The sequence below is a fragment of the Paenibacillus piri genome, assembly GCF_004354045.1.
Taxonomy (GTDB): Bacteria; Bacillota; Bacilli; order Paenibacillales; family NBRC-103111; genus Paenibacillus_S; species Paenibacillus_S piri.
On record NZ_SMRT01000030.1, the window covers coordinates 1 to 52,575 of the forward strand.

The following is a 52,575-nucleotide window of genomic DNA, read 5'->3' on the forward strand; positions in this document are numbered from 1 at the left end:
AAAACCAAATCAAAGGAACGCTACAAGATCGAAGCGAAGAATAGCGAACTCAAACATAGGCACGGGTATGATGTCGCCACATCCTCGGGTCTGCTTGGCATGCAGATGCAAGGAGCTATGGCGATATTCGCGGTAAATCTAAAGCGAATATTAAAGTTAACAGACTGACGGGTAACGACCTACTGTAACCATTCTGATGAAAAACAGAAGACATCCGCCCCAAGAGTTGGACTGGATGTCTTCTTTGCACTTTGGGTAGATCGACGGAACCGAAAAACGTAAGTTCTTCAGTGGCCTCCCTTCGGGATCGGGGGCTTTTTTTGTTTGGGTCAGAATGCCAAATAGACGGCTCAATGAATGCACCCGTCTACTCAGCAGTTAGAAAGGAGGGAAGGGTCAGCTGGGGATGACCCTGATCATATCTTATGAAAATCTTATAAATGTGGAACGATATATTTTCCCATACGAAAGCCCGATTTTCTGAAACGTCCAATCTCGAAACACCATAAATCCATAAAATACACAAGCTAAATAGAAAGGAGGCGGAGGCCATGGGATTAGGATTGGGAGGATTTGGTGGTAGCTGTGGTGGATTCTTTACGTCAACAGCTACGATTCTGGTACTTTTCATTTTGTTGGTCATTGTTTCTCGTTCATTTATCTAAATTTTCAAAAAGGATCTTGCTTTCAGCAGGATCCTTTCTTCAAATGATGAATATGAGGAATCAAAAGAAAGACTATATAAGAAAGGTAGGCGGGGTCGTCCGCTAAGGTACCCTCAATGACAAGCATAGGTACGATCTTGCTTTTCTTGATTTTATTTATTCTTTTAATCATGGTACTTTACGTGTTTGCTAATGAACGACAACTATCCATGCCGTTCACGCGGTCATTACAAACGTAAAAAAATGATCAGTGGGGGTCTGCCTTAACCTTTCTGGTAAAGAAAGACCAATTTACATTCCGATAAACATATTTCTGCTGAAAGGCCCCCAGTTTTCTCCCATGTAGCCTGTTCTTCCCTCTAAGTTAACAAAACAAGGGAGTACTACATAAAGGACACCCCTGGTTGCATTAACCCTAAATCTCATAATAAATCTCATTCTCGAATTATCAGCAGGTGTTATCATTCCCATTTCAGGTCGTATCGCGTTTGCTCTCGTAAGTGCCTCTCCCATTCCAACATCGGCAATATCAGTGGGTTTAGTCATATTACTTCTTATCCAATAATTAGATATTGTTGTTGCTGATGCTAAATCAGTCGGCTGGTCATACGTGATTAATATTTGGTTCGGTGCGAGTTGTCTAGACTCCGTAAGAATAGGATGAGGTATCATTTGTCGGTCGTCCATAACCGTCGGTCCCTCCCAATACGGTTGAGTAGCATAAGTATTGTGAGTCAAGATTGAGTTACTCATTAATTTTCCTCCATTTTAAATTGCAATAGTCAAATGTCCTTAATTATTGTATGTAAACCAAAGGTTATTTGTTAATAAAATTGCTTGACCGACTTATGAATGTAAGACAGTTAGAGCAGAAGCCACCTTTCGGGACTTAACTGCATCGCCTCTCGCCTGTAAGAGCGCTCTTTCTTCGTGGAGGTTTGTCAATAAGCTAGGATGACATTCGGCGTAAGCACAAGGCTGGTAGACTTGCATTTCATTTTTTCCGCTGATTGTAGTAGTGTCCTGAGTGTCAGGTGAAAATAGTATTAGACTGACCCAATAAAAGAAACAGCAGCAACCATGGACGAGAAAAAAGTCCTAGACTGCCGCTGTTTTGTTGAACTATCGTGTTTGGATAGCGCAACAACATTACCTATGCTACTGATTGAATTTTGTCTAATTTTCGTAACTTTTTAGTGGCATTCCAACAAATTCTTTGAATGACTTAATTCGATCGCCCTCAAATTCGAAAACTACCGTAAGTTCATTGCGATAAGGTTGTTTTTTCAAAGTCCCCTCAGCCTGAAAAACTACAACTCCAAAATGGACATCGTGAAGTTCAATAAGGGAAGTAAGCTTTAGTCGCAGCACTTCCCTTTCAAAGCTGACCAGTTCTTTAAAACGTTGCTTACCAACCTGTTTATCTTTCCAATCATCGTATGGTAAAGGGATCGAGAAATGAAATTCCTCTGTAGCAAGTGCTAGGAAATCAGTCGTGTCCCCATCTTCAAATGCGGAACGAAAAGCCTGAAAGGCTCGACTGCATGGCGAAGTTTTCACATCTCTTCCATTCGGATGGCCTATATAATTATCCTTCATCATTCAGGTAATCTCCTCTTTTGCTCAAAATTGATATTCTGTACGAATTTGGCCATTGTCATCTAAAATAAGAAAAACGATTCCACTTGCAACGACCTCTCCACCTTGTGCCGGAAGCATATCCCAGCTATACACGACAGCATTTTGGAGTGCTTTAGAGAGATTTGCACGGACGAAGATATAACCGCCTTTTCTAACAAACTCATCGTAAGCACTAACGATTCTTTTTTCGATCTCATCGTATCCCCTTGCCTCAATCCCTTCAGCGAAATGGTTACCATCCCGGGTTCAGAATTCGGTAATAACCTTACGCCGGGTACTTTCATCTGATTCATTCCAAACCGCTACATACTTTTCAACGAACTTGTTTACCTCGATCACTTTTTATTCCCTCCTGAAACGATAATCTTGTCTCCTGACAAAACAAGAATATCCTATAAACATGACAGGTACTTACATGTTTATGTGATATGATAAAAAAAAATAAGGGATGCGGTCTTATGTATAAATCTCAACGATTATTGCGATTGATGATGATCATTAATGCAAAAAAATCATTTACCATTCCGGAGCTTGCGATGGATTTAGGTGTATCACCACGAACGATTTCTAGGGATTTAACCGATCTGGGAGAACTAGGGGTACCCCTTTATTCCATTCAAGGGCGTGGTGGCGGCTACAGGCTTCTAAATGAACGTATACTTCCACCAATAGCGTTTACTGAAAGCGAGGCTATTGCGATTTTTTTCGCCGTCCAGTCTCTACGATACTTTGGTGCACTTCCGTTCGGTGATCAAGCGGAATCGGCACTAGATAAGTTCTATCACTATTTGCCGTTTGATGTGAGAGAACAAATTAACCGATTACAGGATAAAGTAGCCATTTGGTCCCCCAACCGGAGTATGTCAGTCTCATGCCTCACCGTTTTATTACAAGCAATTATGATAAAATCTGCCGTTACGATTGATTACAATTCAAGCGAAAACGGGCCGAATACCAGAGAGATTCAACCAATAGGACTTTATTCTGACCGTGGTTATTGGTACTGTCCGGCATATTGTTTTACCAGGCAAGCGTACAGACTATTTCGAACGGATCGAATTTTGACTGCAAGTCTGAATGATAACGTTTCTTGTCTTGAAGATGTAGACAGGAAGTCCGTGCTCAACTGGGATGTGGAGGAATTAGACCGTCAAGAAAAAACATTATTTTGTGTTCGCTTAACAGAAAAAGGAAAGAGAAAATTAGAGGGTAACGGAAGGTTTAGAGATTTCATCGAAAGTCAGGACGAAGGAGGCGGAATTATTCGGATGCACATACCGGCTAACAAATTGGAGTTTTATACGGACATGATATGGGAGCTGGGACAAGAAGCAAAAATTGCAGAACCTATGGAAGCCATAACGTATATAAATTGTAAGTTACAAGGGATGAAAAAACTGTATCCTTAATGTTGCATGATATTCAAGTAAGTAGTAATTCCCTGGTAGTAATTCCCTGTTAAAGTTAATCTGCCCTTTTGTTGAGCGGTAGCTTCAATAGGACAACCGCTGCTTAAAGTTGTCGTTAGCGTACCCTTTAGTACTATTCATTCCGCCCGCGGCACGCGCCGTTGGACACAGCTAAAAAAACAAGTTCAATGGAATTGACAATGGGATATAAGTGCGTTATTTTCATTATGTACCTAATTGTACAAAATGGGGTGGGGAGTTGGCACGTCCTCGTGAGTTTGATGAAAAGAAAGCTTTGAATGTCGCTTTGGAGTTGTTTTGGAAGAAAGGTTACGAAGCAACGTCCATTTCGGATTTAGCGAGTAAAATGGGAATAAATCGCCCAAGTCTGTACTCTGCATTTGGAGATAAGCGTGAGTTGTTTGAAATGGCGCTAAATGCGTATCAACAAAATTATTTAAATAAGCTTCATGATATATTGGAAAAAAACAAGTCGGGCTTTCGGGGCATTGAGGCCGTGTTTGCTCGATTTGTGGAATCAATAAGGAACCCGGCTGCTCGACGCGGCTGCTTCTTTGTTAATTCTATAGCTGAATTGGCTGCGCAAGATGAGAATATTGCCGCCAAAGGACGCGAATTTCAAGAAAAAATAATTAACATGTTTGCAGATGCCTTGATGACTGGAAAAAAACATGGTGAAATTCCACTTGATTTAGACATTGAGTCTACCTCACATTTTTTAGCCATGTCGTTGGTTGGATTAAATGTTGTAATCAAAACTATGCCTGATCAAAGCTTTGTAAGAAATAACGTGCGTGCCATATTAAGTGTGATTCAATAATTTTTTTAATTATTATGTACCGCTATGTACAAAATGAAGGGTGTTGAAATGAATGAAATTGAAGCAATTGACTCGTCATGTTTGGGCAGGATACGTGTATTGGCCATTGCCTGTAATGATTTGGATCGTCGAGGATCGCGATGGATTGACCCTGGTCGATGGAGGCCTTCCATCCATGTGGAATCCGATGCATGAAGCTATCCGCACCACATTCCGCGGTCGATCCCTAAACCGGATTCTGTTGACTCATGGCCATAGTGACCATGTCGGAATGCTTTATGCGTTGACGGAAAGTCTGCAATTGCCGGTCACGGCTCACGAGATCGAGATTCCTTTTCTGACTGGAGAAAGATCTTACACAACATTAAGACAAGGAAGCAAAAATAAAGACATCAAACCATTTGCTCCAAACATTCTGCAACCGCTAGACATGAAGGGCAATTATGGCGGACTTGTTCCTTTCCATACACCGGGTCACTGCTTAGGGCATGTTGCGTATTATCACCCTGAAGATAATATTTTGCTTGCAGGAGATCTATTCACCGCATTTTTCGATAAACTCCGCAGGCCAATAGAAAAGTTCACTGCCAACATGGAGGAATCACTTCAAAGCGGAGCGATTGTCAAGAGATTGCAACCACGGTTAACCGCCTGCGCTCATTGCGGAGTGGTTAAAGATGCCTCAATCCAATATATAAATTTGGTGAAGAATAACTGAACTTTTATTGCGCATAACTGCCCGTAACGTAATGAAACTGCCGATCGGTCCCGCGGCAGCCTCGTGATGCAGGTTGCACTATCGGTACCCATTAGCGAAACAATTTCTTTAAAGTTAATGTCTCAATATTTTTGGGGGCTGCTAATTGAAATTCTAATGAGATAGCTTCGAGGAGCAGCATTTATCGACCCTACAATTCGTTAAACGCATCGTTAATTCAAATTTCTCAGCCATACGGCAAGCGCTTCGCCAACTTCATCGGGTGCGTCTTCTTGGGGATAGTGGCGGCCTGGCACAGTAACTTCGGTCTGCGATGGCCATGTACGGCAGAAATCGATGTGGGATTGCGGCAATAAGCCGGGGTCGCATTGAATGAATAGTTTGGGAACAGCGCTTTGCGCCATCCATTCTCCATACTCAGTGACAATCTTCGCTATATCAGCCGGATCTTCATCGAACGGAAGCTGGCGTGCCCAGCTAAGAATTGGACGGCGGTTTTCGCCCGGCTCCAGGAACGGTCGACGGTACTGTGCCATCTCTTCATCCGTCAGCTTGCGCAATATGCCGACCGGCAGGTTGAACTCGATGAACGAATTTTGTTCTAGCACCATTTGCTCCCCTTCCGGCGTCCGGAGAGCTTGGAAGATTTTACGTCCATTCTCCGGCATTTCGCTCCAACTGCGCGGCTTAATGATCGCCTCCATGTAAGCGATGCCTTTGACTGCGTCGGGATGGCGCTTACTCCAGTCGAAGCCCAGTGCCGATCCCCAGTCGTGCACCACGAAGGTCACACGATCGCCCACGCCAAGCCGATCGAGTAGCTCATCAAGATAGCGGCGGTGCTGGGCAAAGGTGTATGCGTGAGGCCCGCTATCCGGAAGCTTTGCGGAATCCCCCATTCCAATGAGATCAGGCGCAATGCAGCGGCCAAACTTTTGGGCATAAGGAATAATGTTGCGCCAGAGATAGGAGGATGTCGGATTGCCGTGTAGGAAGACGATCGGGTCGCCGCTTCCTTCCTCCACATATGCCATCTCTAATCCGAATACTTGAATTCGTTTTTTCTCATAGGGGAAAGCTTCATTAATCATTTTTCATCTCATCCTTCAATTTTATTTGATCATATTTAGAACGCGCGATTTCAATGGCACAAGCAATATCTTGCTCGGTATTCAAATAAACGGATACCCAGCCTGAATCGGGATACATATGATGCGGGCTTGCTTTCCCTTCTTCAATCCACCGATCGCGTTCGGATTTCGACAAAAGCAGGTCGAACAAGCGGTTGCCGTGAAGATGCCCGATTTCCGTTTCGTTTAGCTGAAATTCCACCCCTCCGAACCGATGAGGACGCTTTGTAACGCCAGCCCAGGTCAACAGTTCTTCCGTCAAGTCTATTCTCCCGTACCTGCTCATCTTACGTCTCCTCCTGCTCGGTCAGATTGCGAAGCACGATTTTCAGCAAGCTTACTAAAAAGTCATATTCTTCATCGGTAATACCTTTCCGCGTTTTGTTCTTAACGCGGGCCAGCGCTTCCTGCACCTTAGGTACCACCTCACGTCCCGAGTCCGTCAAATAGAGCAGATAATAGCGGTTGTCGGCGGGATCGGCTTCCCTCCGTACGTAACCTTCTGCTTCCAGCTTGGCAATCGCTTTGGCGGTAGTCGTTTTGTCAATGAACAGTTTCTCACTTAGCTCCTTCTGAGTGATTGGTTGCTGAAACGCAATCGCCATCAGAAAAATATACTGTCCGCTTCCGATTCGATAGGGTGCCAACTCGGCTGAGATCAATACCTGCATGTGTCGGTAGATGGCTGAGATGTATTGACCGTGCGATTCCACTGCGCCCTTGTCATTCTGCCTCCAATGCTCGTTCACATTATCCCTCCTTTAATAGGTTGTTATTGCAACTAATTTAATAATACGCCGAATAGGATGTTATTGCAACTATATTTTTGGAGAATTACCAGATAGTCAAATGAAAACGGTGATCCTGTTTCAACCTCTTCATTCCCATCGATTTAACGCCATTGAATTATCTGCTGGCGTTTCTCACAGTCTTCCTGTATCTTTGGGCGGCCAAGAGATACTTTCAGCAATTTCAGTTAGTCAAATTTCCTTTGCATTCGGCTATCGTATTTGGTTCCGTTCTGCTTACCATCACAGAATGTGTCATGATCACAACCATGATGTGGACTTTGGCCTGGTGGCTGTATCATGTTGTCCTCGCAGCGTCGGCCTTGATACTGTTGTATGGTATTATAGCGCAGTATCGGTCGAACATATCTGTAACTCAAACATTTCATCAGGCAAATAGACATCCATCTTTGGATCAACTTCGCGTTAGCATCTCCAGCAGCATGCAAAATCTGATTGTTGCCACGGAAACCAAAGATGAATATACGGCAGGTCACAATTACCGTGTAGCCATGTACGGATTGCAACTAGCCCAGGCAATGAATCTGGATTCCGAACTATTGCGAGCCCTGGCTCGGGGCGGTCTCATTCACGATGTTGGGAAAATACAGATTCCTACCGAGATCCTGAATAAACCAGGAAAGTTGGATTCGGACGAAAGAATCGTGATCGAGCAACATCCTGTGATAGGTTACGAGATGTGCAAATATATTGGCTTCATGGCCGAAGAACTGTCCGTCATCCGGCACCATCACGAAAAATGGGACGGGACGGGGTATCCGGACAAGCTGAAAGGAACAGAGATTTCACTGCTCGCAAGAATCCTTGCCATCGCGGACGTGTACGATGCGTTGACCTCGCGAAGATCATATCGCGAGCCCTGGTCTCAAGAACGCGCATTGCAAGTGATTATTGAGGGCAGCGGCACCCACTTTGATCCCGAATGCATCTCCGCCTTTGTTCGACTCTGTAATAGAGGTGAATTGGTTGTTCCGGAGGCCACGGTACAATCTTATAGGAGAGCATTGAGAACTCAGGGAACAGCAGCAAATCGCTTAGCCGATTGAAAACTGTGCTCCTTGCATGAACCTCAAAAATTGGCCGCCTGGCTCTAGAGATTAGGTCGCTCGAAGCAGTTTCTCCTTACTTTAAATAAACAACCTCCTAAGTTCCACTCGGAACATAGGAGGTCGTCTGCAATCTGACGCTGCTTATAGGAGCAGCGCTTCTGCTAACAGCTAAAGTCGCATTAAACGCATACCTTCTAATAAATTTAGCCGTCACTTATTTACGGTTCACCTTAACGGTCATAACGGCGAAAATTACGAAAGGAGCTGTTGCGGCCTGCTCCTTCGTTTCTGTGAAGAATGCTTTGAATTCCCCTAATTAACGGAATTTGAATTTCGTTATTGCCTTTCATTAATGAGCCTGGCTGTATATCTTTTCACCTAAAAAAGCCGCGATCAGCAAATTGCTGCGCGACTTTTCTAAACACAGATATAGCCACTACATTATTTTAATAATACATCAGAATAATCTTCATGACGGTCAAATTGACTTTTAGCAAAAGGACATAGTGGCATAATCTTAATCCCTTTCGTCCGAGCAAATTCGACTAATCGCTTCACTAACGCCTCTCCTACGCCTTGACCACGTAGACTATCGGAAACAATCGTGTGGTCTACAATAATAGTATCGTTCCCACTCGGAACATAATGGATCTCTGCTTCTTTATGATCTTGTTCCCCTACATAAAAACCGTTCGTATCTTCTTTAATTTTGAACATTCATATTTCCCCATCTCGTTAGGTTTCGTTTCCATGATCATATCTCGCTTCATTAGCGTTATCTTTCCTTATATATTCCAAAGCACCACTAGGACATTTATTAATTTGAGCTGCAATGTTTTCAGCCGTTTCTCCATCAGCATGAATCCATGGCTTCTTCTTAACATTGAACACTCCCGGTAACCCTTTTACACAATTTGCCGAATGAATGCATCTTGCCGGGTGAAATATAATTTCGATATCTTTCCCTACATACCGCTTGAATTCATCATTCATTAATGACCACACTCCAATTTAAATTCAATTCAAAAGAGAACGGTACATTAGAAATTCAGTTTCAGTACCGTTCACATACTCAATTCTTTCAGCGTTTATGTAGCCAACGATCTTATTTTCGGTACAAAGGATATTTGACCTGTGCCGGTACCTCGATCAGAATAAGACGGAGCTCGGCGTCACCTGTTGCTGTATAGTTCGCTGCGGTCGCTTGCTCCGGCTCGATGATGGCAAAGTCTTTGTGCCTTAGTGCCATAACGTCTGTGCTAGACGCCGCATCGGCAACTGCGCCGTCGCCGCGGATGGCGAGCGCCGTCAGGTTGTAGTCTTTGCGCACAGGCTGAACGAACGTACGGCCCGGCTTCACGGTAACGTCCCACATCCGGGCTTCCGTGACAATATGTTCGGGCCTACAAATCCTTCCTCATGGGAAACGCCGCTCCCGGTTTGCATGACCTGCGCCCCGCCGGGGCCGACGACGCTGCGGGTGCCGAGCGAATCGCCGTGCTCCGCTTTGCCGCTCACGACACACGTTCGAAAAATTTATTATAAATTTTGTGCGCCTATCCCAATCTTCTTTAATAAAAAAATGAGCTGTTCTTTTTCTTCGTCACTTACAGAAGAGAAATTTTTGGATATCGCTTCAACGTGTTGTGGGAAAATCTCATCGAATAGCATCGTTCCTTTTTCTGTCAAGACAACATTAGAAGCACGGCGGTCTGTTGGACTTGACTGCCTTTCTACTAGACCTTTTTTTTCTAATTTATCCACAACGTAAGTGATACTTCCACTAGGAATAGAAAATTTTTCACTGATTTTTTGTACTGGATGCGGTCCCTTGCTATATAGAAGTTCAAGAATCATAAAATGCTCAGTATTAATTTCATAACGATCAATATCCTTACGAACATTATCGAAAAGAACTTTGGAAGCTTTCATCCAAATACGAAAAAGCCTTAAATCAAGCTGGCTTTGTTTATCTCCATGATACATAAAATCAACCATCTTCCAGAGGGTAATGTTATCTTGGCTTTCTATACAGCGGATATTCAACTTGAGTTGGGATCTCGATTAGCAGCATTTGAAGTTCTTCACCTGTCGATTGTAGGGCAATGGTCTCATCTTTCTCGGATTGAATAATAACGAAATCTTTGTTCTCAAATGAAACTTCACGTTCTTCAATAACTGCACCGTTACCTCTTATGGCTAAACCGGCTAGTGTCCGATTAGGTGAAAGAAAATACTTATAGGTTGCACCATTTTCAATTTGCACATCATATATTTTGGCATCTGTAACGATACTGATTGGTGAATGTTCACCAAGTATCGTCTTAACTGTCACCCCGTTCTCAGAAACTTTTGGAAAATCTTCATGCACGTACTTTCTGTAAGTTGGTGGTCGCTTTATGGCTTCATTTAAATACGGCTCGAACCAAATTTGAAACCCTTCGTATGGTTCAAGGATAGATTCAGCATGGGAGACACCTGAGCCAGCTTGCATCACCTGAACACCGCCAGCGCCGACTACGCTGTCTGTACCAAGAGTATCTTTGTGACGGCCTCTACCCTTTATGACATAGGTTAATATCTCAAAACCCTGATGAGGATGAAGGCCGATACCGCCTTCGCCTGAGGATTGTGCCCATGCCCAGTAAAATAAAGGACCCAGGCGCTTAATGAGCGCTCCCTCACCAGAAAATCCAATCGGCTTTTGTTCTAATATTTTGCCGCCGTCAAATTCACCTTTTGCTTGGTCCTGCGGTTTAATGATTTTAATCTCCATTTGTACCCCCTCCTTTTCCCTAATACTTAATCATAGTTATCCTAGTATTAGGATATTAGTATCCTAACATTAGGATATAATTGTGTCAACCTACCCAAAGCGATTACCTCGTTTATTCCATTTAGACGCCGTGTTTGAACAAGTCTGATGTTTTAGGAGAGCAGGGAGCATTCGAAACTAACGGATAGTCTATTTCTTGTTTCCGCATCGGTAAGTCAGACTGGCTCTCACCGTCCGAGAAGGCGATTCAGTAAACCCTTACTTTAACGGAACGGACTACGTCACCATCCGTTCAGCAGACATCCAGTTTACCCGTAAGGACGAGTGGGCGGACGGGCCGCCGGTCATTGAGGGCAGCCCGATCCAATTAGCGCTAGGATGGGTCTCCGAGCTGGCCCCACCGATTTGGGCATCACCTGAAGCCCAAAAAGCGGCAACCAAAGCCATGTCGCCAGCAACTAAAACCAAAGAAGCAAAAACGGCGGAGGGGGCTTTTGCTTTTCCCAAGCAAAAGTCCCCTCCAAGTACACCATCGTCATTTGAACCTGTCTCGGGACGCTGAAGCCTCATAAAACAGCTTCTTCCGCCAGAATGGTCCGCACAAGAACGTTTCCACGTCTCTTGCATGCCCAACCCCCAAAAAAATTACCATTACTTGTGGTACGGTTCACCGCGCTGTCTGTAACGGCAAGTTTTAGGGCCATCCTTAGCGGGATGGCCCTTTATTAAAATGGAAAGTGTGCTTGACATTGCTTGCATTGCACGATATATTATTTTCATGGAAAGCTACCTTTCCATAAGGAGAGTGAACGCATGAACAACCGCTTAGAAGAAATTCGCAAGAAGCGTGGAATTAAGCAAGAAGAATTAGCGGCGGCTCTTGAAGTGTCAAGGCAAACTATCGGTTCGCTGGAAAACGGACGTTATAACCCATCGATCCTTTTAGCGTTCAAGATTGCTCGTTTTTTCGGTATGAGTATCGAAGAAATCTTTATTTATGAGGAGGATGAACATGTATGAAAAAAACGATTTCGGCTTATTTGCTTACCATTGTAGGCGTAGGACTACTAGCAGGTGGTCTGTACTTCATCAAGACAATTGAAGATCCACAAGGCATGCTGCGAGCGCTGCCGTATATCTGTGCTGGGCTTGGCTGTGTTATTTTCGGTCACGGTATTGGAGAAATAATCGTCCGAAGCGCTATGAAGAATAATCCTGCCGCAGCGAAGCAGCTAGAGATTGACCAGAAAGATGAGCGTAATTTGGCAGTCGCCAATCGTGCAAAAGCGAAAGCATATGACATGATGGTTTTTGTATTTGGAGCCTTATTTTTATCATTTTCCTTGATGGGTATAGATTTAATAGTGGTATTGCTATTGGTTTTTGCCTATCTGTATATCCTTGTATATAACTCTTATTACCGTTTCAAGTACTATAAAGAGATGTAAAAAATGGAGACTAAAAAATCATATTTGACACATAGCAATCGAAAGGAATGGTGACGATGACAAAATTATCTTTTAGTGGTTTAAAATATGGAGAAAGCAATGTGGAAATAAAATTATTGGTGGATATACAAAATGATTGGTTTGAGATAAAGCACACTAAGGAAGTGTCCGAAGTAATGAATAAATCAACAGGTGAATATATCGTAGTAACTCGAAACACCTTGAAATTTGAGGTTGCTTCATAACACGAAGAAACTATGTAATAAATAAACTTTATGCGACTGACTATATCAGTTGCATTTTTTGCACTTCTTAAACATCTCAACAGTCACTCTTCACCCTATATACAAATCCATGCCCCGCAGGGAATTTCGCAAAAAACTTGCCCTTATTTATGATACGGTTCAGCTTAACGGGTCAATCGGCGAAAATACGAAACCTCGAAAGCATCCGCATGGAACGTCCGGTCGTGATTTAGTGTACAGAGGGCTAGCGTACCTTGGCGCAGCAAACGTAATGCACTCATTTTTTATCATGATCGCTAAATAGTGACAGACCGACAACAAGGCGTGTTGCGGGAGCGAACTGGCTTCAGTTCATCTTGCAATGTTCAATATACTCACTTCCCCATTCCGTCAGCCCATTAATCGTCGGATAAAGCTTTTTCCCCAAATCAGTTAAAGAATATTCCACCTTTGGCGGAACTTGATTATAAACCTCACGGTGAATAAGTTGAAAGTTTTCCAGCTGCTTCAGTTGTTTAGTCAGGGACGCATGCGTTAAGCCGTCAAATTTCCGTAACAGCTCGTTAAAACGTATTGGCCCGTCCTTTAGATGAAAAATGATCATGAGAGACCATTTACCCGACAATACTTTCTGAGCTGTAGTGAACGGACAAGTTAAGTCAGCACTTTTTAATTCAATCATGGAACTTCACCTCTTCCTTTACTCTAAGTTCATATAACCTCTATCAGTAATACTAAAAAACAAGCCTACGTTTGAACTGTTGTCCTCCCTTCTTAGTATACCATTTGATCGTAACGATACAAAAATATCGTACTATTCATATCTATTATATTCTAATAATATTGATTATGCATTAAATTTATCTTAAAAGGAGCAGGGATAATATGTTGACGAATGAAGGAAAATTCAGTGGTAAAGTTGCCTTGGTTACAGGGGCAAGTCGTGGGATAGGGGCTGAAATAGCCAAAAAATTAGCTGCTGGCGGAGCAGAATTTATAGGCGTTCATTACGCCAATAATAGGGATGCTGCTTTAAAAGTTGTTGATGATATTAAGGCTTTGGGCTCAAAGGCTGTGGCTCTGCAAGCAGAATTAACGACTGGTATTTCCGGTGTAAAACAGCTTTGGGCTGCATTTGAAGATGCTGTTCGCTCGGAAATTGGATCTGTGCAATTGGACATCTTAATCAATAACGTAGGTATTGCACCGGCCATTCCTTTTGAAGAAACGTCAATTGAAACGTTCGAAGATGTCATTAATGTTAACCTTAAAGCTCCATACTTTCTTATTCAAGCAGCTAGCCCGTTTATACGGAACGGTGGACGAATCATTAACATTTCTACTGGCTTTACTCGTGTTGCCGGTCCAACACATACCATTTATTCGGCTTCCAAGGGAGCCATTGAGACACTTACTTTGGCTTTAGCTCCACTTTTTGCATCAAAAGGTATTACTGTTAATGCAGTAAGGCCTGGAACTACGGCTACTGATATGACCAAGGATTGGCTCGCAAACCCAGAAGCTCATGCTGAAGCAGCTTCAATTTCTGCTTTTGGAAGAGTTGGGACCACTGAAGACGTTGCTGATGTAGTTGTGTTTGTAGCATCTGAGGAAGCGCGATGGATTACAGGGCAATTTATTGATGCCACCGGAGGAAGTAGGCTATAATAGCAATAAAAACAACTGGAATTTGATGTTAAAGGGTTTATAATTAGGAAATTGTCCTCCAATTTTAGATACTGGAGGACAATATTATAATTTTTTGTTTTCACCACGTTCGAATAAAATCATTGCTTGACTATTAGCTGAACATCCGATGACGATTGCATTCGACGAGAATACCAGATCTATAGCGATTACGATTTCGTGTGAAATAGTGGCGGCGTTGGAAAGCTTTGATACGATTATGGCGACCCTCTACGGTTGCATTTGTCCATCGGCATTGATGATAGTTCACAATCTCCTCTTTCCAATTGCACATCGTCTTCAAGGTACTTCGGACGGCGGTGTGGTCGATTATCTGATCGCCTTGCTTGCACCAACGCTCAAATCCCAGTTTGGCAACGGCAAAGTTGGGCGAGCAGTCATACCAAGTCGTGAACGCTTCCTTCCATTCCCATACTCTGCGCAACAGCGGGGAATAGTTCAGCAGCACTTCTAAAGGCTGTATATTCAGTGTCACCTTCTATGGTGTGTTAGTAAATTCCTCGCTTCTAACCATTCAATTACCCTTTTATACTCAGAGCTCTTGCTTATTTTCAATCTAAAAAGTGCATCAAGATAGTTGGCGACATTTCTAACCCCGCTCCCATGCACATCTTTATGGCTGACCCCTATCTCTAAAGCCCTTTGCACCACCTCGCATAGTAAGATAAGGTGGTACTCAAACCTGCCACAAGTCGTAAGCATCAGTCCGCTATGGAGAGAGTGGATGATATCAGTCTTCGCAACTGCTTCATCTCCTTCGAACTCGAAATAATCCGCAGTAGTTAGGTTGCTTAGGGAGTTGACAATCCCCATCTGTTCAAACCTATTCTGTAGAAAACTAAGATTCTTCTTTTCTTGTTCAATGAAATTAAGGAACTGATGTTTATAGGTCTCTATGCTCGAAAGAAATTCATCCCTGTCGTTTGGATTTAAACAAGAACTTGATCCCAAAAAATAAAAATTCCGCGATTACGCGGCAAATAATGAGGTAATGTTCTTGTCACCCGATACCCGGCCAGCAACCGGATCCGCACAGTTACTGCGGTCGTGTTATTATTGATTTCTGCTGTTGTATCGACCTCGTACTTAATCCTGGTGACCATGCTGAAACCGTCCAAGTTTACGGGCATTAACACGTTTTCGCGCCCGTTTAGATGATGGCCTCTCGCGTCAATTCAGTTTTATCCGTCCCAAGTAGATGCATTTCCGCTCTTTCGATCCGCCCGATTTCAACGCGGCCGCTTCTTTGCTGTGGTTGGCGGCGTCAAATTCCATGCCGATCTTCAGCTTCGCCGGTTGAGGCGCCCCCGCCAGCCAGGCCGGCGGAGGCGGGGGTTCGGCGTCGGCGCGAAGCAGAAACATCCGCCCGATCTGGAGGCCGATCGGCGATTCCTTCGGCTCACTGCCCAGCGGCATCGCCTTCTCGGCTGCGTAGGCCACCCTCCCGGAAGCGCCGATCGTGATTCCGATGCCGCCAGCCATTATAGCTGGTCCAGCCTTTTTGAGAAATTCCTCGGTTGCTTTCTTTCCGAGCTGCGTCCCCGCCTGTGAAAACAATGCCTGCCGCGTGGCGTCCGCAGCTGCCACTCCGCGTGGCGCCGCCGTCGCCCGCACCGTCGCGTTGACGGTTTCCCGCACCACCGCCCGTTGCAGCACGCTCTCCGCCGCTTCGTCCAACAACGCTTCCCGCATGATATCCTGCTGCATCGCCATCCGCAATCCTTGCCGGGAAGTTTCGTTCGCGATCACGCGGGACCCCAAAATGACTGTCGTCTCCTCTGCGGCGACGGCACCAATCCCCAATTCGGCCGCGACCAGCGGTGCCGCAACGTAGATGGTTGCCGCCGCCACGACCAGGACAACGAGAACGATGACGGTTCGTTTGCCGGGATTGTCATTCCCCCATTTGACAAGATCGGTGAACGCGTCGTATGCGAGTGCCTTAGCCTGCGACAGAAACGAATTCGCTTCGATGATGATCTCTTGCACGCCCAAGGCTCCGCGATCCTTGACATACCCATACCACCTCAGCGGAGCTTGCGTAACGGTCGTGATGAGATGGATCGCGGGTACGGCATCGCTGGCCAGCATACCAAAGAACGATTCGTCGCAGCACACGAGATATTCCTCGCCTGGCAGGCCGATGCCGCGGCTGATCATCGCCTCGCGCATCGCATCCTTCGTTCCCCGCAGCGTCGGCCAGATTTCTTTGAACGTCAGTTCGATCAAAGGAAACCGCGGCGTATAGAGCATGGGAGGCGTCTTCGGTTCGTATTCCGGAGCGTCTCCCCGTTTCATCGCGACCGGTTCGAAGCTTAAGAAAGCTTCCCGAATCGAGGTCCGAATCTCCTCTGTCAGCTCCGCCGTGGCTACGACCGTCCACGAGTGGACGAGGTCGCGGGCAATGCGTACGGCGACGGCATCCGTTTTGTCTTTTTCGACCTCGATTGCGGCGCAAATCTGGTACAACAGCAGCCCATGGGGCATTCTGCCTCCGTTCAGGACACCTTTTCGGCTTACTTCCAGGTATAATTCGATACGGCCGATGTTCTCCCGTACCATCGCTACCTTGACCGCGCTTTGCCATTGATCCCGGTGTTTCTTGCTGCGCATCAGAAGCGGGATATGGGCTACGCCGTTCAAGTAGAAGGCGTCCGGATAAGTCCTGCCAGCCGTATAAGGCAAGCCGGCATTGGCGTAGTTTTCCCGAACGGCATCGATCTTGTCGCGCCCGTCGCTCTGTCCCTGACTATTGCGGGGTTTGATTTCGTAATATTCATGGCGATTGCCTTTCTGCGGAATCAGTACGGATATGCCCGGCAATCCCGTCAGGCGGGACGTTAAACGGAAAAGGGCCATATTTTCCAGTTTATCGCGGTCGATCCCCTGGTACGTGAGAATGTCGGGAATCGGCGATTTTCGGAGTGCCGCAAGTTTTGCGGCATTTAGCCGATGGCGCTTCTGCAGAATGGCGAGGTGGTTATTCACCCGCTCACTCGGATTGTTGAACGGGCTTTCGTCCCACCAGTCCCGCTCTTTGTCGCCCAAGATGCTGCCATGCGTCTGTGTGAGATAATCGCGAATGATCGCCGGTTCCGCGATCTCGTTTCCGAAATATTGCGCCCCGTCTCTCGTCAGAGCTTTTCCGGGCGCGAAACATACCGTAATCCTGGTTGCCAAGTCGGTCGCCGCCTTCCGTCAGTTCACGTTTTCCAGCTTGGAGTCGATCTCGATGTCAATGCCGCTCGTTGGCGTGTAATCGAACCAGCTCGCCACAAGCGAAGCCCCCGCCGCGGCCGAGATATCGGCGTCCGCACCTTCACCGCCCGCTTGGCCGTCGGCGCCCAGCGACAGCAGGTCGTAGTCGTTGCCGCTTCCGGGATTGTTGTAAACCAGGTCGTTTCCCCAAGCATCCTGGAACGGCGCTCCTGGCAGCTGGGACAGATCCGGCGGATAAGCGTTATTCGTTTCATGATAACTCTCGATCAGCTTGACCACGGACTGCATCGTTTCCCAGGTCTTGCGCTGCTGGGGCAAAAGAAGCGGGCGCGCATGTTTCTCCGGGTTGGCGGGCGGTACGCCGGCATAATTCGTTCGGGCAAAGGCCGCGATTTCCTCGGCGACGGAAACGTAGGGCGAAGTGTCCGCACCGGTGAAAACCCCCGTATCCAGAAGCTGCGTGAAGGACTCTTCAAAACCTGGCCGGATGGGCACAACGACCCGGGCATAACCCGCACGCAAGAAATCGCGGTGATTGGGATCAGGGTGTTCAAACAGCATCTTTTCGCGCGCGACGTCGTCGGATCCCCAGAAGTACGGGTAGAGGAAATACAAGAGATTTTCCCACTCCACGGCATGATGGATATACTTCACGAAGTCGCCGAAGCCCGCTGCCGTCTCCCATTCGTCACTCGAAAGCTGTCGCAACATGTCCGCGCCCAGCCAGTCATCGGGTAATTGCTCCTGCTCCATGCGGACGAGCTTCTCCAAAATCTTTCCGACTTCCGAAGGCGTAGGATCGAATTGTACACCGATGATCCAATACAGCGTTTGGCGAATCAGTTCCTCTCGCTCCAGGCGCCGAAGCGTCAAAGTATCCTTGCCCGCCAAATCCATCCACAGCCGATCGCGCTCGGCTTGGAGTCTGGCGTTCTTGGCCTGCCAGGCGGCAAATGCGGTATCGCGGAGGGTCGTCCAGCTTTTCGACTGCCAGGCGCTCATCAGCGCTTCTTCCCGAACCGCTTCCATCGCCACCATGATAATGATCTCCCCAGTGGGCGAAGTGTAGAATAAATACCAACTGGCGTGCTTATCGCCTCCGAAAGCCGCCGATTTCGCTTCAAAGGTATTCGTGGACGTATCTATTTGCGCTAGCGTATTCGGAGGATACATGATCGCTGCGATACCGGGCTCGATCATACCTTTCGCCTTTACTTCGGTTTTCATGAAGTATCCGTCGGGAGCGGCAAAATCGAATATCTCAAAACCTCTTGGTTTCTGCGCCAGCGTACGCGAAATCGTCAACTGTATCGACTTCTTCGGTGGAGGATCGATCACCGCGCCGTATTTCGCGGCTTCCTGCGGCCAATTGCCGTCGGTCAAATCGCCTGGCTTCAATGGAAATTCGAACGGTTTGCGGATTTCTTCGTCCACTTCGCGCACGCGGCGGTGAAGCGCCCACAGGCGGGCTCCCGGACTCGGTATGGCGATATCGAAAGTCAACCGCAACCCGTAACGGAAAAGATCGGTCCGCCATTTACGCATCATCCGGTAATAGTCGATGCGCAAGGCGCGGTCGTTATACGGGTTGGATATCGTACGAAACGAATTATCCTCCGTTCCGCGGCTGGCTTCGAGCTTTGCCGTAATCTTGTGCTCCTGCCGCGTCCTGGCGGAAGCCTTCTCCGTCACCTCACGGGAACGCTGCGTGCTCTGCTTTACAGCCTGCCGGTCTTCGGAGTTGAAAGTCAGCCCCGTGGACACCGACATCGATACCGGGCCGAAGCTGCCGGATACGTTAGCGGAAAAGTTAAAGGTGCTCGAATGTTTCGATTCGTTCTCGGTCGACATCGAGACATCCGTCTTTTCGGCGACGCCGCGTTCGCTATAGCTCTCGAAGTAGTCTTGCACGATGCGCTCATATTCCTCGCTTGAAGTCGACCATTCTTTATGGGAGATCGTAACCGTTTCGAGCGGAGCAAGCGGCACCGTGAACATCAATTCGCCGCGCTCCACGCCTGCCGGGTACATTTCGATGCGTTCCAAATGAATGTAGCCGATCGGCGCGGTTTTCAGACGCTTCTTGAACGCCTCCACCTGCAAGCCCACTATCTTTGCTCCCTCCCGGTCCGCGACGATGCCGGCAATATAGGTCAGCAGGCTCACCGTAATGCCTGCGGCATACGGCGCAAGTTCCAGGTTCGTAACCGCCTCCCGCTGCTCTCCGGTCAATACGCTTAGGATACGATCGAGATTCGCCAGGTTGTCCCTTAATTCGCGGAACTGCTCTTCATCCAGGCCTTCGCGCGCTTTTGCCACGTCTTTGGGCAGCATTTTCACTTGCTTGATGAAATTGATCTTATCCAGAGCCCGGCCGCCGCTTTTTTCGATCCGCTTCTGCTCATCCGGCGTCAGCTCGATCATCACGTAGCTGGATGAGCGCAAGATCCTTTTACTGTTCGTAAGGTCCATTATTTTCCTCCTCTCGTTACGATAATTATAGATTCGGAAAAAGAAAAAGACTGTCGAAACAACTCGACAGTCAGTCCTATATTTGGTCCTAGATCTTAAGTCAGATATGCTGTAACCGGCGAAGTCACCGCCAGCACATTGCCTTCCGGGGTCCTTGAAATGGGACCAGGCGCTCCGGTTCATGAACCTTGACAAGAGCGTTAAGCATGGTAATTATTATCGGTCCATCAATTCAAGCGTTTGCCAGAATTAATCGTTATTCATTCCCCATCGTGCTGATGTCGATCACAAATCGATACCGGACATCTGAGGCTAGCACGCGTTCCCAAGCTTCATCAATCTGGTTGGCGGAAATAACCTCGATCTCAGGAGTAATGTGGTGTTCAGCGCAAAAGTCAAGCATTTCTTGCGTTTCGCGAATTCCACCGATTGCCGATCCGGCAAACGACCGACGATGAGGAATAAGAGAGAATACGTGAACCGGCAACGGCTCCGGTGGCGCACCGACATTGACCAATGTTCCGTCCACCGCCAGCAACGAAAGGTAGGCACTGATATCGATCTTCGCGCTCACTGTATTCACGATGAGGTCGAACGAACCAGCCAGTTTCTTGAACGTCTCTGGATCGCTCGTGGCGTAATATTGGTCCGCGCCTAGCCGCAAACCGTCTTCTTTCTTCTTCAATGTTTGTGATAAAACAGCAACCTCTGCCCCCATGGCATGAGCGAACTTTACAGCCATGTGTCCAAGCCCGCCAAGTCCGACAACAGCTACCTTTTTGCCAGGAACAATACCCCAATGGCGCAGCGGCGAATACGTTGTGATGCCGGCACACAATAGCGGCGCGGCGGCGTCAAGCTCAATACCGTCAGGAATTCTGACCACGAAGTCTTCCGTTACGACGATGTGCGTGGAATAACCGCCCTGCGTATATTGCCCGTATCTGTCGGTAGCTGCGTAGGTGCCCGTATTTCCATTAAGGCAATACTGCTCCTCTCCCTCACGGCACTTATCGCACTCTCTGCAGGAGTCAACCATGCAGCCTACCCCTACCCGGTCGCCAACGGCATACTTTGTGACTTCCGAACCAACCTGGGTGACGATTCCGGCGATCTCGTGCCCTGGAACGAGAGGATAGTTTACCGGTCCCCACTCGCCGCGGGCTGTATGAATATCAGAGTGGCAAATACCTGCGTACTTAATCTCAATAAGGACATCATGCGGCTCAAGATCCCTGCGCTCTATCGTGGTCAGTTTGAACGGACCTTCCGGACTGAATGTCCCGCGTGCATTAACAGTAATCATCGTATAACCTCCTGCAATCCATGAATTATTGGTTGTTTACTTAATAAATAATGGTCATTTACACGGAAGCAATTCTTTATCCAGAAAGTTGTCGAGTGGGCTTAAACATGTAGTTTCTTAGTAAAATGGTTGCAAAACTTAACAATAATGATAGGAATCCCACTAATACGACGTATGGTGTGCCCATCTCTGATATAAATAACCCACCTACTGCCGCACCAATGGTTGTTCCTATGTTACAGGATGATAAAAATAATCCATTAGCGAAATCAGGTGCTTCCGGAGCCGAAGACATCATCAAATATTGATTCATATTCGCTCCTATACCAGCCAAAATGCCCCAGATTAAAGTAATGATAGCCATTGGTACGCTAAACTGTCCAAATAAGAATAATAGAATGTAAACAACTCCCAATACAAAAGGAAAAGATAAGATAGACTTGATGGCATTATTAGCCAGCAACTTTCCTGAGACTACGTTTCCAATAATGTTAGCACCACCGTATATAAATAACATTAAACTAATTGCATTTAAAGACATATTCGTAACAGTTTTCAGATACTCAGCAAGATAACTATAAACTCCCAACACGGCTGAATTTAATAAAATGATAGCCGCAATGGAAAGCCAAGTAACTGATCTTGTTAATATGGATAATTGTGCTCCGTAAGAAAGTCTTTCCTCAACAGGCATAGATGGTACAAATAGAAATGTAGCAATGAATACTATAATATTTACAACAGCAAAGAATACCATCGCCATTTGTAAAAAAGTTGCACTTGCAATGAAGCTTGCGATTGGTACACCGATCACCATCCCGGCGGATACTCCAATAAAAATCTTCGAAACAGCTGTTGGAGCTTCTTCCTTGCTAACCGAGGCAGCAGCTACTGTAAATGCCAATGAACAATAAACCGGATGCAAAAAGGCTGGTATTACACGAGCAACTAATGCAATCGTAAAATTAGATGTAAAGATGGAGACAATGTTCCCCAAAACGAAAACACCAAGTACAAGTAACATGACCGTCTTCCGATTTATACCCGAAAACAATAACGGCAAGATTGGACCGGACACTGCAACCGCAAGGGCAAAAGAACTCACCAACCATCCTGCTTTGGATATACTTACATCAAAGTGATCAGCAATCGAAGGCAATAACCCGATAACTCCCATTTCGGTATTTAAAATACCGAAGACTCCAATGGTTAATATGAAAATCAACAAATTATTTCGTTTAGCCAATAAAACACCTCTATTAATGTCCAATTCTTTATATGACAGTTGTCTTGTGAGACAAGCACTAGCTTATGCATCCTCGTACCCATGCCGCGCCCGGCACCTGTGATGAACCAAACTTACTTATTGTCAGTCATAGATACCGTCCTCTCTTCGAATTTCTTAGCAACATCATTAAAATCAACAGAAAACGTATAAACAAAAATGATTGTTTAATCAACTCACATCTATTATTATAAGCGTAAGAAATGTTCATTCAATGGTTAAAACAGCGTAATGTGTTTATATATCAACACATTAATTGAAAATGTTAATTATCTAAGAAAGTTTGGTGGAGTTTACGATGACAAAAGTGGATAGGAGAATTCTAAAAACGCAAGAATCGTTGAAAAAAGCTGTTATTGAACTGATGACTGAAAAAAACTTCGATGACATAACAATTCAGGATATTGCAGACCGGGCAAACGTAAACCGCGGAACCATATATCTTCATTATCAGGACAAATTTGATTTATTGGATAAACTCATAGAAACACACATTAATGAATTAGGAGATATGGATGAGTGGGCATGTAAGATGGATTGGATCGATGCTCTTGTTCCTTATTTTGAATACTTTGAGAAAAATTATTTATTTTTTTCGACCATGTTAGCAAGTAAAGGGGCTCCATCATCTTTTAGGACTCGGCTTCTTGCTTCATTTATTGAAGGATTCAAAGGTGAGATCGACAGAGAAAGCGGAAGAAATACGGATTTAAGTGAAGATGTAATGTTGCAATATGCCGGGACCGCTTATGTAGGGGTAATTGAATGGTGGATCAGGAATGGGATGCCGTATCCGCCGCAAATTATGGCTAAACAAGTTGGGGCCCTGTTAGGGAGAAGTTTATAGTCCATATAAAACAAGATCGTCCTGCTTAATTGCCAGGACGATCTCGATTTTTAATCATCATTTTCTTTTCATCGTTACTCAAAAAATTGTAGGCACCATGCCCCCGTCCATACGGATTGGAGAACCTTTAAATGCGGATGCATAAGGGCTGCATACGAATGCAGTCAGCCTGCCTATTTCAAAAGGCTTGATAAACCGCTGTATTTCGGATTGGGGCAGGTTTGCAGCCATAAATTTTTTCTCTTTTTCCGAAAATGCCATATCAACGGGAAACAAGCTTTCAATGATTTGATATACATTTTCGGACAGCGTTGGTCCTGGCATGATCGTATTGGATGTGACTTCCGTTCCTATCGTTAGTTTAGATAAGCTTTTTGACAATGACAATAACATGGATTTGGTCATACAATACTGAGGCATTTGCCCTGAAGGCATAATCGCTTCTTCACTTGCAATAAAGATTATTCGTCCATAATTGTTTTTCAACATTTTAGGCAAATAAAATTTAGATAATCCATTGGCGGCAAGGACATTCGTTCGGAAGTATTTTTCCCATACTTCATCGTCAACGTCCTCATATGACATGATTTCATAAATACCCATATTGTTAACCAAAATATCGGCATGGGGATATTTCTCTAATAAAGCTTCTCTTTGCTGCATATCCACAATATCGGCTGCAGCATTCTGAGGAGAAGTAGACGGGAACTCCGACTTCAATTCATGTACGGTTCGTTCTACCTCTTCATTATTCCGTCCATTAACGAGGACATTGACGCCTTCTCTGGCAAGCTCAATGGCAATGGCTTTCCCTATACCTTTCGTCGATCCGGTTACTAAAGCTGTTTTGTTCCTTAATCCCATATCCATAACCTATGTCTCCTTTGTTGTCATTCACGGCAAGCTGATTAGAAGTTATTCTTGGAACATCCTTGTGCTCCGGATAGAGATTATATTACTTTGTCTGGATCGTTCGGTAACTAGCGTCCAACGCCAAATTTCTTGTTTAACCCGCCATATAATGAAACCCGGAAAATGCTAGCCCTACGTAGAACGGGTTAGGTAGGGGATTCTATGACGGCTGGTTTGCCCCTAAATATTCGGAACGCCAATTTGAAGGAGTATCGCCTTCCCATAGGCGAAAGGCGCGATAAAACGAGTTCTGGTCTTCATATCCAATTAAGAAAGCCACTTCTTTTATATCGAGCTTAGGGTCTGCCAAGTATTCTCGTGCCTGTTCATGCCGAGCCTGTGTCAACAGCTGCTTGAAAGTTGTCCCTTCGTCAGTAAGACGGCGCTGCAGGGTACGATCGCTCATGCCCAACTCTCTCGCCACAGCCCGAATGTTAAGGTGCCCTCCGGTTAGGCTGCGCTTCAAGATCCACTTGACCATCTCGGGGATTGAACGGCTGCGCTGTTCATCCAACGATCGGTCCAATACGGGAGTCAGGATCTCCAGCAACTCATTATTATACGAAATAAAGGGGCGGTCCAGATCTCTTCGATGCAGTGTCAATCGGTTATCGGTTGCCCCAATCCGGATAGGGCACCCAAAGTAAGCTTCAAGGGTCTTTACATCGCCCATCGAGTGAGAAAATTCCACGGACCGCGCAGTTAAAGGCTGGCCCGTGCCCCGTCGCCCAAGCTCTAGAAGAAAGGCCAGCGTGGTACCAACCAACACTGGCGGTCCGGGTTGCTCGCTACGCATCCATTCCAATTCGATTGTACAGCGCTCGCCCTCTTCGGTTATACGCATGCTTTCCGGAGGGCACAGTTGTTTGTACCGGGCCATTCGGTTAAGGGCGTCGCGATAGTCACGAGCATGGTAGGTCGCTAAGACGGTTGGTGGGTATTGTGTCGTTTCAAAGTCGGTTACAAGCTTGATGATTCCGATGGCAGTGTCACCGACGAGATCGGAGTATGCTTGCCAGATTCTGAAATATTGGGCGGCGGTGACTGCGGCTGGTTCTGTAATAATGGTGAGCGGCAGCCACGCTTTGCGAGCTATGTCGTGTGGGGCAATTCCTGATTGTTGTAATCCCGCCCAAAATCCCGGCGGGAATTTTATACGGTCAGATTTCATTACGTATGGATCTCCTTTAGTTGCTTACCTATTCGTTCCGGTTATGATTAAGTATACATAAGAATGTTCTTATCTTCACGCAACCCATTCGTTCCTTCCAGTTCTACAATCAAAGTTCTGCGTTATACTGCCCGTTAACAAACTGTCATCGAAAAGCTCAGGTTACCGCAAAATGGTACCCAAATTAGGAGTTCTGGAACGGCAACCGTGGTATAACGTATAATAACTCACAATTCCCGGCATCGCGATGATTCGAAGAATGAACCCCGTTACACTTCGCGTTTCCTTGCTTGGAACGTGATTTTCGTGCCCAGGTCGGTAATGCTAACAATGTCAAGTCCGCTGCCATAGATTTGGCGGAGACGACGGTTTGTGTTCCGCAACCCGATACCGTCAGACGTTTCAGACTGATCCTGCAACACCTGATTCAGGATCTTCTCGTCAAAGCCAACCCCATCATCCGACACTTGGATCTCGACATAGTCGCCACGATCCTCCGCGGCGATGCGTACGGTTCCACCTCGGTTCCTCTTCATAATGCCGTGGCGAACGCCGTTCTCCACCAATGTCTGGATCGAAAGCGGAGGGACCGGGGTCGACAGCAGCCGCTCAGGAACTTCCCACTGTACGTGAAGCCGCTCGTTGAATCGCTCCTGCTCGATAAACAAATAAGCTTGGACCAAGTTTAACTCTTGCTCAAGCGGCACCAATCGTTCGGAATTGCGAAAGTCGAAGCTTGCTCTCAAGTATTTGCCAAACACAGAAAGCAATCTCCGCATCCGTTCCGCATCAATTTCGCTCAAAGCGGCGATAGAGTTGAGCGTATTGAACAGAAAATGCGGCTGTACCTGCGCTTGCAGAAAAGCTGCCTCCAAGCGCATCCGTTCCGCAGTCGTCAACTTCAGCTCTGTGAGCGCCCGCACTCGGTGTTGCAACTCCAGACCATCCGCCGGCTTGGTCACATAATCATTGGCCCCGGCCTGGAAGCCGACCGCGATATCTTCGGTCTGACTGCGAGCGGTTAGTAGTAACACCGGCAGTTCGGACATCGCGAATCGCAGCCGGATTAAGCGGGTCAACTCATAGCCGGTCATGCGGGGCATCATAACGTCCGTCACAACCAAATCCCACTCTCTGGCGTCGATTAGCTTCATCGCCTCATGTCCGGAATTGACGGCGACTACATGGTATCGGTGCCGCGGCAGCATTTCCTTCAAGATGTGTAGATTGATCGGGTCGTCGTCCACAATGAGCACTCGAGGCTTTTCAGCTATCGCATCGACGGCCGAGACCGGCCCCGGGACTTTCAGCATTTCCTCCGCGGTTGTATGCTTCAAGGGTACCTTCCCGGGCCTGGGCTTGGTCACATCGGATGATGAAACCGCTGTCCAGGCTGTTGCCGTTGCTATAGGCAGTGTAAGCCTGAAGATAGAGCCCTGTCCCGGTTCTGACTCCGCCTCCAGCGACCCGCCGTGCAGCTCGGCAAGCTGCCGGCTTATACTCAGCCCCAGTCCAAGCCCGCCTCCCCCGGCCGTCAGGCTGGAGTCGGCCTGCTTGTACGGTTGGAATATCTGCTGCAGCACTTCCGGATGGATGCCGATCCCGGTATCCTCCACTTCCAGCACCACGAACTCCCCGCGAATGAAACCCCTGATGGCGATATGACCTTGCATCGTAAACTTGACCGCATTGTGAAGCAGATTGAATAGAATTTGTACCATCCTGTTTTCGTCCATATGTACCGGAGGGAACGATTCAGGAATTTCATTGCGCAACTCGATAGATTTTCCTTCCATCATAAACCTAATCATATCGATGATGCCGTCTACGGAAGGTTGTACCTGCACGGCTTGCGGATGCAGCCGCAGTCCTTTATCCTGCAGCCGCTCCAGGTCCAAGAGATCGTTCAGCAGCAGGGACATACGATTGCCGACCGTCACCAGAAGCTTTAACCGTTCCTGTACGTCTTGAGATACGCTTTCCTGCTCCAATACGCTGTGCGCTATGTTGATCATCCCATGAAGCGGATTGCGAAGCTCGTGGGAAGTGTTGGCGAGAAATTCATTTTTCTGTTTGTCCGCTTTTTGTAATTCGGCGGCTAATCGCGCTGTCTGCTGCATATTCCGAAAATACATTCTGAACCAGTAGCAAGCAAAGGCGATAAAGGCAACAATAAAATCGATTGGATAGAAGTGAACGGAACGGAAAACATAGCTGAAATTATTCAAGACGCCCCAAATCAAATTTGCGGTCAGGCCAACAAAGGCGAGCCATAAAAAGATCGAGTCGCGATCAAGACGCAGCGTGGCGCGTAACGTGAGTATTGGCACATAGATAGTGCCGACAAGCAGCAGAGGGATCGTATACAGGTCAACCCACGCTACATAAATCGTAGGCATCAGCGCGACCACAACCGTCAAACCTAGCACCGCAATCCCGTAATATTGATGCCAGGGCCACTTCGATAAAGTTGGATACAACTGCTTCATGAAAATGAGCAGCAAGGCCGTTGCCCACAAATAACTCAATGTATAAAGCCTGAAGCTGATGCCATACGGCAGGTTCAGCCATGTGACTAACAGCTTGTCATCCGTGACTAGAACCGACAGACTGGCACTGACCATCATCAAAACCAGCGTAAACAGCGCCCGTTGCCGGACACCCATAAAGAACAAAACTGCGGCATACAGTACATGAATCATTATGACGACGCAGACAAGAAGCTGCATCGCAATCGAGAGCTGCTTGTGACGCATAATCACATCTTCGGTTCCGAATTGAATCGATTGGAACAATCCGCCATCCACGTTATTGACGAAATTGGCGACCTGGACGATAATCTCCACTTCAGACTTGTCTACCGTGAAGGTGACATTATATGGAGTCTCGTAAGCAACGGTATCGTCTGCAGTTTTCCCCGGCATACCTGCTGCCCCGAGTTTGGTTCCATTCACGTATAACTCGGAGGCAGACATCGTGGGAGGCATCGCGATTGTCAGCCGCTTCTCAATCAATGAATTGTCCAGTAGGATGAGAAGCCGGTAGCTCCCATATCCAGTCACCTGTTTAGGATCGGCGAAAAGGCCTTTCCACGATCCCGGCAAGGTGGCGAAAACGCCGCTTGTTCGCGCAACCTCATCACCCGACTTGTTGAGGAATCGCTCCGGGTAAAAAGTCCAGTCACCCTCCAATAGTATCGGACGGTTCCAAGAGACATCGCGAAGATCAAGCACACCTTGCATCGCTATCGCTCGTACAGGAGGCCAGCCGACAAATATCCACGTCAGCCGAATCCCGGTTAAGACCAAAATAAAAATGAGAGTAATGGAAAGTAATTGTTTGATGTTCATAAATAAAATTATTCGACAATCCCGGCTATTAATCCTTCTGGGTATGGGGTTGTGCTGCCGCAGCCTGGTTGAGCAATTAGTGCAAGAGGACAAGGCCAAAATGCTTGCTTCGTTTCATATGCAATTTAAGGATCAAGGTTGTATCCACATCTCCCCGCTCCAACTGTGAATTCGGTACCATCGATTTCCTTGCGGATCGTCCCATTGCTCGAAAGCATTCACCTTTTGCGGACTGATGAGTCCAAAGATTGGAAATGGCATTGTTGGGAACAGATGCTGTTCCGTATTTTTCGTCAGTTCTATGGTCTCGTCTATTTTCTTTACACCCACGGGCTGTGCAAATTGCGGGTTTACCCAAAATGTGCTGCCGTTTTGACCTCGGACATGATATACTCCGTTGTCGGTCTTTTCCATGGCAAATACTTTTTGCGCAGGAATAAACCTGGCATCAGACGACCGCTGCAGCCGGTTCGCCGTATCATACTCATCCATATATAAGGTTTCCGTAGGCAGATCAAGCTCCGAATTCAGCACTTCGACTTGGAGATAGTGAGGATTGGCCACAATCCACCGGTCTCCCAGCCAAGAGGTTTCGATGCGGTAGGATGAAGAATACATGGCGAACGGAGACTCAAATACCGCATTCGCATGCACGGTTTGCGGGGATAATACAGCCTCGGTCATTGCAGATCTGACCGGCTCAGAGTAGAGGCGCGCGTCCCATAACAAAGCAAGATAGGTATCCGCAGGTTTCAGAATGCCTACTTTTTCTCGCTCCAGATGGACCCATAGATCTCCCAGCCATGTGGTCTTGATCTTAATCCATATCTTCCCCTGCGTATCTCCCTCAAGGTAAGGATGGTCCACGTCCGCTTCAACTGTACTCACATCTTGTGGAGTAAGTGCGGCCCAAGGCTCGACCGATTCATCCGGCACCGGATACAAATTCGTATCCTCCAACAATGAAATCACTGGCGGCAGCATCGATCGACCCGACTTTTGATAAGCCGAGGAATTAGGAGGCGCCGCGGCATCAAGCCCGATAGTAAAGCTGAATATCAAACCAAACGATAAAATAACCGCTATGATCCTCTTCATGCACCTTGCTTTGACCATGCATATAAACCTCCCTAGTTTAAAGTTGCTACAAGTTAAGACGTTCCAATCGATACTATGTTTTAACGCGTTTAGAAATTAACCAAAAATTAACCAATAGTGCCAGCTGCATAAAAAAGAAAACGAGGCTCATTCTTTGGTACACCGTGATCATTGGAGTCAGACTAATGGATAGGCCCTAACGCACGCACCATAGCTCATCGACCTTCCTCGCCGGCCGCAGTAGCAGTATGGGCGGCACTGAAACTCTGTGGTGCAGCGCTGGTTTTGCGCTGTATGGATGGCTATGATAAACTTAATTCCATCATTTGAGTTGAGCGATGGTTTGAGACGGTGGCAATTACTCGTACACAATTTAGAAAACAATATACCTAAGGAGCGGTAGAGATGGCACGTGTATTATTTATTAATGGCGGATCTGAAGGACATATCAATCCAACAATTGGAGTGGTGCAAGAGCTTGTCTCGCGTGGAGAAGAGGTAGTGTATTTTACGATAGAAGCTTTTCGGGAGCGTATGGAGAAGACGGGAGCTACTGTACGAACATTTGACGGTCAAAAATTTATCGAAGCGTTTATTTCAGGTGGAAGAAATTATTTGCCGGAAAGGGTCAACGGTCTTTTGCATACGGCAGAAATCGTCATACCTAGCGTTCTTGAACAGATCAAAGGAGAGCACTTTGATTACATCATCCACGATTCCATGTTTGGTTGTGGACGTTTACTGGCCCAGATCCTTAAGCTTCCCGCAATAAATTCTTGTACTTCTTTTGCGCAGACAAAAGAATCATTCGATAAAATGTTGGAACAGCTTTCAAAAAAAATTCCTACAGAAATAATTAAACCAATACAAGATGAATTTCAAAGCCTGACGAAAATGGTGAAGGAAAAATATGATGTGGAGATCCATTCTCCTTATGAAGTTTTTTGTAATCCCGCACCACTTACAATCGTTTATACAACCAGGGAGTTTCAACCTTCTGGAGAAGCATTCGACCCAACTTACAAATTTGTAGGCCCATCCATCTCTTCACGATTAACGCAGGAAACCTTCGAAATTGCTGCAATCAAGGGAAAAAGCCCCATTTACATTTCACTGGGTACTGTCTTCAACCAATCGATTGATTTCTATAAGCTTTGTTTTAAGGCAATTGGGAACACTGATCATACCGTTGTCATGTCTATTGGGAATAAAGCCCAAATTTCTGATTTGGGGGAAATCCCTAAAAACTTCATCGTAAAAAATTATGTCCCACAAACGGATGTACTGCAATACACTAAATTATTTATTACACATGGCGGAATGAACAGTGCCCATGAAGGGCTTTATTACGGGGTTCCGCTCATTGTAATCCCACAAAGCGCGGATCAGCCGATAATTGCCGGGCAAGTCGCCAATATCGGAGCAGGCATTCAATTACACATGCAAAGCTTGACTGCAAATCAACTACGGGAAGCCGTAGATCATGTGTTAAGCCTCTCATCTTTCAAGAAAGCCGTTGCAAATATTAAGGAATCCTTTCGAAAATCAGGTGGGTATCATCAAGCTGTTGATGAGATTTTCGAATTTAAAAGTCAATATCATATCTAAATATAAATATTCTTAGCTGCCATTATTCGAAATAGCGATTGTTAGATATCAAGTTTACGGGTACCGATCCATTTCACCATTTCAGGATCGCGATGTGAAAAGAACAGGCTCTGTTTCGTATCTAACGTTGTAATCGACTCCATATCCTCTTGGCTTAATTCAAAATCAAAGATATTAAAGTTTTCGATAATTTTTTCTTTACGTACAGACTTTGGAATCACAACGACTTCTCTTTGAGTCAACCAACGTAAAACCGCCTGAGCAACGGATTTATTATACTTTTCAGCTATGGATACCAATACTTCATTCTGGAACAAGTTATTTTTTCCTTCAGCAAAAGGCGCCCAGGACTCAATCTGAACATTATTCTCTTTCATGAATTTTGCACTTTCGATCTGCTGGTTGAAAGGGTGCGTTTCAATCTGGTTTACGGCAGGAACTACTTCATTATGAATAATCAAATCGAGCAGACGGTACCATATGTGCCGCACCCTATCATTGGGTTTAAATAATACCGATGAAGAATGGGTAAAAGCCCGACTGTCCGGTGCGTGTATTTACACGTCCCTGACAGTCGGGCTTCTTGTAATGGCGGCTGCGACTTAGCTCATGCCGACCCTGCTTCCGCAGGATACAGCGGTCCGGTTCAGCGGTCCTCAACGTCGATAAGCAATATGTTTTCCTTAAACCCTCCGTGTGTGAAACAGCTTCCGCTTATAGCTTCACGCTTCTTTCTATTATCCTTCCATCGGCCAGAAACACCTTGGCTGTCCATTCCTTATCCTCGGATGTCATGATCCAAGGCTGTTGAATCCATGTCGTTTCGTTCTGGATCATAAACGGCTCGTTATAAGCGGTATCGATCAAGATGCCATTTCGATAAAATTCGACATAATTCACGGTTTCGGGATACAGGCTTGCCAATCGGATCCACCTTTTATTTTCGATCGTGATCAGAGGCTCGAAGCCTTGCAAATAATAGTGGTCATCGACAGGCAATGGCGGCAATTCAATGCCCACGCCTTCCGCGATACGTCTGGCAAAAAACTCATCCTCGCCTTTCGTCACGCCCCAGAAGGCAGGCGGCTCCTGCTTGGTCAAATTATTATAGTAGCCCCAAGAGGTCTCTGTTTGAAAGGCTACCTCCATCATTCCAATGCACGGCGAATCTTCATTGCATACGATCGGCTTGCCCAGTCCCCAGCTTCGAACCTTTTTAATCATATTGTAATACTCCTGCCGTGTCTGATTATTGGCATGGATCAGAATCACATCGCTGGCCTCGGCAACCTCTTGATTAATCGCCCCTCCGCCCAAGCTCGATCCGACCGGCATCCCGCCGGACGATTCCCGTGCCAGCTCCAGCAAATACGACATGCTTTGCGGTTGTTGGATGTGCGGGAGCCGCTTCCAAAGGCTAATATCGAATTCATTGGCTACTTCAATGATGACATTGGTGTACTTGTTTTTTTTCAAAATGCCGCATGCCGTCTTTACCGCATTACGTATCGCCAATCCGTCCCGAAATTGAATCGCTTGCGACCAATAAAACAAGCTGACGATGACAACCATCCCGATTTCATCCGCCGCCCGGATCAGTTTGTCGAGCCGCTGCTCATACGCCGGATCGAAGGTTAGCCCATCCGCGCTGAAGGGATTGTTGTGCACGCTGGTCCAATCTTCTATCGTAAATACCGGCCCCCCGCCCTGCAAGCCGACGGTAAAGGCTCTTAAACCGTAGTTGTACCATTCCGGCAAGGCAGCAATCAGATCATCCGTATTTTTATCCGCATTGTATACGGATTGGCCGAACCGGGCGAACCGTTCCGGAGCCGCCTTATCGTCGAATATCCCTTGAATAAATCGGGCATTCATTAATAAACCGTGAGATGAAGGCTTACTGCCCTCGATCTCCGAATAAGTCAGCTTACCGTTGACCAGAAACTTTTCACCTTGTATACCGATTTTCGTAACACTCATCGTTCATCCACCTTTCATATTTAGACCGAGTAGCCGGCCTGTATAATAATATTGGAAAATATAACGTTTTCCCCGGTTCGGATAAAACATTTGGAAAGCGCCGCCGTTTGTTTCAAACTGTCGTTGGGAACGGCTTCAATTGAAGTATCTGTGAATATTTCGTCAATATAACGATATAGCTCCTCATGATGAATTTTCATTTCACTGGCTATCGTCAGCTTTTCAATATGAATTTCATTGTGAATGGCTTCCAGGACGGCCTTCATTTTCGGCATCCCTCGCACTAAAGCCAAATCGATCACGGTGGCTTCCTTCGGAATACCGTACAAGCAGGAAACAAGCGTTAATTGGTCATAGTGGCCGATTCCGGCCAGGCATGCACCGAGCTCTTTATGCAGGATTCCTGTTCTTTTCATAGTGACTCCTTCGCCTTCGCATTTCCGGTTCCTTTTGTCCAGGCATACGACTCCGCCATATGTTTGCGGGCCGATTCCACGCTTTGCCGGATCCACATTCGCTCATTTTGCAAGGTCTCCTCCTGAGTGTCGGCCGGCCGCATCCACTGCTCCAGAATGACGTTAACCTGTTTTCCCGCATTCTCAAGGAACCGGAAAATAGCAGGGATATCTTGATCTCCTTGCCCCAGAGGGGCTCCGTCAATGATAACGCCGATCCCTGCGGGATGCGCTTTAATTTTATAATCCTTCAAATGAAGCGATATGGCATGCTGTCTCAATAATCGGACCGTATCTCTGGGCCATTCCTGCTGCACGATGGAATTGGCCGTGTCCAGGCAAACGCCAATCAACGGATCGCCAGCCTCGCTAACGAGGGAGGACAAGTCCTCCGATGTCATGGTAAAGTGATTTTCAAGCGCTATCGACACACCCGCTCTACGGAATTGGGGCAGCACATGCTTCAACACCTCCAATGTCTCCGCTTTCGTTACATGCGTATCGGGCGCATGCGGAGTTAACCGCAGCAGCTTCGCATCCAGACGCACGGCAATGTCCAAATAACGCAGCAAACGGTCCTGTCTGGCTCCCGCCGTTCCCGCTTCCAGCACAATATTCCGCCGTATTGCGGTTTCTCTGACCACATCCAACTCGGCATCGCTATATCCTTCCAAAGGCAAATTATCGGCGAACTGCACAAGCTCGAATCCCAGGTCCGCCGCCTGTTCCACCAGCTGGACGGCATCCATCGGCTTCTCCGGTTGAAACGAGTCCGTTCCTATCGCATAACGGAACAAATAACTTCCCGCTCCCAGTAACATAGCTCTGTCCTCCTTACTTAAAAAGCTTCTTGAACAAATAATCGAATGCGCGCGCAGGCACTCCCTCTTCAATCAGAGCCTGAATTTCATTGCGCCCCAGCTTCTCAACTATTTCCTTGGCCGTTTCCATGATCCGGAATGTAACGGCAAACGCCTCAGCCGGATCTCCGTGACGGCTGTATACGTCGTAAGTCAACCATCCCGACCAATTCATCCGGTCCAAATAGTAAATCGTTTCGACCAAGTCCCACAGGTTGACCGAGCCCGGCAGCATATCCCAATCCCATGCACGGTCGTTATCATTGAAGTGCACATAGAATAACCGGCCCGCATCATGAGCCATACACGCCATGGCCGCCGGGTTTTCGCGCGCCCCCAATGCATGGCCCACATCCATCGTTACGCCCACATTCGGCAGTCCGACTTGATTGCAGAGATGCAGCGTACGCCCCATATCCCCCAATATTATATTGTTGCGAACCTCGTACGGCTTGTACTCGAGACTTACTTTAATATCGCTCCGGTAAAGCGCCGCCTCGCGGATTCCTTCGACAAACCAGGCCCACTGCTTCTGGTAATCCACCTGGAAGTTATAATCGTGGCCGTCGATCAACGGGCAACAAGTAATCATATCGGTACCCAGCTGCGCAGCCAAATCCATGGCCGTCTTAATATATTGAACCGCTTGAGACCGGATTTGGGGATCGGGGTTCGTAAAAGAGCCGGCGCGAAACTTGGCTTCGCCCTTCACATTCACGTTAACAGCCGAGACTGGCAGGCCGGCAGCTTGGATCGCCTTGACGGTCTGCTCGGGATCGGCAAAATCTTGGGGATACACCACCTCAATTCCTTCTATGCCGGGAATGGCTGCAGCCACCTGCAGGTTGTCAAAAAAAGTGCGCGCCGGCTGATACTCATGAAACCTGTCGGCATAACGCCCCAAAATCGGTACAATAATCGAATTTTTCAAATTCATCGAATCATTCCTCCTTTATTATCCCTTAACGGAACCGAGCATAACTCCTTTGGCAAAATGCTTTTGCATAAACGGATACACAATCAAGATCGGCACTGTAGAAATGACGATAACAGCCATTTTAATAACCGCTCCGGGCGGCGGAGCGAACTCCGAATCAACGCTTGCCGAGTCACCGAACCCGCCTTGCGAGAGAATAACAATTTGCCGCAGCCATACTTGAATGGGCCACTTGGCGGAATCGTTGATGTACAATATCGCGTTGAAGAAGGTGTTCCAATGCCCTACTGCATAGAACAGGGCAAACGTCGCCATGGCCGGCTTTGAAAGCGGCAGTACGATGCGGAGCAGGATGCCAAGGTCATTGCAGCCGTCGATTTTGGCGGATTCTTCAATGCCTTCGGGCAGCTGCTGGAAAAAATTTTTGAGCACAATTAGATTGAACGCGCTGATTAACCCCGGAACGATTAATGAAGCGGTGCTGTCGACAAGTCCGACCGCTTTTACGATCAGAAACGTTGGAATCATCCCGCCGCTGAAAAGCATGGAGAAGACAATACCCAGCATAATGACTCTGCGGCCGCCCAAGTCCCTGCGCGCTAACGGATACGCCATTAACGAGGTGAAGATCAGATTGACGAGCGTACCGACCACAGTAATAAATATCGTTACAAGCATACTGTTTAAAATGGTGCCGGTAGACAAGATGTAGCGGTAGCCATCGAGAGAGAATTTGGTCGGAAATAAAATAAATCCTCTGCTGATGAGCTCTTCGGAAGCCGTGAAGGAGCCGGCCGCAATATAGATGAACGGCAGCAGCGTAATCAGCGAAAAACCGGCTAACACCAAGTAATTGAACATGTTGAACAGACGGCTTTGAAGCGATGTGTCCGGCATCAGTAAACACCCTCCTCCCCGAATTTTTTCGCCAAATAATTTGCTGCCAAGACGAGCACGAGTCCGATCACCGACTTGAATAAACCAACAGCCGTACTGTAGCTGAATCGCCCCTGCTGGATCCCGCTCGTATACACATAGGTGTCGAACACTTCGCCCACCTCGCGGTTCATCGCGTTCAGCATCAGGAAGATCTGCTCAAAGCCGAGATCGAGAAACGAGCCCAGGCGGAGAATCAGTAAAATAATGATCGTACTCCGGATCGACGGCAGTGTAACATGCCATAATTGTCTCATCCTTCCCGCCCCGTCCATCCGCGCCGCTTCATATAGAGTCGTCTCGACGCCGGCCAGGGCGGCCAGAAAAATGATCGTCCCCCAGCCCGATTCCTTCCAAATCATTTCCAAAATAATCATCGTACGAAACCATGACTCGCTGGCCAGAAATTGAATCTTTTCCAACCCGACTGCAGCAAGCAGCTCATTAACCAATCCGCCTTCCGTCGTAAAAAACATATACACAATACCGACAACAACAACCCAGGAAACGAAATGAGGGATATAAATAAACGTTTGTACCGCTTTTTTGAACAATTCAATCCTTACTTCATTCAATAGCAACGCGATCACAATGGGCAGAGGAAAAAAGAAAATAATATTGTAGAAAGCGAGCACCAGCGTATTCGTAAACAGCTTCCAAAATATCGCATCCTCAAAAAAGAGCCGAAAATGCTGAAGCCCCACCCATTTGCTGCCGCTAAAGCCGAGAAAGGGCTGGTAATCCTGAAACGCAATGAGCATGCCCCACATCGGCAAGTACTTGAACACGAGAAAATAAATGACGCCCGGCAGCAGCATAACATACAGCCAACGATTGCGAATCAATTGTCGCAGTCCGATTGAATGACTCACAGAAATCACCTCCCTACTTCACTAATAAGTGCATGACAAATGACGCATCCGCAATTCCGAATATACTAAGCTGTCTGCGGACCCGTCTATAATCATTTCCCGATGTGGATTCGTCAGGCGCAGCCGGGGCCATAAACTTCACGTACGCAATTTCCGACTTTCGAGAAAAAATCGATATCTTAAAATGGGCAGAACATAATAAACCGCAATCCGGCGCTAGTCGGAACATGATTATTGACGGGTAGCCGGCCTGAATATACGATGAGGGTGGTTACCGGGAGACCAACATTTCCACAATGAGGGGGATTTATGAATGGGCATTTCCTATAAAAAGGACAGAACGTTTATCGCAGCCGGTCTGACCGTTGTCATGACAGCAGGCGTACTTGCCGCATGTACTTCTACGACTAACCAAGGGACGCCTGCAGGCAAGAACGGAACGGAGAACAAAACCGAAGCCAACAGCGGCGCTCCATTGGAATTCAGCATGATGGCCACGCTATGGGTAGCCGATCCGCCGAAAATAGACGGAGAGCCTATGAAGATCATTCAGAAGGCTACGAATACAAAGCTCAATATCAATTGGGTGCCTAGCGGTACGTACAATGAAAAAGTAAATGCTACGATCGCAACAGGCCAATTGCCGGATGTGATGACCGTCACGCAGGGCTACGATAAAACCCCGGGCTTCATTAACTCCGTACGCTCCGGCATGTTTTGGGAGGTCGGGCCTTATTTGAAGGATTATAAAAATTTAAGCAAATATAACAAAAACGTGCTGACTAACGTTTCCGTCGATGGAAAAATATACGGTCTGCCCCGCGCACTGCCGCTGCCGAGAGCAAAAACGTTCATGTACCGGAAAGACTGGCTGGATAAGCTCGGTTTGCAAAAACCGAAAAGCCTGGACGATATTTATACGGTACTTAAAGCTTTCAGGGATAAAGATCCCGACGGCAACGGAAAGAACGATACACTGCCGATCGTTGAAGGCCAAGGCATTGATCTGTTTTATGTGGCATTAGCCGCTTACGGGGGGCCTGACTTATGGGAAGTAAGGAACGGGCAGCTGGTTCCCGATTTCATGACAGATGAAAATATGCAAGCGCTTAAATTTATGAAGAAGCTGTACGATGAAAAGCTGATGAACCAGGACTTCGCTACCCTTCAAGGAAACCAGAAAAATGAAACTTTTTATAAAGGCACCGCTGCGGCGTATGGAGGCATTGTGTCCGAATCCGCCAATCTTAAAGCTAATACAGCCAAAATACCCGGAGCGGATATTGACTTTGTTACAAGGGTTTCCAGCACCAAAGGTGACCGTATCTTCAGTAATGTCGGTTATGACGCCATGTTCGTCTTTCCCAAATCAAGCGTAAAAACGGAAGAAAAACTGAAAAAGATTTTGGACTATTTCGATAAGCTGGCCGATCCGGAAGTGCTTCAATTGATGAGCTGGGGGCTGGAGGGCGTTCACTTCAAAATGGAAAACGGCAAACCCGTTACAACCGATTCCGCCAAATTCGAAATTGAAATCAATCCGCTGCGGGCTCTGCGCGCCACCTGGGACACCATTTTCCGCTCCAATGTCGAAGGCTTGTCGGAAATACGCCAAAAAATGACACAAAGCTATTTGGACAATGAGCCTTATGTCGTATCCAACCCGGCCTATTCGTTAATTTCCGAAACCTATGTGACCAAAGGCGCCGAGCTGGATAAAATGATTAAAGACGCCCGGATTAAATTTATTATGGGCGCTATTGATGAGAACGGCTGGAACAGCGCCGTCGATCAGTGGAAAAAAACAGGCGGGGATAAAGTCATTGCCGAGCTGAACGCCCAACATGCCAAACTGAAGCCGTAGTTTATCCGGTACTGCCGTTTTCAACTGCCCTCCTGATATGAATTTGTATGTGAAAAGTGAATTGCATGTGAAAAGCCGCTTCCAGCCCTACCTATACAGTGGTGTTAGAAGCGGCTATGCATATTGGGGAGGCTGTCTCATCGGGTGATACCCGTTTGGGACAGCCTATCTTGTTTATGCCCCGGCAATCGAAGCTGCCGACCGGCTTTAATTGGTACTCCGAGCCTCCGGTTATACATGCTTCCGGATTTGCCGGTCCCAATGATCTTCCCGGAATTTCCCCGGAGTTATCCCTTCCAGCTTGCGGAAATAACGGATGAAATTTTGCGAGCTGTTATAACCGAGACGCGAAGAGACTTCGCTGATCTTAAGATTCGTTTCCGCCAGCATCTGCTTGGCGAGCTGCAGCCGCAGCCGGGATACATAGTCGCTGAAGTTAATGCCTATATGCTTTCGGAATACACGGCCCACATAATCCGGATGATAATGAATAAGATGAGAACACGAATCGAGCGTTATATTCTCGTGAATATGCTCATGTACGATACGGATCACTTCTTCGCACAGCTGCTTGTAATGCTCCTCCCTGTTGGCCTCCAGCAGCTCAAAGATAGGTGCAATGATCACGTGCTTAAACCAGGCTTTGATTTCCTCAGCCGTTTGCAGCTCAAGCAGTTGGGCGAACAGATTCGCTTTCCCGTACAGCGGCACGAAAGGCAGCCCTTTACGCTGCACCGGCCTCGACAGGTCCATAAGCAGCTGCACCAGGTACATTTGGTACTCGCGGGAGCTTAAATGGCGGTTCAGAATCTCATCTACAAACATATCCACTAGCCTGTACGCTTCCTCCACCTCGCCGCCCTTAATCATCTCCGCTATTTCTTGAGCCAGCGACTCCGGAAACATCAGCTTCACCGGATAGGCCGGCTCAATATCCGCAATATTAAGCACAGCGCCCTGCCCGAGTCTTACCCTGTAGGACAATGCCTCAAGCGATTCTTTGAAGGCCGCCGGGGTATACATAAAGTCCGTATAAGAGCGGCTGACCCCAATGCTCACTTTTAAATCGAGTACTTGGGCGATTATTTGCTGAATATGGGTAATTTGCTCGTTGACGCCCGCCATAAACTGTTCCTGTGAACCGTCCATCCCCCCCATTATCGTGACCTGGTATTTCTCAAAAGGCAATGAGGCGATCCGGGCCTCTTCATGCAGCAGCTCGACGGCTATATTATTAACGGCAAAGAGAAGCAGGTCTTTATCTTGTTCCCCGTATCTCGTGTTTTCCAGCGAATCGATCTGAACGGTGCATACACACATCCAGCTTACATTCAGATTGTAACGGTATTGCTCCGTTTTGCTGCGAATCTCCCTATCCTTCAATCGCCCTTGCAGCAGGTTCATCAGAAAGAAATTTTCCAAATCCTTCGATTGAACCTGTACCTGATTAAGAAGCTGCATATTGGAGCGTTTCAGCATAAGAATCCGGTCCTTAATAAAATGAATCTCGTCCGTTTTCGAACCCGAAACCATCTCTTGATCGTTATCCTTAACCGATTGATACAAGTTGAGGATCGGGAAATAAATTTTCCTGGCGCCGCCAAGCGACAAAAGAACGACGATTACCAAAATAACGAGACATGTCACCAAGGTAAGCCAGCCGATCGACCGGGCATCCATCAGAGCCTGATCCAATGGAACGACAGAAACATAGGTCCAGTTGTTAAAATCGCTTTTCTGGTATGTAACCGCAACCCCGTCCGTCCCGAATTTCGTTGTAAAATGACCGGAACTGCCACGGAGCTCGCCGCTCTGCTTATCATTAAATAGACTTCCTCCCTGTGATGATCCGTCGGAAGCGGCAAGCACCTTGAACTGCTCATCGATTATATAGATCGTGCCAAAGTCGGATTTTTGTCCCATCAGCTTCGTAAGATCCGCAACCGATACAGAAGTGACGATAAAGCCTTGCGGGGTGAGCGAATTCATCGGCAGCTTTTTGACAAGCACGATCTCCCTCGGCTCCGTCCCTTCATTTATCCTGATATCGAATCCCCACGACGAAACATGGGGCAGCTTCCCGTAGGGCAATAAAGCTTTCATATCCTCCCGGCTCCCATATCGGACCAGCCCGTCATTGCTGATCGACCACATCTTATCGATGTTGACCAACAGGATATCCTTGATCCCGAGCTCGAAGGTTTGAATGGAATGCAGCTGGCTTTTCAGCAGATCTACCGTGGAAAATTCGCTAATATCGAGCTTCTGCCCCATAGAAGCATACGCCAGCGGCGAGCCGATGAATTGGCTGACCGAATGATCGATCGTTTTGAGGACTTGCTCCATTCTCATTTGCGTTTGGAGAAGAAGATGATGACTGCCGTCGTCAACCTTTTCCTGAATCAAGCTCGACGATTTCCAGAAGGAAAATGCCCCCAGGAATATAACCGGGATCACGCTTAAGGCCAAGCAGAAAATAATAAGCCGGTATAAAAATGAACGATGGTATCTCATATTCCCTCCACGCTGCAAGAAATGGCACACCATACAGCTTTTTGCAAAGTAAGCACTTACAATTGAGCTTTTAAAATTAACATCTGGTGGATATTGAACGTTTATTCTTTCCATCCCATAGGCTCGGAGCTTATTTGCATACATTGTATACAATGAAGCTCATCATTAATTATAATTCACCCTCATGCCGCCCGCAATCATTTATTTCCCCAATACGGGGATTGTTTTCCGCAAATGCTCCACCATCTGCCGTTCCGCCTCATCTTCATTTCCTGCGGATAATGCGGCCAATATTTCCATATGCTCCGGATACGTTTCCGACGGCGCGCGAAGCAATCCTTTGCTTAGCGATACAGTAAGCACGTGGGCGCCCTCAAGCTTTTGTTTCAAAATCAGGTTGCCGGAAAGCTCCATGAGTCCCGTATGAAATGCAATGTCCGCTTGACGATAAGGTTCAGGATCCGAGCTCTCCTGCCAATGACGGTACGAAGAAGTGAGCAGGGTGCTGTAGTAGGCGTTGGTAGCTTCGTCCATTCGGGAAGCGCATAGACGGCATGCCAGACCTTCGAGCACCGCCCGAACCTGCCACATGGACAAAATGAACTCATTGGTAAATTGGGTGACAAACAGCCCTTGGGGGCCAGTCTCCAACAGGTGATCCCTTTCCAGCTCAGCCAGCGCCCGCCGCAGCGGCGTACGGCTTACTCCGATCCTTGCCGCAATCTGCTCCTGAATGATCGGAACCCCGGGCTGCAGCTCCCCGTTCATAATCATCTCCTTAATCTCGTTATATACCTTCTTCTCCAAAAAACCGGTTGAGGCTATTCTGGACATGCTGACATCTCCTATTATCCGACATATAGACATATTTTTTCATTATATACGAATACTCCCTGTTTTTCGAGACTGAACAACAGAACAGACAAAACAAAGGCTATACTGCAACAGCTTACACTACTGTTGACAGTATAGCCCCTTATTATTTAGCTGCAGACCATAACAGATTTAAATCAATTCAGATTTTTGAAGCAGTCGTTGCACAATTGCCGCAACCTCGGCTCTTGTCATGTAATCCTTCGGTACGAGCTCCGTGCCGCTTCTTCCCGACACAATGCCGGACTGTACGCTGTCAACAATACTGCTTTGCGCCCAAGGTGATGCCTCTGCTGCATCCCTATAAGAACGAAGTGTCTCTTCGGTCGATTGAACATGCAACTTGGCTTTCAAATTCGTAATCGTCATTGCCTTGGCGATGATGACCATCGCTTGTTCGCGAGTGATCTTGTCATTCGGCCGGAATGTTGCGTCTTCGAATCCGCTGATCAAGTGATATGCATGTGCGGTGTTTATCACACCGTTATACCAATCTGTCGCCTTCACGTCCGAGAAGGTCGTCGCCCCGTTCTCCGGCTTCAGTCCCAATGCCCGAACGACGATCGCCGCAAATTCAGCGCGCGTAATATCTCGGTCAGGATTGAACATGCCGTCTCCGGTTCCGTCGATAACCATTCGCGCCCCCATGTCGTTGACGGCATTTTTCGCCCAGTGGTTCTCCACATCCCTGAATTCGATCGGATGCCATACGACGGAGTACGTGCTGTTCGTCAAGCTATGGATTTTGGCGTAATACTTGCCGTCAATCACAACAATTCGGGTTGGCACGTGGCGTACGGTTCCATCCGGATCAACCACAACGCCTGTCATGATCTTGTTCGGGTCGACGCCGTCCGGAATGGCAATCGTTCGTTCCACATAAACGTTAAATGTTGATACTTCTATCGTCTTGCCTTCGTAAATGGCTTTGACCGTAAAGCTGAGCGGCGGAGCAACGATCGCGAATCCATTGCCAGCTGCCAGGTTTTCTACGATTTTCAACATATCGCTTGGCGGTTTGGCGATCTCAATCTGTACCTTAATGTCCTGAAGCGCTACGGTTTTGCCAAACTGATCTGATAACGTATTTATGTTGATTTGCTGTGCAGGTAAGGTATAGGCGGCATTCTCTGTTTTAATTTCCACGACCGCATTCTTTTGTGCCATGTTCTTGACGATCCGGCCGTTCAGTTCACCAACTACGGCATCGGAATTCGTATTTGCCAAAATGGTTACTACGACGCCCTCTCCTGCCGATGCGAGCTTCTCATCCAGTGTTTTCTCGTCGATGGTGATCGTTGTGACAGTCCGATCGTTCACCTTCGTTGTTGATGCCGTTGTTTTCACCGCCTGACCGTTGACCAGCATCACAGCCCCACTGTCAGATGGCGGAGCGGGAATGCTGGAACTGCCGCGGCTCGAGCTCGATGGCGCTCTCGGCGTCACCGCGTTGGAAGCGTCGGAAGCCGCGCTGCTGCCTACACTGTTTATCGCTTTCACGGTAAACGTGTACGTCGTTCCATTGACTAAGCCTGCGATGGTAATCGGGCTGGCCGTTCCCCTTGCCGTTATATTTCCTTGCGAGGACGTGACCTCATAACCTGTGATGGCACTTCCTCCATTGTCCGCGGGCGCTGCAAAAGTAATCGCAGCCTGGCCGTTGCCTGCGGTTGCGGTTACGCCTGTCGGCACTGCCGGAACCGTTTTTGGCGTTGCGCTTACTTCATTGGAGGGGGCGCTGTCCCCGCCGGGATTGACGGATCGAATTGTAAAATAATACGTTGTCCCGTTGGCCAAACCGGTCACATTGTAGTTGTACACCGAACCGCTCACAGTAGTTACTAATGTCCCGTACGTCGCTGAGGCCACGCTCTGATATATTTTATATCCCCTTGAACCGGGCACAGGGCTCCAATTAAGGCTCACCTGTCCATTTCCTTCTAATGCAGACAGCAATTGCGGAGCGTCCGTCGACGGTACTTGCGGCATTGCGCTAACTTCGTTTGAAGCGCCGCTCTCTCCGCCTGCATTAACGGCTCTTACTACAAAATAGTATCGAGTCCCATTCGTCAAGCCGGAGGCTTGATAACTATACACTGTGCCGCTTACTGTAGTTAACGGATTGCTGTATGAGCCTGAATGTATACTTTGATAAATGTTATATCCTGTCGCTCCGGGAACGCTTGTCCAGTTGATCGTTACATTCGAATCGCCTAAAACGATAGATTGAATCAGAGGCACACCATCGGGCTGATTCGTTATCCATTTCGCGTACAGCGTCATGTCTCTGGTAATCGGGGTTGTCTCAAAGCTGAATTGTGCGGTCAGCCCGCTATTGGAATACCAGCCTCCGAACGTATTGCCGGACTTCGTTGGAGCAGTCGGTTCCGCAGCATACGCGTTATATGTCACGGTTTGGCCGGCAACCGCGGAGCCGCCGTAGCTGTTGAAGCTCACCGTGTAACTGTTAGTCGTCCACTGCGCGTACAGCGTGACGTCATCCGCCCCCAACGTAAAGGTCGCATTCGCCGCATAGCTCGTGCCGTTTCCATCCGCCTGCGTATTCCATCCCGCAAACGTGTAGCCCGTCTTCGCCAAATTGCCGGTGTTCCCCGATACGGTAACCGTGCTGTTATTGTTGTAGCTTCCTCCGGCCGGCACGCTGCCTGTGTCATGGCCGTTGCCGTGATACGTCACCGTGTAGCTGTTAGTCGTCCACTGCGCGTACAGCGTGACGTCGTCCGCTCCCAACGTAAAGGTCGCATTCGCCGCATAGCTCGTGCCGTTTCCATCCGCCTGCGTATTCCATCCCGCGAACGTGTAGCCCGTCTTCGCCAAATTGCCGATGTTCCCCGATACAGTGACCGCGCTGTTGTAGTTGTAGCTTCCTCCGGCCGGTACGCTGCCTGTGTCATGGCCGTTGCCATGGTACGCCACCGTGTAGCTGTTGGTCGTCCACTGCGCGTACAGCGTGACGTCGTTCGCTCCCAATGTAAAGGTCGCATTGGCCGCATAGCTCGTGCCGTTTCCATCCGCCTGCGTATTCCATCCCGCGAACGTGTAGCCCGTCTTCGCCAAATTGCCGGTGTTCCCCAGTACCGTTACTGTAGCTCCCTGTATATACGTATTACCGTCAATAGGCACGCTACCTTCCGTGCTGCCGTTGCTATCATAGGTGACTGTGTTAAAAACCGTGACGGTGATCGTCCAGCTCTGTGTGCTGTTGTCTGCAGCTTTCACTACAAAGGTTACAGGGTTCGTGAAATCGTTGGTTGTTACACCGCTCACCTGATCCACCGTTCCGACCTTCGCCGAAGCTCCGGCGGATAACGTGAAGGTGGCCGCCAAGCCGTTCAGGTTCGTCCCATGCGCCACCTCAATCGCTATCGTGTGCGCATTTGCATCAATTACAGCAGGTCCCGTCTGCTCTGCGAAGCTGAACGACGTTATATCCTTTTCAGTATTCGCCGCTGTCGACACGGTGACCGTGTAACTTTTGGTCGTAGTCCCGTCTTCCGCCGTAACCTTATAAGTCACCGGTGAGGAAAAATTATTCGGCGTTATGCCGCTCGTCTGTGCAGTTGATCCCACCTGAACTGTCGACCCTACCGAATTGGTGAACGTCGCAATTAACGCGGACGTGTCCGTCCCATAGGGAACGGTCAAAGCGATTGCAGTCCCGCTGATTGTTCCCGTCACCGCCGGAGTCAGTCCCTCGAAACGGAATGAGGTGATATCGCTGGCTGTACTTTTACTGCGTGTAACTGTAATCGTATATTGCTTGGTCGTCGATCCATCCTGTGCCGTCACAATCACAACAATAGAGTTTGAACCCGTATTCAGGGCAAGAGGCAAGCTATCCTGACCGCTGCCCACAGCAGCTGCAGCTCCGCCGTTTACGCTCACAGTAAGGGTCGCGCCCGCATTCGTCGCTGTAGGTTTAATCGTGATACTGGAAACGCTATTCGCCACTGTGGATGAGTAGCCGGCCGTATTTGACGAAAACGATGGACTTAGTATTCCAGAAGATAATGTTAAGCCGCTGAGCGTTGCGACCGTGCTCGCTGCTCGGGTCACTGTTATCGTATAGTCCTTCGCCGTTCCATCTTGCGCAGTCACCGTAACAACAACGGTATTGCTGCCGACGTTAATGGAGAGAGGCACGCTATTTTGCCCGCTGGTCACGGCTACAGCGGTTCCCCCGTTGACACTGGCCTTCACCGTCGCCGTCGAATCGGCTACAGTAGGTCTAACTGTAATCGTTGACGTTCCATTGGAAACGCCGGAAGCCGTATAATTAGTAACAGCAGCGGAGAAGGTCGGACTAAGCGTCCCGCCGGTTGTCGTCAAAGCGCTTAAATTCGCATTCGAACTGCCTGCCGCGCGCGCAATGGCAAGCGTATAGGTCTTGGTATTCGTCCCGTCCTGAGAAGTTACCTCTATCGTAATGGTTGTAGTCGCACCCGCCGAAAGCGCGATGTCGCCGCTTGGCTGTCCGCTAACCACAGCCGCCCCGTTCACTTTGACGGTGGAGCCTGCATTGCTGACGCTCGGCGTCACATTCAGAAATGAAGTGCCATACGCGACACTCGCACTGTATGCTGTTGTCCCCTCCGAAAAAGAAGGGCTAAGCGTTCCCGAGGATAAGGTTAACGCACTTAAGCCTGCAGCCGAAGGATCCGAGCGTTTGACATTCAGCGTATATTCTCTGCGGTCGATCCCGTTCGAGCTAGCCACGGTAATCGCGACACTATTGTCGCCGACGGCCAGATTCGTGCCGCCGCTCACCGTAATGACGTTCGTTGGGTCGACAGCTGTGCCCGTCACGGTAACATTATGAACATCACCGGCAACGGAGGCCGAATAGGCAAATGTCAGATTATCTACGCTTGGAGAGACGGGAGCGGCTGCTCCCGAATCCGCAGTTACCGTTAAACCTGACAGCCATAAGGGTAACGAGCTGCGAAGATATGGAGTAGTTGTACCGCTGACGATATTCCAAATTGTGCTGAAGTCCCATGTACTATAACTGGCGCTGCTCTTCATACTTGCTGTCGGGTAACCCGTTAAACCGGTAGAAGTTCCCGTACCCGAGCCGTTGCTCCGCCCGGATGAAGTCGTATTCCAATAATTGTTGGTGAATGTTCCGCTCGTTCTCGTGCCTACCAGTCCGCCTGCGGCGCTCCCGCCCAGAACCTTGCCCGCAGCATAATTTTTTGTATAGGTCCCATTGCTTGTCCTCCCTATCAAACCGCCCGCTGATGCGTTATTTGCAACAACTTGTCCCGTCGCATAACTATTCGAGATCGTTCCGTAATTATCGTTACCCACCAAGCCGCCCGCCTGACTGGAACCATGGACGCTTCCCTCTGCGAAGCTCGTTTCTACTCTGCCATAATTATAATGATTGCCGACCAAACCGCCGACTGCGCTGCCGCTGCCTGTGACATCGGCCAGAGAGCTGCTTGAAGTTATTGATCCGCCCGTTACGTACCCGGTTAGTCCACCTACATTGTTTCGCCCCGTGACATTACCGGAAGTACGAACGTTTGTTGCAGTAGAACTGCTAAGCCATCCTACTAATATACCTGCATTGTCCTGGCCGACAACCGAAGCTTGGAGGATTTCCAGGTTGAACGCACTGCCAATGTAAATGTAATTGAACAGACCGACCTGATCTTCAGTCGGCCTCTGTATGGTTAGCCCTGTAATACGGTGCCCGTTGCCGTCCAGGCTGCCTTCAAAATAAATGGGTTCCCATCCCTGGCCCCCATTCGCTGTCGCATAGGAGGATAAATCAATATCGGCAATGAGTTGATACGCTTTCTGATAATCCAACCGTACGGCATCCAGTTGTTCCGCAGTTGCTATCAAAAAAGGCGATGCCGCCGTACCATCTCCACCGGCAAACCGATTGCGGATGACGGTAACCGTGTAGGTATTCACCGTGCCGTCCGAAGCAGTGACCTTCACTGTTATTATATTGCTCCCTATGATTAAATTGCTTCCGCCAGTAACCGTGTAGGCTGCATCGGGATGATGCGGTATAGCTGATATACTCACAGCGCTCGTGCTACTCGGAACGAATACCGAGTAGGATAGTGTCCCGCTGCCGAATCCGGGTACGGAGACGCCATCCACTTTCAGATCCGATAATTGAGCATCCGATGATAAAGTAGATGAAACGAGCTTGTGAATATGAATCGTATAGACTTGCGAAACTCTACTCTCGTTCGCATCGCTTACCGTAACGGTTGCTACATTATCTCCGGTAATTAGCGTATTGCCCCCGGCAATTCGGACAATCGCACCGGGATTTGCGGCAGGAGCCGTAATCGTCAATGACGCGGTCGCCCCCGTTACGCTAATATCATACTGACGAACAGCGGCATTGAAGCCTGGCGCCATTGTACCGGCCGTTCCGGCATCGGGCACTATCGTAAGACCGGTCAACCAGAGGGGTGCGTTGCTCTGCACAAAAGGATAGCTTTTCCCTGCCGCTACTGCCCAGGTTCCGCTGAAGTCCCAGCCTGTGAAGCTCGCCGACTGATACATATTCGCAGTCGATAAACCGGTGACACCTGAGAGATCGGAACTCCATCCATAACTATAAGACGTACCTGATGCAGATTCATCCCAGAAGGAGTTAGTGACCGTGGAACCGTAGCTATAGCCGCCCAATCCGCCTTTAAAGCCGCTTGCTGTTACAGAACCGGCCGCATAGCTATTTATAACCGTTAACTCATATAAATAACCTACCAAACCGCCGACGGTGCCTGCTCCGCTCACCGAACCGAGCGAATAGCTGTTCTGAACAGTTCCCATGTAGCCCTGTCCAATTAACCCGCCGACAGTCGACTGATCCCCTACGACATTCCCGGAAGCATAGCTGCGTTGAATCGTTCCCCCACTCATAAATCCGACAAGACCGCCTACATTGGAGCCTGCTCCATGAACGTCGCCTTCCGCATAGCTATCCGATAATATTTGATTAGTGTCATAGTAATAACCGACCAAACCGCCTACATTATCCCCGCTTCCGTAGACAGTCGCCGAAGAGCCGGTGTACGAGACGTTAGAAGTTTGCAGATTGCCGACCAAACCGCCAACTCCCTGTTCCCCTTTGACATCGCCTGAAGCATATACATTCTGCAAAGTAGAGCTTGCCACAGTACCGGCCAGAATACCCGTGTTGGATTTTCCTATGACATTAGCTTGAAGGATTCTCAGATTGATGATCTTACCCATAAAGACCATTTCAAACAAACCTATTTGATCCACATCGCCGCGATTAATTTTCAGCCCTGTAATCTTATGCCCGTCGCCATCAAGAGTCCCCCCGAAATACCCCTCGACGGGCTTCCAGCCCTTTCCCCCATCCGACGCAGCATATGCTGATAAATCGATGTCTGCGGTCAGCTTATAATTCGCGTTCAAATTATTCCGAACGTTATTCAGCTGCGTTGCATCCGCAATCAAATACGGCGACCCCATCGAACCGTCTCCTCCGGCAAAACCCGAATCCGCCAGCGCAACATCCACCGGCATGTTCGAAAAAATAGCGGTCAATACGAATAAAAACGATAAAGTGCTGTTCACAATTCTCTTCCTAAATTGAAACAAAAGCATTCCCTCCATACAACCAATTTTTTCTTTCTCATGACAAAAAACAACGCGGAAAATTTTCTGTATGGATTTACCACGTTGTCTATTATGAAGTAATCTCTACACCAGCTGCCGTCCCCATTAAATCCAAATACAGATAAGAATATAAAAGATCAAAGTAAAACTGAAGTAAAATGAATCGAATTTTTAAAAATCGTTCACTCCACCCATATGGATACAATCTTTTCTTGGTTCAGACGATTTACAATTGACTGGGTTATCCTGTTCCCTGCTTTCAACAGAAGCATACCCTGCTTGTTATAAATATCTTTAGCTAATATTTTTCCGATAATAAATTCTGTTACGATCGCCTTTTGCATTCCTACACCTCCTCATACAGCTGGGTGCTATACGGAAAAACATGATCTCCAGAAGCACTTAACGACGAGTATAAATGGCCAAAGTTAAATAGCAGTAAAACCATCGATTTTAATAGAAAAAAAGAGAAAAAATGATAAAATAGTCATAACTCATAAGTTTTTGTCGTAAAAGGAGAAGTGGTGAATCATGGATGCGCAAATGATTTTAATCGTCGACGACGATCCGGACATGCAGGAACTAATAGGCGCCTTTCTGGTCGGTGAAGGCCTGGTTGTACGCCATGCGCTGAATGCCGAACAAGCATTGTCCATTCTGGCCAAGGAAGAGCCGGACCTGATTCTGCTCGATATTCAAATGCCCGACATGGACGGTGTGACGCTTTGCCGCAATATACGCAACCACTACGAACGGCCCATTCTATTTGTTTCCGGCAGCAAACAACAGGAAGACAAGGTGAAATCGCTGCAGACCGGCGGAGACGATTTTATCACCAAACCATTCGATCCTATCGAATTGGTAGCCCGAGTAAAAGCCAATCTGCGCTGGAGCACGCTGCTCACTGCTTCTTCCGACACCAAACGAACCATTGCTTTTCCAGGACTGAAAATCGACCTTGATCGTTATACCGTTACGGTCAATCAAGAGCCTGTGGAGCTTTTTGCCAAAGAGCTGCAAATGCTCATTACGCTCGCCCGGCATCCGAATCAGGTGTTTCATCCCAAACAACTATATCGACTGGTGTGGGAAGACGATTTTCACTATTCGCCGAATACGATCAAAACCCACATTCATCAATTGCGAAAAAAAATAGAGCCGAATCCGGCTCTGCCTCGTTATGTCGTTACCGTAAAAGGACTGGGTTACAAGTTTAATCCTTACGGTGTTGTGGAAGCTTAAGGTTTATTGGGATCGAATACCGGTAATGAAAACGAAAACCTGCTCCCTTGGCCAAGTGCGCTTTCCGCCCAAATCCGTCCGCCATGCTGCAGGACGATCTCTTTGGCAATCGCAATGCCTAAGCCGCTTCCTTGCATGCCGCCAGCCGTTGTCCGCTCTCCTTGCATAGCGTAGCCGCCTCTTCGATCCCTGTCGTCTCTCCTTCCTTGAAGCAGTTCCGTACGCGATTGTTCCGCTACGACAAATGGCATAACAGAGACTAATAAATACTTGGCTAATCGACTCCCATTAGCTGCGCACCAAGCAATTAAAATCGGCAATAAAATTAAACACGCCTGCATAAATCTTGACACATAGACAGCGATTCCGAAACATGAAGAAGCCCCCTTGCAGGCAGAGGCCACTGAAGAACTTACTGTTTTTCTTCTTCGGCGGCAAATTCATAATCAAAGAAGACATCTACCCAATTTTTTTGGGGAGATGTCTTCTTTTTTTTGATCCTATTCGGGGATATCAACCCTAAATTTCAATCCGTTAATTTCAATATTCGCTTGAGATTCACTGCAAATATGGCCATGGCTCCTTGCAATTGCATACCAAGCAAACCCGAGGATGTGGCTACATCGTACCCGTGTCCGTGTTTGAGTTCACTGTTTTTGGCTTCTATTTTGTAGCGTTCCTTGGCTTTTGCTTTG

46 protein-coding genes and 3 pseudogenes are annotated in these 52,575 nt (G+C 47.6%); 14 read left to right on the forward strand and 35 right to left on the reverse strand.

Features of this window, described 5'->3' with window-relative positions; genetic code table 11:
• Together E1757_RS33255 and E1757_RS33260 are read left to right on the forward strand one after the other, a co-directional pair.
• Positions 1-168, forward strand: a 168-nt coding sequence (locus tag E1757_RS33255; RefSeq protein ID WP_342774630.1) for a transposase, incomplete at its 5' end; no start/stop codon positions are given.
• 383 nt (positions 169-551) lie between these two features.
• The gene (locus E1757_RS33260; protein WP_133236392.1) at positions 552-665 is read left to right on the forward strand and encodes a YjcZ family sporulation protein; all 114 of its coding nucleotides are present in this window, start codon (positions 552-554) and stop codon (positions 663-665) included.
• 291 nt (positions 666-956) lie between these two features.
• Here the strand turns inward: E1757_RS33260 and E1757_RS33265 are convergent, their stop codons facing one another.
• Positions 957-1,352 carry a hypothetical protein gene (locus E1757_RS33265; RefSeq protein ID WP_133236394.1) on the reverse strand — a complete coding sequence of 132 codons (396 nt, stop codon included), beginning with the start codon at positions 1,350-1,352 and terminating at the stop codon, positions 957-959.
• Between the two features lie 489 nt (positions 1,353-1,841).
• Entirely contained in the window at positions 1,842-2,267 is a 426-nt protein-coding gene (locus E1757_RS33270) for a nuclear transport factor 2 family protein (RefSeq protein ID WP_246079694.1), read from the reverse strand.
• Positions 2,268-2,764: 497 nt separating this feature from the next.
• Between E1757_RS33270 and E1757_RS33275 the strand changes: the two genes are divergently transcribed.
• From E1757_RS33275 to E1757_RS33285, 3 genes are all read left to right on the forward strand, one after another.
• The gene (locus E1757_RS33275; RefSeq protein ID WP_133236396.1) at positions 2,765-3,715 is read left to right on the forward strand and encodes a helix-turn-helix transcriptional regulator; all 951 of its coding nucleotides are present in this window, start codon (positions 2,765-2,767) and stop codon (positions 3,713-3,715) included.
• Between the two features lie 259 nt (positions 3,716-3,974).
• The gene (locus E1757_RS33280) at positions 3,975-4,556 is read left to right on the forward strand and encodes a TetR/AcrR family transcriptional regulator (protein ID WP_165972396.1); all 582 of its coding nucleotides are present in this window, start codon (positions 3,975-3,977) and stop codon (positions 4,554-4,556) included.
• A 52-nt stretch (positions 4,557-4,608) separates the two neighbouring features.
• Positions 4,609-5,274 (forward strand): MBL fold metallo-hydrolase, encoded by a 666-nt coding sequence (locus tag E1757_RS33285; protein ID WP_133236399.1) that lies wholly within the window; start codon positions 4,609-4,611, stop codon positions 5,272-5,274.
• 212 nt (positions 5,275-5,486) lie between these two features.
• On the opposite strand, the gene E1757_RS33290 is transcribed toward E1757_RS33285, so the two are convergent.
• The 3 genes from E1757_RS33290 to E1757_RS33300 are packed head-to-tail and all read right to left on the reverse strand — an operon-like array spanning position 5,487 to position 7,153.
• Positions 5,487-6,365 (reverse strand): haloalkane dehalogenase, encoded by an 879-nt coding sequence (locus E1757_RS33290; RefSeq protein WP_133236401.1) that lies wholly within the window; start codon positions 6,363-6,365, stop codon positions 5,487-5,489.
• Positions 6,358-6,690, reverse strand: a complete 333-nt coding sequence (locus E1757_RS33295) for a luciferase domain-containing protein (protein WP_133236403.1) — start codon at positions 6,688-6,690, stop codon at positions 6,358-6,360. The genes E1757_RS33290 and E1757_RS33295 overlap by 8 nt, the downstream gene beginning before the upstream one ends.
• Position 6,691: 1 nt before the next feature.
• The gene (locus E1757_RS33300) at positions 6,692-7,153 is read right to left on the reverse strand and encodes a MarR family winged helix-turn-helix transcriptional regulator (protein ID WP_246079695.1); all 462 of its coding nucleotides are present in this window, start codon (positions 7,151-7,153) and stop codon (positions 6,692-6,694) included.
• Between the two features lie 152 nt (positions 7,154-7,305).
• Here E1757_RS33300 and E1757_RS33305 point away from each other — a divergent pair, with 152 nt between their 5' ends.
• Positions 7,306-8,259 (forward strand): HD-GYP domain-containing protein, encoded by a 954-nt coding sequence (locus E1757_RS33305; RefSeq protein ID WP_133236405.1) that lies wholly within the window; start codon positions 7,306-7,308, stop codon positions 8,257-8,259.
• A gap of 444 nt (positions 8,260-8,703) precedes the next feature.
• Here E1757_RS33305 and E1757_RS36285 read toward each other — a convergent pair whose 3' ends face one another.
• The 7 genes from E1757_RS36285 to E1757_RS33340 all read right to left on the reverse strand — a co-directional run bounded on the left by E1757_RS36285 (position 8,704) and on the right by E1757_RS33340 (position 11,545).
• Positions 8,704-8,979 (reverse strand): GNAT family N-acetyltransferase, encoded by a 276-nt coding sequence (locus E1757_RS36285; RefSeq protein WP_133236407.1) that lies wholly within the window; start codon positions 8,977-8,979, stop codon positions 8,704-8,706.
• 18 nt (positions 8,980-8,997) lie between these two features.
• A complete protein-coding gene (locus tag E1757_RS36290; protein ID WP_133236409.1) occupies positions 8,998-9,255 on the reverse strand; it encodes a (4Fe-4S)-binding protein in 258 nt (85 codons plus the stop codon).
• Between the two features lie 112 nt (positions 9,256-9,367).
• Positions 9,368-9,637 carry a pirin family protein gene (locus E1757_RS33320; protein WP_133236411.1) on the reverse strand — a complete coding sequence of 90 codons (270 nt, stop codon included), beginning with the start codon at positions 9,635-9,637 and terminating at the stop codon, positions 9,368-9,370.
• Positions 9,619-9,780, reverse strand: a complete 162-nt coding sequence (locus E1757_RS37365) for a pirin family protein (RefSeq protein ID WP_220446569.1) — start codon at positions 9,778-9,780, stop codon at positions 9,619-9,621. The genes E1757_RS33320 and E1757_RS37365 overlap by 19 nt, the downstream gene beginning before the upstream one ends.
• Positions 9,781-9,801: 21 nt before the next feature.
• Entirely contained in the window at positions 9,802-10,248 is a 447-nt protein-coding gene (locus tag E1757_RS33330; RefSeq protein ID WP_133236413.1) for a MarR family winged helix-turn-helix transcriptional regulator, read from the reverse strand.
• Between the two features lie 28 nt (positions 10,249-10,276).
• Entirely contained in the window at positions 10,277-11,038 is a 762-nt protein-coding gene (locus E1757_RS33335) for a pirin family protein (protein ID WP_133236415.1), read from the reverse strand.
• Between the two features lie 276 nt (positions 11,039-11,314).
• On the reverse strand, positions 11,315-11,545 hold the full coding sequence (locus E1757_RS33340) for a hypothetical protein (protein ID WP_133236417.1): 231 nt from the start codon (positions 11,543-11,545) through the stop codon (positions 11,315-11,317).
• A gap of 306 nt (positions 11,546-11,851) precedes the next feature.
• On the opposite strand from E1757_RS33340, the gene E1757_RS33345 reads away from it, so the two are divergent.
• Genes E1757_RS33345 through E1757_RS33355 form a run of 3 tightly spaced genes read left to right on the forward strand, consistent with a single transcriptional unit; the run spans position 11,852 to position 12,731 of the window.
• Positions 11,852-12,058: a helix-turn-helix transcriptional regulator gene (locus tag E1757_RS33345; RefSeq protein WP_133236419.1), complete on the forward strand. Its 207-nt coding sequence runs from the start codon at positions 11,852-11,854 to the stop codon at positions 12,056-12,058.
• On the forward strand, positions 12,055-12,486 hold the full coding sequence (locus tag E1757_RS33350) for a hypothetical protein (RefSeq protein ID WP_133236421.1): 432 nt from the start codon (positions 12,055-12,057) through the stop codon (positions 12,484-12,486). The genes E1757_RS33345 and E1757_RS33350 overlap by 4 nt, the downstream gene beginning before the upstream one ends.
• A 56-nt stretch (positions 12,487-12,542) precedes the next feature.
• A complete protein-coding gene (locus E1757_RS33355) occupies positions 12,543-12,731 on the forward strand; it encodes a hypothetical protein (RefSeq protein WP_133236423.1) in 189 nt (62 codons plus the stop codon).
• 346 nt (positions 12,732-13,077) lie between these two features.
• On the opposite strand, the gene E1757_RS33360 is transcribed toward E1757_RS33355, so the two are convergent.
• Complete coding sequence (locus E1757_RS33360; RefSeq protein WP_133236425.1) at positions 13,078-13,413, reverse strand: winged helix-turn-helix transcriptional regulator; 336 nt, start codon at positions 13,411-13,413, stop codon at positions 13,078-13,080.
• 203 nt (positions 13,414-13,616) lie between these two features.
• Between E1757_RS33360 and E1757_RS33365 the strand changes: the two genes are divergently transcribed.
• On the forward strand, positions 13,617-14,399 hold the full coding sequence (locus tag E1757_RS33365) for an SDR family oxidoreductase (protein WP_133236427.1): 783 nt from the start codon (positions 13,617-13,619) through the stop codon (positions 14,397-14,399).
• A 133-nt stretch (positions 14,400-14,532) separates the two neighbouring features.
• Here E1757_RS33365 and E1757_RS33370 read toward each other — a convergent pair.
• The 5 genes and pseudogenes from E1757_RS33370 to E1757_RS33390 form a co-directional block, all read right to left on the reverse strand.
• Positions 14,533-14,892 (reverse strand): annotated as a pseudogene (locus tag E1757_RS33370) (ISL3 family transposase); the annotation flags it as partial.
• Positions 14,893-15,608: 716 nt separating this feature from the next.
• Entirely contained in the window at positions 15,609-17,618 is a 2,010-nt protein-coding gene (locus E1757_RS33375) for a hypothetical protein (protein ID WP_133236429.1), read from the reverse strand.
• An 18-nt stretch (positions 17,619-17,636) separates the two neighbouring features.
• Complete coding sequence (locus tag E1757_RS36295) at positions 17,637-20,129, reverse strand: type II secretion system protein GspG (RefSeq protein ID WP_220446570.1); 2,493 nt, start codon at positions 20,127-20,129, stop codon at positions 17,637-17,639.
• A 256-nt stretch (positions 20,130-20,385) separates the two neighbouring features.
• Positions 20,386-21,435: an NAD(P)-dependent alcohol dehydrogenase gene (locus E1757_RS33385; RefSeq protein WP_133236431.1), complete on the reverse strand. Its 1,050-nt coding sequence runs from the start codon at positions 21,433-21,435 to the stop codon at positions 20,386-20,388.
• 76 nt (positions 21,436-21,511) lie between these two features.
• Positions 21,512-22,681 (reverse strand): MFS transporter, encoded by a 1,170-nt coding sequence (locus tag E1757_RS33390; protein WP_133236433.1) that lies wholly within the window; start codon positions 22,679-22,681, stop codon positions 21,512-21,514.
• Positions 22,682-23,018: 337 nt separating this feature from the next.
• Here E1757_RS33390 and E1757_RS33395 point away from each other — a divergent pair, with 337 nt between their 5' ends.
• Entirely contained in the window at positions 23,019-23,567 is a 549-nt protein-coding gene (locus tag E1757_RS33395; protein ID WP_133236435.1) for a TetR/AcrR family transcriptional regulator, read from the forward strand.
• A gap of 78 nt (positions 23,568-23,645) precedes the next feature.
• On the opposite strand, the gene E1757_RS33400 is transcribed toward E1757_RS33395, so the two are convergent.
• The 4 genes from E1757_RS33400 to E1757_RS33415 form a co-directional block, all read right to left on the reverse strand.
• On the reverse strand, positions 23,646-24,437 hold the full coding sequence (locus tag E1757_RS33400; RefSeq protein WP_133236437.1) for an SDR family NAD(P)-dependent oxidoreductase: 792 nt from the start codon (positions 24,435-24,437) through the stop codon (positions 23,646-23,648).
• 202 nt (positions 24,438-24,639) lie between these two features.
• Positions 24,640-25,650, reverse strand: a complete 1,011-nt coding sequence (locus tag E1757_RS33405) for an AraC family transcriptional regulator (RefSeq protein ID WP_133236439.1) — start codon at positions 25,648-25,650, stop codon at positions 24,640-24,642.
• A 269-nt stretch (positions 25,651-25,919) separates the two neighbouring features.
• Positions 25,920-28,892: a hybrid sensor histidine kinase/response regulator gene (locus tag E1757_RS33410; RefSeq protein WP_165972397.1), complete on the reverse strand. Its 2,973-nt coding sequence runs from the start codon at positions 28,890-28,892 to the stop codon at positions 25,920-25,922.
• 240 nt (positions 28,893-29,132) lie between these two features.
• Complete coding sequence (locus E1757_RS33415; protein WP_133236443.1) at positions 29,133-30,116, reverse strand: hypothetical protein; 984 nt, start codon at positions 30,114-30,116, stop codon at positions 29,133-29,135.
• A 387-nt stretch (positions 30,117-30,503) separates the two neighbouring features.
• On the opposite strand from E1757_RS33415, the gene E1757_RS33420 reads away from it, so the two are divergent.
• Positions 30,504-31,706, forward strand: coding sequence for a macrolide family glycosyltransferase (locus E1757_RS33420; RefSeq protein ID WP_133236445.1), 1,203 nt, complete (start codon positions 30,504-30,506; stop codon positions 31,704-31,706).
• Positions 31,707-31,747: 41 nt separating this feature from the next.
• Here the strand turns inward: E1757_RS33420 and E1757_RS33425 are convergent.
• The 7 genes and pseudogenes from E1757_RS33425 to E1757_RS33455 all read right to left on the reverse strand — a co-directional run.
• Positions 31,748-32,179: pseudogene (locus E1757_RS33425) on the reverse strand (aldo/keto reductase); the annotation flags it as partial.
• A 241-nt stretch (positions 32,180-32,420) separates the two neighbouring features.
• Positions 32,421-33,686 (reverse strand): glycoside hydrolase family protein, encoded by a 1,266-nt coding sequence (locus tag E1757_RS33430; protein WP_133236447.1) that lies wholly within the window; start codon positions 33,684-33,686, stop codon positions 32,421-32,423.
• A gap of 20 nt (positions 33,687-33,706) precedes the next feature.
• On the reverse strand, positions 33,707-34,102 hold the full coding sequence (gene rbsD / locus E1757_RS33435) for a D-ribose pyranase (RefSeq protein ID WP_133236449.1): 396 nt from the start codon (positions 34,100-34,102) through the stop codon (positions 33,707-33,709).
• Positions 34,099-34,962, reverse strand: a complete 864-nt coding sequence (locus E1757_RS33440; RefSeq protein WP_133236451.1) for a sugar phosphate isomerase/epimerase family protein — start codon at positions 34,960-34,962, stop codon at positions 34,099-34,101. Before E1757_RS33440 ends, rbsD begins: the two co-directional genes overlap by 4 nt.
• A 13-nt stretch (positions 34,963-34,975) precedes the next feature.
• Complete coding sequence (locus tag E1757_RS33445) at positions 34,976-35,938, reverse strand: sugar phosphate isomerase/epimerase family protein (RefSeq protein WP_133236453.1); 963 nt, start codon at positions 35,936-35,938, stop codon at positions 34,976-34,978.
• 18 nt (positions 35,939-35,956) lie between these two features.
• On the reverse strand, positions 35,957-36,835 hold the full coding sequence (locus E1757_RS33450) for a carbohydrate ABC transporter permease (RefSeq protein WP_133236455.1): 879 nt from the start codon (positions 36,833-36,835) through the stop codon (positions 35,957-35,959).
• A complete protein-coding gene (locus E1757_RS33455; RefSeq protein WP_133236477.1) occupies positions 36,835-37,692 on the reverse strand; it encodes an ABC transporter permease in 858 nt (285 codons plus the stop codon). Before E1757_RS33455 ends, E1757_RS33450 begins: the two co-directional genes overlap by 1 nt.
• A 367-nt stretch (positions 37,693-38,059) precedes the next feature.
• Between E1757_RS33455 and E1757_RS33460 the strand changes: the two genes are divergently transcribed.
• Positions 38,060-39,610 carry an extracellular solute-binding protein gene (locus E1757_RS33460; RefSeq protein ID WP_133236457.1) on the forward strand — a complete coding sequence of 517 codons (1,551 nt, stop codon included), beginning with the start codon at positions 38,060-38,062 and terminating at the stop codon, positions 39,608-39,610.
• 231 nt (positions 39,611-39,841) lie between these two features.
• On the opposite strand, the gene E1757_RS33465 is transcribed toward E1757_RS33460, so the two are convergent.
• From E1757_RS33465 to E1757_RS36065, 4 genes are all read right to left on the reverse strand, one after another.
• On the reverse strand, positions 39,842-42,124 hold the full coding sequence (locus tag E1757_RS33465) for an AraC family transcriptional regulator (RefSeq protein ID WP_165972398.1): 2,283 nt from the start codon (positions 42,122-42,124) through the stop codon (positions 39,842-39,844).
• A gap of 201 nt (positions 42,125-42,325) precedes the next feature.
• The gene (locus E1757_RS33470) at positions 42,326-42,958 is read right to left on the reverse strand and encodes a GntR family transcriptional regulator (protein ID WP_165972399.1); all 633 of its coding nucleotides are present in this window, start codon (positions 42,956-42,958) and stop codon (positions 42,326-42,328) included.
• A 171-nt stretch (positions 42,959-43,129) separates the two neighbouring features.
• A complete protein-coding gene (locus tag E1757_RS33475) occupies positions 43,130-50,596 on the reverse strand; it encodes a cadherin-like beta sandwich domain-containing protein (protein ID WP_165972400.1) in 7,467 nt (2,488 codons plus the stop codon).
• 224 nt (positions 50,597-50,820) lie between these two features.
• Positions 50,821-50,982, reverse strand: a complete 162-nt coding sequence (locus E1757_RS36065) for a hypothetical protein (protein ID WP_165972401.1) — start codon at positions 50,980-50,982, stop codon at positions 50,821-50,823.
• Positions 50,983-51,169: 187 nt separating this feature from the next.
• Here E1757_RS36065 and E1757_RS33480 point away from each other — a divergent pair, with 187 nt between their 5' ends.
• On the forward strand, positions 51,170-51,880 hold the full coding sequence (locus E1757_RS33480; protein ID WP_133236465.1) for a response regulator transcription factor: 711 nt from the start codon (positions 51,170-51,172) through the stop codon (positions 51,878-51,880).
• Here E1757_RS33480 and E1757_RS37135 read toward each other — a convergent pair.
• Together E1757_RS37135 and E1757_RS33490 are read right to left on the reverse strand one after the other, a co-directional pair.
• Positions 51,877-52,047, reverse strand: coding sequence for an ATP-binding protein (locus tag E1757_RS37135; protein WP_425464881.1), 171 nt, complete (start codon positions 52,045-52,047; stop codon positions 51,877-51,879). The two genes, E1757_RS33480 and E1757_RS37135, sit on opposite strands and share 4 nt — an antisense overlap.
• A 359-nt stretch (positions 52,048-52,406) precedes the next feature.
• Positions 52,407-52,575: pseudogene (locus E1757_RS33490) on the reverse strand (IS5/IS1182 family transposase); the annotation flags it as partial.

Bases quoted from the DNA above. Each gene is read 5' to 3' on its own strand.
- E1757_RS33260 (WP_133236392.1), top strand. From the start codon at position 552: ATGGGATTAGGATTGGGAGGATTTGGTGGTAGCTGTGGTGGATTCTTT.
- E1757_RS33265 (WP_133236394.1), bottom strand. From the start codon at position 1,352: ATGGACGACCGACAAATGATACCTCATCCTATTCTTACGGAGTCTAGA.
- E1757_RS33270 (WP_246079694.1), bottom strand. From the start codon at position 2,267: ATGATGAAGGATAATTATATAGGCCATCCGAATGGAAGAGATGTGAAA.
- E1757_RS33275 (WP_133236396.1), top strand. From the start codon at position 2,765: ATGTATAAATCTCAACGATTATTGCGATTGATGATGATCATTAATGCA.
- E1757_RS33285 (WP_133236399.1), top strand. From the start codon at position 4,609: ATGAAATTGAAGCAATTGACTCGTCATGTTTGGGCAGGATACGTGTAT.
- E1757_RS33290 (WP_133236401.1), bottom strand. From the start codon at position 6,365: ATGATTAATGAAGCTTTCCCCTATGAGAAAAAACGAATTCAAGTATTC.
- E1757_RS33295 (WP_133236403.1), bottom strand. From the start codon at position 6,690: ATGAGCAGGTACGGGAGAATAGACTTGACGGAAGAACTGTTGACCTGG.
- E1757_RS36285 (WP_133236407.1), bottom strand. From the start codon at position 8,979: ATGTTCAAAATTAAAGAAGATACGAACGGTTTTTATGTAGGGGAACAA.
- E1757_RS36290 (WP_133236409.1), bottom strand. From the start codon at position 9,255: ATGAATGATGAATTCAAGCGGTATGTAGGGAAAGATATCGAAATTATA.
- E1757_RS33320 (WP_133236411.1), bottom strand. From the start codon at position 9,637: ATGTGGGACGTTACCGTGAAGCCGGGCCGTACGTTCGTTCAGCCTGTG.
- E1757_RS33330 (WP_133236413.1), bottom strand. From the start codon at position 10,248: ATGTATCATGGAGATAAACAAAGCCAGCTTGATTTAAGGCTTTTTCGT.
- E1757_RS33335 (WP_133236415.1), bottom strand. From the start codon at position 11,038: ATGGAGATTAAAATCATTAAACCGCAGGACCAAGCAAAAGGTGAATTT.
- E1757_RS33345 (WP_133236419.1), top strand. From the start codon at position 11,852: ATGAACAACCGCTTAGAAGAAATTCGCAAGAAGCGTGGAATTAAGCAA.
- E1757_RS33350 (WP_133236421.1), top strand. From the start codon at position 12,055: ATGAAAAAAACGATTTCGGCTTATTTGCTTACCATTGTAGGCGTAGGA.
- E1757_RS33355 (WP_133236423.1), top strand. From the start codon at position 12,543: ATGACAAAATTATCTTTTAGTGGTTTAAAATATGGAGAAAGCAATGTG.
- E1757_RS33360 (WP_133236425.1), bottom strand. From the start codon at position 13,413: ATGATTGAATTAAAAAGTGCTGACTTAACTTGTCCGTTCACTACAGCT.
- E1757_RS33365 (WP_133236427.1), top strand. From the start codon at position 13,617: ATGTTGACGAATGAAGGAAAATTCAGTGGTAAAGTTGCCTTGGTTACA.
- E1757_RS36295 (WP_220446570.1), bottom strand. From the start codon at position 20,129: ATGGACCTTACGAACAGTAAAAGGATCTTGCGCTCATCCAGCTACGTG.
- E1757_RS33385 (WP_133236431.1), bottom strand. From the start codon at position 21,435: ATGATTACTGTTAATGCACGCGGGACATTCAGTCCGGAAGGTCCGTTC.
- E1757_RS33395 (WP_133236435.1), top strand. From the start codon at position 23,019: ATGACAAAAGTGGATAGGAGAATTCTAAAAACGCAAGAATCGTTGAAA.
- E1757_RS33400 (WP_133236437.1), bottom strand. From the start codon at position 24,437: ATGGATATGGGATTAAGGAACAAAACAGCTTTAGTAACCGGATCGACG.
- E1757_RS33405 (WP_133236439.1), bottom strand. From the start codon at position 25,650: ATGAAATCTGACCGTATAAAATTCCCGCCGGGATTTTGGGCGGGATTA.
- E1757_RS33410 (WP_165972397.1), bottom strand. From the start codon at position 28,892: ATGCAAGGTGTGCTTGATCTTCGCGATGTCTCTTGGAACCGTCCGATA.
- E1757_RS33415 (WP_133236443.1), bottom strand. From the start codon at position 30,116: ATGGTCAAAGCAAGGTGCATGAAGAGGATCATAGCGGTTATTTTATCG.
- E1757_RS33420 (WP_133236445.1), top strand. From the start codon at position 30,504: ATGGCACGTGTATTATTTATTAATGGCGGATCTGAAGGACATATCAAT.
- E1757_RS33430 (WP_133236447.1), bottom strand. From the start codon at position 33,686: ATGAGTGTTACGAAAATCGGTATACAAGGTGAAAAGTTTCTGGTCAAC.
- rbsD (WP_133236449.1), bottom strand. From the start codon at position 34,102: ATGAAAAGAACAGGAATCCTGCATAAAGAGCTCGGTGCATGCCTGGCC.
- E1757_RS33440 (WP_133236451.1), bottom strand. From the start codon at position 34,962: ATGTTACTGGGAGCGGGAAGTTATTTGTTCCGTTATGCGATAGGAACG.
- E1757_RS33445 (WP_133236453.1), bottom strand. From the start codon at position 35,938: ATGAATTTGAAAAATTCGATTATTGTACCGATTTTGGGGCGTTATGCC.
- E1757_RS33450 (WP_133236455.1), bottom strand. From the start codon at position 36,835: ATGCCGGACACATCGCTTCAAAGCCGTCTGTTCAACATGTTCAATTAC.
- E1757_RS33455 (WP_133236477.1), bottom strand. From the start codon at position 37,692: ATGCTGCTGCCGGGCGTCATTTATTTTCTCGTGTTCAAGTACTTGCCG.
- E1757_RS33460 (WP_133236457.1), top strand. From the start codon at position 38,060: ATGGGCATTTCCTATAAAAAGGACAGAACGTTTATCGCAGCCGGTCTG.
- E1757_RS33465 (WP_165972398.1), bottom strand. From the start codon at position 42,124: ATGAGATACCATCGTTCATTTTTATACCGGCTTATTATTTTCTGCTTG.
- E1757_RS33470 (WP_165972399.1), bottom strand. From the start codon at position 42,958: ATGTCCAGAATAGCCTCAACCGGTTTTTTGGAGAAGAAGGTATATAAC.
- E1757_RS36065 (WP_165972401.1), bottom strand. From the start codon at position 50,982: ATGCAAAAGGCGATCGTAACAGAATTTATTATCGGAAAAATATTAGCT.
- E1757_RS33480 (WP_133236465.1), top strand. From the start codon at position 51,170: ATGGATGCGCAAATGATTTTAATCGTCGACGACGATCCGGACATGCAG.
- E1757_RS37135 (WP_425464881.1), bottom strand. From the start codon at position 52,047: ATGCAAGGAGAGCGGACAACGGCTGGCGGCATGCAAGGAAGCGGCTTA.